The organism is Bacteroides caecicola (genome assembly GCF_023337095.1).
GTDB lineage: Bacteria > Bacteroidota > Bacteroidia > Bacteroidales > Bacteroidaceae > Phocaeicola > Phocaeicola gallinarum.
Genome location: NZ_JAMBLM010000013.1, coordinates 1 through 57,671 on the forward strand (window position 1 = coordinate 1; position 57,671 = coordinate 57,671).

The window sequence follows — 57,671 nt, forward strand, 5'->3', positions numbered from 1 at the left end:
TTATCTTTTACAAACCACTTATCCGAAAATGAAATTATTAAAGAAAAAAGTATTCTCAAGTTAAATTACCCACCCCCGTTTTCAGCAAAAACGCTTTTCAGGAGAAGAAGAAACAGTGAGGCCAAGCCGTTTACGCAATCAACTGTTTTACAAGCATTTGATTTACCGAAAAACGCTACCCATAGTTTGCCTTAAAACATGCGGAAGAAATGGAAGATTCTTCCCAATGCGTTCCGTTACACTAAGGCTTGCGTTAATCAAGAGATACAGCCATCATTTTAACCGATGAAATGGCACAGATTTCACATCGGCTTTATCCACAAAGAAAAAAACGTCATCTATTGCTTTATATATAAAGGAATTATTACATTTGCAGAAACCTTACAGCAGATAAAAAAGGGGTTGGGCATGGAAGAAACGTTTGAAACGACATTTAAGAATTTATTCCGCAAATATTACTTCGGACTTCTGTTTTACGCAGAACGCATCGTTGGAGAAGAGGAAGCAGAAGACATCGTTCAAGATGTTTTCGCTGAATTATGGCGTCGGAGAAACGACATCCAGATAGGCGACCAAATTCAGTCTTTTCTCTATCGTTCTGTATATACAAAGGCGCTCAACTGTTTAAAACATCGTGCGATTGTTGAAAACCATAATGCAGAAGAAGAAGCCTTTTATCAAAAAAGGCTGGAGTTTTATCAACCCGACCATTCGGACATCATCCGCCGCATAGAAGACCGCGAATTACACCATGCCATTCATAATGCCATCAACGAACTGCCAGACAAATGTAAAGAAGTATTTAAGCTCAGCTATCTGCACAACATGAAAAACAAGGAGATAGCCGAGATTATGAATATATCTCTGCGTACGGTGGAAGCGCACATGTATAAGGCGTTGAAGTTCCTCCGCAGCAGGCTTGGACATCTTTCGCTCTGATAAAGTTCATATTTTATCAAAAAAATCTCTTTTTTATTTGGTATTTCAAAAATAAGCTCTACCTTTGCATCCGCAATTCGGGGTGTAGCTCAGCCCGGTTAGAGTACGCGTCTGGGGGGCGTGTGGTCGCTGGTTCGAATCCAGTCACCCCGACTGGTGAAAATAAAGGAGTTAAGCGGTTGCTTAGCTCCTTTTTATTTTCCCCCTACAACAAATCTACAACATTTCTATCTCTACAACGCTTCTACAACAAACAAAAACAAAATGGATAGGGAGATATTTCTTTCTTTTTATATCCATTTACTGTAACTCTTTTCATTAGCGTATGTAAAAACTTTCATGTTTTATTGGACAAAACAATAGTTTATTATGATATACGGATACATTAGAGTTAGCAGTGATAAACAGACTGTAGAAAACCAACGTTTCGAAATTAATAATTTCTGTGAACGTGAAAGTTTAAAAATTGATGGTTGGATAGAAGAAACCATCAGTGGTACTAAATCCTATAATAAAAGAGAATTAGGTAAACTACTCAAACAAATCAAAAAGGACGACCTTATAATTTGCGCAGAACTCTCACGCTTAGGAAGGAATCTTTTTATGATAATGGAAATTCTGAACCTTTGCATGAGTAAAGAATGCAGGGTTTGGACAATCAAAGACAATTATCGTTTAGGGGAGGACATCCAAAGTAAAGTATTAGCTTTTGCCTTTGGCTTATCAGCAGAAATTGAACGTAATCTCATTAGCCAACGTACCAAAGAAGCATTATCACGAAAAAAAGCAGAAGGTGTAATTTTAGGTCGCCCCAAAGGGAAGAAAAGTTCTCCTGAAAAATACAAATTATATAAAAAAAGGAACTTGATTCAGGAACTTTTAAATGCAAATATATCTAAACGGAAAATTGCTGTAATATGTAAAGTTGATAGAAATACATTAGCACGCTATATCAAAACCTTTTTGGTAGAAACATAACGAGCATTTTAGTGCAGCAACAGGCTGTGGAGTGTAAATTCGCTTCTTCTGATTCATGGGTGATACTTTCACCTATTGAGCAAAGTATCAAACAAAAAATAGATACTATAGGTACTCCACTCAAAAACTGGAATATTAACATATATCGTGGAGTCCTTACTGGATATAATGACGCTTTCATTATATCTACAGAGAAGAGAAATGAGATATTGGCAAATTGTCAAACAGAAGACGAACGTACCAGAACAGCTGAATTAATACGACCGATTTTAAGAGGACGTGATATAAAGCGATATAGTTACGGCTGGGCGAATTTGTGGCTAATTAATACTCATAACGGCATAAAAGGTAAAATACCTCGCATTCAAATAGAGAATTATCCAGCTATAAAGGCTCATTTAGACCAATATTGGGAGAAAATCTCTACAAGAGCTGATAAAGGTGATACTCCTTACAATCTGCGTAATTGCGCATATATGGAGGATTTTTCTAAGCCAAAAATCGTATGGGGTGAAATCTCCGATAAATCAAAATTTGCTTTTGACTTTTCAGGTGAATATATACCAGAAGCTACTACATTTTATCTTAATGGAGAATATATAGAATATTTATTAACAGCCTTAAACTCATCTGTTTCAGAATGGTTGTTCTCTAAAACAGGAACAACTACAGGTGTTGGTACAATTCGATGGAAAAAATACACAATAGAACAATTAATTGTAGCAAAACCCAACTATGAGCAACAGAAAGAACACCTTGCCGCCTTTGAAAATTTAAAGGCTGGCAAGATGTCTGTCTCTGATTTTAAAGATTTTAGCAATAAATTGATGTACAAGATTTATGAATTAACTAATGAAGAAATACGTGCTATAGAGAATTTATATAATTAATTTCGTCTTGTGTTAAGCCATATAAATTATATACGATATATTCAATTTCCGTATAATTATTATTATCGATTAACCGTTCAATTTGAGCCAGCTCCTTATTTTCGATTTTTAATTGTGGAATAGGAAGCTGCTCAATAAACATTGGTTTATATTCAAAATATCCCCCATTACGAGTGACTCCAAGTAGCTTAATATAAAAATCTGCTATTTTAGAATTAAGAATAGCTAATAAATATTTACTTGCTGGAACAATCATGGAAGATGGTGCGTTAATAAAACTATTATTTTCTACTAAAGCATAATTAGGAGTCAAGTTCAGATTTCCCCATACGATTTTTGGCTTAGAAAAATCCTCCCAATAGCTGATACTATCTTGAATTTCAAACCACTTGTTATTAGTCTTTTTACGAGCCTTAATTTTTTCACCATTAACGATATAGGTCTTTCCAGTCTGTTCAAGCTTTTCAATACCAAATGTCAAAAGATACTGTTTAACCGCTGGATACATTTCTATGTCATAGTGGCGGGAAGGAAAAGTCGCAATAAGATATAAACCAGCCCAATTATAAGCATAACGTTTAATATCACGTCCTCTTAAAATCGGTCGTATTAATTCAGCTGTTCTGGTACGTTCGTCTTCTGTTTGACAATTTGCCAATATTTCATTACGCTTGTCGGTAGTGATAACAAACGCTTCATTAAAGCCTGTTTTTATTCCGTAGTTAATTCGAATATCCCAATCTTTAAGTGGAGTGCCAACTGCTTCTATTTTACGCTTAATACTTTGTTCAATCGCAGATAATATAATCCAGCTATCATTCTCAGCGAAGTTACACTCCACAGCCTGTTGCTGCACTAAAACGCTCAATTTATTTAAGTCATCTGTATTAGAAATAATACAAGCTAATGTATTTTGAGTATAACTTTCCTTCTTTGCTATCAAAATATTAGTTTCAACAGTTGCTGCATCAAATATCTTTATCCCTGCAAAATCAATTAACAAAACAGGATTTGTTTTTGCAATAAAATATTGGCGTAATTCTTTTCCATATCCGGCTCTCATCCACTTATTGGAAGTAATGTAGCATAGGCAACCATTGGGCTTAAGCAAATTCATCCCTTGCTCGTAGAATAAACAATAAATATCTCCAGTACGAACATAAGTTTTATACTTCATTCGTTCTAGGACATCAGCATCTGTACCCATAGATTGCAGTTGAATATAAGGAGGGTTGCCAATAACACAATCAAATCCTATAAAATTTCCATCTGCATCCAATACTTCCGGAAACTCTATACGCCATTCAAAAGCTCCCAAATAAATCTTATTGGAATTGATTTCCTCGAAATAACTTTCCAGTTCTGCTATTTCCTTTTTAACAGTGTCCACTCGTTTCTGCCAATCCTTTTGTTCTTTTTTACTCATTTCAAACAATTGCGGTGCAAGCAAGTTCATCAGCTCCGCCTTACGCTTGTTTAATTTGAGTTTCTTCGGGTCTTTTGCTCCAATTTCAGTAGTAAGTTTGGATTTAATTTCAGCTATCATTGAATCTAACTCCCACTTCTCAGCCTTATCTTGAGCATTCTTGTACTTACTCACCGCATTTCTATACTGGCTGATAGAGATACCCGTTTCTTTTAGTACAGATTTAATGCTATCCGTCAAATCAAAACGATGTACCAGAGAATTACCGCACTTGATATTTATATCAATATTAGGTAAGGTTTCCAGTTCTTTATAATCGCTTTCTGCTGTATAGTAGGCGTTCTTCAATAATTCAATCCACAAACGCAATCTGCATATTTTCACAGAGTTTGGGTTAAGGTCTACCCCAAATAAACAATTCTCGATAATTGTCTTTTTCTCTTTGAACAATGTTTCTTGAATGCGCCGACTTTCCTCGTTCAATGGATTGTATGAAAACAAATTATTGTCTGCATCTGTTACAATCAGCTCATCGTTTTCGATGCAAAATGTATAATCAGATTTTTTGATGCGTTTGCCTTCAGAATCCACTAAAATTCCAAGTTCATATTTCAAACGTATCAACTCATTTAAAGCGGATACGAGGAAGTGCCCTGAACCAACAGCTGGGTCACAAATAGTAATGCTATTTATTAATTGGTTAGCTTGTGGTATATCATCTATTTGATTGTACAAATCAGCAATAGACTTACAATGCCAGTTATAAAAATTATTAAATTTAGTCAGAACGGTATTAACAACAGCTTCACGACACATATACATAGTAATAAAACCGGGAGTAAATACCGAACCATCCTTATGTCCATTGATTTTTTCAAATATAAGTCCCAAGACAGAAGCGTTAATCAAAGTCTTGGCTTCTTCTTGCACTTCCTCACTGCCTTCGCTTGCAAAATTATATGCATCCAAAAAAGCAAACAAATAATTCAAAGTAGGAAGGCTACTGAACTGTTGTTTTTCCTTGTGGTTGATTAATACACTGTTCGTGAATAACGGCAATTCTGTCCGCTGCGACAAGCTGTTTATCTTTATCGTGTTACTTTCAAGTTCGGAGACTTCAAAAAGCGAGCTATTCAAATAAGGGACATATTCGAAATCCTTTAATATGGAAGCCGTCCGTTGATGAACATTCCGTGCCAAAACTTGAAAAAACAAAGTGTTCAAATCATCGAAGTCACGTATCTTCTTTATAGAAAGGAATTTATAGCATTGCTCTCCATTGTGGTATTTCAGCATTTGAGCTTCTAGCAATTTCAAGAACAAGATTCGATTAATCCAAGTAATGCACAGTTCCATAGCGACATTAAACAGGCGTTCTTCTTGCGTGCTTCCATAGGCAACTACATTTGGAACTTTCCGCAAACAATCTTCTGCATCAAGCTGATTGATTGTATTTTCCAACAAAGAAGCTTCATTACGCTGCCCAACAGCTTTACGTACAATGACAATCTTATTGTTTTCTTTTTTCTCTTCAATACCTAGAATATGCAACAATTCTGCATAAAACTTCTTGTTCAAGGAGTTACTGTCATTCTGAAAAGGCAGTTTCAGCAAATGTACATCACTGAATACCTTATACAATTCGATAAGTTTTCTTGAAGCAGTATCATCGCCTAAATATTTAGCGTAAGAACGGATGTCAAAATAAGTATAGTTAAGACTATCTGCAACTTCTTCGATAAATGAAGATGCTATTTCAGAATAAAAGAAGTCTGTTTTACGACTTGTTTTTCTACCATCCTCGAAATCCTGAAATTCTTTCTTCAGCTTTTTATTCTGATAGAACTTTTGTTCAAACTCTTGGGCATCAAAGATAAAATATTCATATACATTGGTTGCTATCAGATATTTAATATCTGTATTTTTCTTGGATATCCTTTCTCTTAAATAATAGAGTAACAATTCTTGAAAAGCTTTCCTATTTAAATTACCAACGGAAATCATTTCGTTTTTGTTGGTTGTACTCTTAACTTCGATTAATAAACCAATATTTGACTTGCTTGTTTTATCTAATCTTACAGCCAAATCTATATCCTCCTCCGGAGCCATATAGTATGGTTTATAAAAAGTATCACTCAAGAAGTTTCTCAAATGTTCTTTTTGAGTTTCTTCTCTTTGACCATCTGATATGGTAGACAATAAAATGTGGAGAGCTTCTTTAAAATGATTGAAATCTTCTGTTTCTATTGCTACTTGTCTGTACGCTTTATTCAGTATCTGATTAGGCTTTAATTGTCCCATAATGTTCTTTTTTAATAAACCGTAAGCAAAGGTAATCTAATTTGTTGATATATACCTCATAACACAAAAAAAGGAAGTATAACTCTATATTACTGATTATACTTCCTTTCTGATAAAAAAATTTCTTTACTTAAGTTTTTCCGCCTCCTGCTGCAACAACCTTGCTTTTTCTAACTTTTCAGCCCTTACCCGTGTACGGCATTCAAAATCCTCCACCTCATTACGGATATTCCTGACGACAGCTTTATTCCTGTCACGATGGAATACCACTTCCAGCGTATCCAATTGATTACCTGAGATGCCACCGTACATTTTGATAAAGCGGTACTTCAAATCATTGTCCGACAAGTCCATGTTCCGCTTGAACTGATAGACATTGCCGACTAAAAGAAGCAAAATTTTCCCAAACAGGACAACCTGCCACAAGAATGTCCGTGAGGCTTTGACCCCCCAAATATGATTGTTGGTATGATGAACCTCTAACTACTGCATTCTCTGTAACTCGTTAGCAATGCGTTCCTGCTCTGAAAATATATCCTTGTTGGTAGCACACAGGTTGGCATATAGATTGTGCATCTCCTTGACACGCACCAGTGTCAGTTCACAGAATTGTAAACATTCAGTAATATATCTCTTACAAGAATGGCTCAAGAGGTCAACAACGTAAAAACATTCTCACTTATTCCTGAAAAAAGAGAAGTCCACCAATCCAATATGGATTAGCAGATTTCTCCCAAAGTGACAACTAAAAATAATGCGTTTTTTGTTTATTTCTTCATATTGGCATCTTCCAGACCATAGTGCTTTTTGGCATCATCTACGCGCAACATCAAAGATATTACTACTGCACATACGCCGAAAATAGCAAAGATGGTCATCGGGATGCTGTAGTTATAGCCGGTTATTGCACCGGAAGTATCGCGAAGGGTGGCAAAATCATCAATCACCCAACCTATCAGCACCGGAACCATTGCAAGTCCGATATTCTGGATATAGAAAATGATAGCGTATGCCGATCCTAACTGTTTCATCGGAATGATTTTGGGCACAGAAGGCCACATGGCACTGGGCACCAACGAGAAGGCGATACCTAATACAATCATAACGACTACCGCAAACCACCAGTAGTTCATCAACGGCAGGGCAAATAAGACATGCACTACTGTCAGCATTACCGAGCCGATAATCATCAGTGTAGCTCCGCGTCCGATACGGTCGTATAACGAGCCGAACACCGGAGTCAGCAAAATAGTACCGAAAGGTAATAAAGCCGGAATCATACCTGCAAACGATTCGGGGACGTCGTATTTATAAATCATCAATTTTGTAGCAAACTTCAAGAAGGGGAATACGCCGGCGTAAAACATCAGACACAGAAGCGTGATCAGCCAAAAACCCTTGCTGCAAAAAATCAGTTTCAAGTCTGCCAAACGGAAACCTTCTTCTTCCGACTGTCCTTCTTCTTGACGCACCGCCAATGCCGAAGCGTCTTCTTTCTTGTCCATCACACAATAAACGAGGAACGAAACGAAGCCGATACACAAGGCTATAGCGCCGAATAATACCGGATAAGAGACATTACCCATCATTCTCGCTACCGAAAGGCTGGCTCCCAAAGCGATTGCCGTACCTATACGTGCCATAGCCACCTGAAGCCCTAATGCAAGCGCCAATTCTTTCCCGGCAAACCATTTTACAATAATCTTCGACACAGTGATACCGGTAATTTCCGCTCCCATGCCGAAGATGGCAAATCCAAGCGCAGCAAGTATTACCTGCATGTTCATGCCGAAAAGCATCGTATCACCAAAGTCGGTCGACAGGGCATACCATTTTATTAACGCTCCGGCAAACATGAAGCCGCACGACATAATACCCGTAAAGCGGATTCCCATTTTATCAAGAATAATACCTCCAAAGAACAGCATCAATAAAAAGACATTGATGTATCCGTAAGCTCCCGAAAAGAAACCATACTCTGTACTCGACCATCCCTCGCCTGAAGCAACCGAACTGATGGTTTTCTGAACCGTTTGCTGCTGGCCGTCTACCGTCTCCATATACTGCAACTCAGCACCTTCTTCCAGCTTTTCAACAGTCAGTTCGGGCGAAGAAAGCGCATTTGCCGCAGCAAAAAGTTCAACTTTACTGATCAAACTATCTGCCGAAATCGATGTATCATCCGTAAAATATACCACCTTACCTTTCGTTGTAAGCAAATTTTCAAGCGGAGACATAACGTCGGTCAGGAAATAACCGCACATCATAGTAAACGAGACAATCATGAGGGCTGTCCACCGCGCTACCCTCGAATCGCTCAGTTTTTGTTGAATCTGTTCTTTCATTCTTTTCTACATTTAATCAATTAAGAAACATTTTTGCTAAAGTTGTTTATCGAAATCTCTTTTTTGTTTAAAAAATCGAGACAAAGATAATGTTTTTTCACCTTTTTTCTTTCAGATTACAAAATAAGTTCTAACTTTGTCCGAAAAGTAAACACGAATCAGAGAACCAAAACTATAAAATTATGAAAAAGACTAAGAGATTGGCGGTATGTGCCGTATTAGGTGGAAGTGTATTGTTTTCATCTTGTATTGGCTCGTTCGGATTATGGGGCAGCCTGAAAGATTGGAATCAAAACATCGGAAACAAATTCGTAAATGAAATCGTATTCCTTGCGTTCCACATCATTCCGGTTTATGAAGTGGCTTACTTGGCCGACATCATCGTTCTTAATTCCATCGAATTCTGGTCGGGTTCTAACCCGTTGGCAGAAGTAGGTACGACGCGAACCATCGAAGGCGAAAACGGTGAATACTTAGTACGTACAAACGAAGACGGTTACACCATTACGAAAAAAGGTGAAGAAGGAAAACAGCTTGATTTGGTATACAATCAAGAAAAACGTACATGGAATGCGGTTTCTGAAGGTCAAAGCTTCGAACTGATTACAATGAACGAAGACGGTACGATTACCTATAAACAGCAAGACGGTACACCGGTAACTGTTACTCCCGATGCATTCGGATTATCAACCATGCGTTGCGCTACCGGAAACTCTTTGTTTTTCGCTGCAAGATAAACTATTTTTCATCATAATAAAGGCACGGGGCTATCAAGAACTCCGTGCCTTTATCTTTTACTCAACGCTGAGGTATATCTACAAATGATTCTTTACGACCTTTCAAATGTTCTGAAAAGAAATCAACCATCCTCCAGTAAAAATACTCGTCCATATCACCAAAGCCGTGACGCTGTCCGGGCAGAATCAACATTTCAAAACGCTTGTTGGCACGAATCAGGGCATTTACCACACGAATCGTATTGCCCGGATGTACATTGTTGTCTATATCGCCGTGTACCAGCATCAGGTGGCCTTTCAATTGTTTCACGATTTCCGGATTAGTGGCAATCTTATAAGCAAACGTCGTGTCTCCCTTTTCTGAAATTTCTTCTTTTACTCCGTGATGGGTTTCGCTCCACCAGCGGTTATAGATACGGTTATCGTGATTTCCGGCACACGAAACTGCGGCTTTATAGAAATCGGGATACTGACAGATGGCTGCCGTTGACATAAATCCTCCGCCCGAATGTCCGTGGATTCCTACTTTATTGACATCGATAAACTTATAACGCGCCGCAAGCTGTTCTACTGCCGCTTTGTGATCGGCAAGCGGATAGTCGCGCATGTTTCCATAACCATAATTGTGATACCATTTGGAACGGCTGGGATGTCCGCCGCGTTGACCTACCGATATCACGATGAAACCAGCCTGAGCCAAGCGGTCGGTACGAACGCTCATGCGGGTAAACGGATAGTACACAGCCTCAACCTGCGGGCCCGGATAAACGTAATCGATGATGGGATATACTTTGGTAGAATCGAAGTTATAAGGTTTATACATTACTCCGTAAAGGTCGGTCACACCGTCGGCAGCTTTTACCGTAAACAGTTCGGGGAACTGATAACCGGCTGCCTGTAACTGTGAGAAGTCGCTTTCTTGAATCGTCATTACTTTGTTGCCGTTTCGGTCTATCAAATCGGCACGGGGGATGGTATTTACCCGCGAATAGTTATCCACGATGAAACGCGCCTCATCGTCTACCTCTACCTGATGGAAGAAATCTCCCTCCGTCAGCCGCTTCAGTCCGCTCCCGTCAGCATTTACTTTATATAAATGTTCATAGTAAGGATTCTCCCCTTTCTCGCGGCCGTTTGCCGTAAAATAAATGGTACGTGCAGATTCATCCACCTTTACCACACGCTCTACATGCCATGCACCTTTCGTAATGCGGTTTTTCAGGTTTCCTCTGTCGTCATACAGATACAAGTGCGCCCATCCGTCACGTTCACTCCACTGAATAAATTCTTTTCCACCGTTGAAAATATAAACAGGTCTCGTTTCCTGATAGGTGTTCATTCGCTCTTTCACCACGGGAACAATCGAATCTTGCCCGATGGTGTAGGTACAAACATCAATGCGGTGCAAGTCACGGCTGCTGCGGGTCAGGAAGAAACGGTTATTATCTCCTTGCCAAACAGACGGAATGAACTCCATGTCGCGCTGCCGCTGCTCATACGGCTTATACTCCAAGCCTAAGGTTTGGTTTTTCCATGCCGAAACCTTAATCTCCTTACGGCTGTTGTCTGTCATGTCAAACAAATACAGATGTTCTTCAGGAGCCTCCATTTCGCCCGGCATCTGATATTTATACGTTTCCAGCGTAGGACGAGGTTCTGCCACGGAGTTAATCACCCACAACGGTTTCACTGCCCGGTCGTCAGACACAATGGTTACGAAATGCTTTGAGTCGGGCGACCAGCATCCCCATACGCCTCTCCGTTTGCCGTTACACAGCGTATCAGTGTTTAACATGCTATACGGAATGCCGTACCCGAAATCCGGAGTACCGTCGGTAGTCAGTTGCACCTCCACTATCGTGCTATCCTTTTCATCCTTCTGCGCCTTGCGATAATCATCAATGCTCATACGATACAGGTTACAGTCTTTCGCATACACCACCGTCTGTCCGTCGGGCGAAACCGAAGCCCATCCCAAACGTTTGGGTTCTTCCTCGCCGTTTTCCAGCCATGTCAATTTACGTGTCGGATAATCGTAAGAGAAATAAAAGACCTCCTTCTTGTTCTTATCCTTCGCCTTTTCATCTTTCTTCGGTTTCGCATCGCGCGAAGACTCCACCTCGAAAGTAAACGTCCGTCCGTCTTCCTTCGCTTTCAGGTTACGAATCGGCAAATGACGCGCCTCGAACGGGTCTTTTACAATCTCGGTCAGTTGTGCCGCCATTTCATCACGGTCGAACAACGACTCTTTGCTTCGCGAAGCCGGGTTAACCACATACCAGAAAGTTCCTTCGCTCGTTTTATACTCAAACCAAAAGCAATTTCCTTTCTGAAACCAATGCGGGTCTACGGTAGTAGAAAACAACATGGTCTTCAGTTTTGCTCCCGTAAATTTTTCCGCCTGCAAATATTCAGGCAAACGCTCTTGCGCTATCAAAGGCGTATACAGTATTCCGCCTGCAATCAAAACAGTAAAAAATAGTTTTTTTAGATTCATTAATTCATACTTTAAAATCCGATGCACAAAGATACACAAATCTTCACACATAGTCTGTCCTTACTCCTGTCGAAACAAGGTTTTCTGTTATTTATATCCTTATTTTCAGCAAATTCGGTTTACCCATCCAGACTGCTGAAAACATCCGCTTGTTTTACTTAACGCAAGCGGATGTTTTCAGTGACACAAGCGCATGTGTATGACAACACAAGCGGTTGCATTTTTGGTAACAAATAGCTGGATAAAATAATCATCTTAAATGCAGTTACTTTCTTCATTCTTTTATGAAAAAAATTTAAAAAAAATCGGGCGACCTGATATACAGACCGCCCGAACAATAAAAAACCACCTACTTAATTAATACCCCGGATTCTGCTGATCGGCTATTACTGCATTACCCTGCAATTCAGACAACGGAATAGGCATCAGCCAACGGAAGTTGCCTACATCAAGAGTTTTCTTGATAACCGGTTTATACAGCGATTTGCCGAAACGACGCATATCAAAGAAACGGTGTCCTTCATAACATAATTCCCGGCGACGCTCTAACAGCAATTCTTCCATAAACTCATCAAGTGTACCGTAGTTAGCGTCTGTCCAACCCTCGATACGCTCTTTACGCAACTCGTTTAACAAAGTATTCGCCTCGCTCAAATCTGTATGTGCAATGGCTTCCGCTTTAATCAACTGCATTTCAGAAGAACGAAGTATTTTTTCGTCTGCCAGCCCTACGTTCGATTCAGTTCCTTTATATTTATTTACACGCTTGACAGGAACTCCGTCACGATCCACCCCGTCGCCAATAAAAATGCCCAAACGGATATCTTCCGGAGTGTAATCGGCTATCAGTTCCGGTGAAGGTTCGAACGCACTACTGTTATCTGCACTCCAGAAAATCGTACCGATGGTTTCTTCGCCCACCATTCGTTTTAACTTCCAGATTACATCCGCATCACTGTCGTCACTCCAAATAGCAGCATATTCATTCATCGTTGCCAAAGGTTTTTGTTTTAACGCATCATCGGCATATTTATACGCTTGCTGGTAATCTTTTTTATACAAATAAATCCGAGCCAGTAAAGCATCGACAGCCGCTTGTGACACGTACGACGGGTCATCAGGAGCAACCTGTTCTAATAACGGTCGAGCCTCTGTCAAGTCTTGAATCATATACTCAAAACATTCATCTACCGTGTTACGTCCCGGAGTTTCTAACACAACAGGTGTTTTCACATACGGAATACCATAAGAACTGCCATTTTCGATATCAGAGAAAAACAGCAACAACTGCAAACTGTTATAAGCCCTCAACACCTTAGCCGTAGCTATGCTGTTGTTCTTAGAGGCTATTTCTTCGTCAGTCTCGGCCGGTACATTTTCTGCACCTTGCAAAATGCGGTTTACAAGGTTTATAACACTATACTCTTTCGACCAAATATCATTATGCTCACCCGTAGAAGCCGTATAAGTCCATTGATATGTATCATCTCCTGCACCACCATTCTGTCCGCCTTTAATGACATCATCCGACAAAACAGCTGTTACACGGACAATCTGTTTCATTGACATCTGTCCATACGCTCCTGTTACAGTTTGTTCCAAAGAAGAAACCGAACTGTAAATTGCGCCATCGTCAATCTGATCTGTGGGAGTCAAATCCGTATAATTACAAGATGAAACCCCTGCCATCATGCCTGCAATAACAAGACTTTTATATAATGCTTTCATAATAATCGTATTTTAACAAGTTTAGAAATTAATGTTTACTCCAAAAGTTACAGATATCGGAGTAGGATAAGACATATAATCTGTATCACCGCTAACTTCAGGGTCCATTCCCGAATATCCGGTCACAGTAAACAAGTTTTCTCCCTGACAGAACAAGCTAATAGACTGGAATAATTTCTGCTTCTCTAACAGTTTATGCGAAGGTGTCCATGACAAACGTAATGTTTTCAAGCGCAAGAATGAGGCATCTTCCAAGAACTGAGAAGCCCACGGACTCGGATTGTTCTGGGTGTCGAACCGGGGTACTGTAGTTATATCACCCGGTTTGCGCCACATATTCAGCATGTATGCAGGCTTATTACCATTGAAATTATGATTATCCACATACCAGCGGGTAGCATTCATAATATAGTAGTTCAAGGCATAAGTGAAACTTGCCGAAAGCGAAATACCTTTATAGGTAAGATTGGTATCAAAACCGCCGAATACAGGAACTTCTGATGATTTAAACTTATCAACAAAGGGTGCTTGTGAAATATCTTCGGTTTTTCCGCCTTTTTGATCATAGAACCATACTTCACCCGTTTCCGGATTTACTCCTGCCCATTCTACCATGTACCATGTACCCAAAGGTTTGCCAACTTCATACAAATAATCTCCATTCACAAATTTGTTGTCTTCATTAGCCCATGTACCCAAGTCGGTAATCTGATTCTTATTATACGTAATATTAGCTCCGATATTCCATTCAAAGTCTGCCGTACGGATAGGTGTTCCGCTTATTGACAATTCAATACCTGTATTGCGAATAGAACCGGCATTTGTTTTTATTTCACTAAAACCGGATGTCTGCGAAATTTTCTTATCCATCAACAAATCTCTTGTATTCTTTATATAGAAATCTGCCGAAACATTCAAACGGCTATCAAACATGCGTAAATCGGCTCCCAGATCAAATTGCTCAGAGGTTTCCCATTTCAAGTCGGCATTACCCAAAACGCTGTGATAATATCCCGAAATTCCATTATACGAAGTTTTAGAATATCCGTTAAATGTCCCGAAATCACTGATACCATCCTGATTACCGGTTGTACCATAACTGGCACGCACTTTCAACTGATTGATTTTCTCAAAACGGCTCATGAAATCTTCTTTACTGATATCCCAAGCAGCTCCGACAGACCAGAATGCTGCACCTTTATTGCTTCCTATAAATTTAGAAGACTCATCGTAACGCACACTTGCAGAGAAATTATATCGGTCTTTCAAAGTATAATTCCATTGAGTGAAGAATGACATCAAGTTACTATGCGTTTTACTTCCTCCGATAGTAGGCGGATTATCCGATGCTCCAGTCTTATCTCCAATACCAGCCGGCGAATCCATCATAAATGGGTCTAAATCATATCCTGTTTGATTAAAAGCAGAATACACACCATCATATAATTCGAATCCTGCGACACCAGACAAAGAGTGAATATCGTTAAATGTCTGTACAAAATTCAAGGTATTAGTCCAAGTATAGCGGCGCATATCTGAAGTAGCTTGTGACATATATCCATGATTAGAAACAGCTTTCGGGTGCTCACGGTCTAATGTACTTGTTGTTTTCCGTCCATAGTAATCCATACCGAAATTAGTTTTAAACCGTAACCAATCCGTTATATGAATATTCAGATAAGCAGAACCAACCAAACGCAACAAACCTTTTTTACGGTGATAATACTTAGTTATCAGCGTCGGATTATCTCCATTAAACCAATTATCGGGATCTTCATACGGATAAGCCAGATAGGTAGTAAACCACGGATTCATCCAGCTCTGTCTATTACCACTTTCATCATAATCAGGGTCGGATAACTTGGTATCTGAATAACCGATGTTGGCACTTACACCGAAATCGAAAACCCGACTAATCTTATGGTCTAAATTAAAACGTCCGGAATAACGGGTCAGACCCGATTCTTTTAAGATACCATCTTGCTTCAAGAAAGAACCGGATACATAAAATTTAGTTTTTTCATTACCTCCGTTAACCGACACATTATGTTCCATAGAGAAACCGTTTTGTGTCATCAGGTCCAAATAATCAGTATCCGTAGCACGAGCCGTAGCCAAACGGTCACGTCCGGCATCCAATTCTGCCAACTCACTTGCGGTAATCGTACCTTGCTGTTCTTTCATTTCAAGACTAAGCAAATGCATTAACGGATATTGATTGGAGTCCGGATTCTGTTCTGCGCAATAAGTTTGATACAATATATTTTCAGCCCCTGTCATCATCCGATTCTTTAACCCGCGCATGATAGAAGTCCCTAATTTCAGATTATAGTTTACTTGTGTACGTCCTTCCTTTCCTCTTTTACTGGTTATCACAATCACACCATTAGAGCCGCGCGAACCGTAAATGGCCGTCGCCGAAGCATCTTTCAGCACTTGAATATCAGCGATATCATCAGCATTCAACGAAGCAAACTGAGCCGCTTCAATCATCACTCCGTCTAAAATATAAAGAGGTGTATTGGAGCCATTGATTGAACCTGTACCACGAATACGAATCTTAACATCGGCTGTTCCCGGCTGTCCAGATCCGGTAGAAATCATCAAGCCGGCAACTTTTCCCTGCAAACGGTCTTCCAATGTTGCAGAAGTTTGATCGGCTATTTTTTCACTTTTTACCATATCTACCGCACCGGTCAGCTGACTTCTTTTTACCGTATTATAACCAACCACAACAACTTCTTGCATATTAATAGCTTCTTCAAACAGCGTAACATTGACCGTTGAGCGAGAACTGACGTCTACACTTACAGTTGAATAGCCGATATAAGAAACTTGCAATTTATTCTTACCTGCCGGTACATCTATCGAATACTTTCCATCCAAATCAGTTATCACTCCTGTTGATGTACCTTCCACAACAACCGTAGCTCCAATAATCGGAACGTTTTCCTTATCCAGTACCACACCTGTTACAGTACGAGCCTGCTGAACAATTTTTGTTGCCGGTAAAGACATTTCAGCAGGAGAACTCCATCCGGCAGCAAAAGATGTTCCTAAACTGCCACAAACCAACATAGCCGCTAAGGATTTGTAGTGCATCCCCTTCATGGAATGCACCAAGAGTTTTGTTTTCATATTTTTATTACATTAAAGGTTAATAACTAAAGGGTTAACGATTAACACTCTGTTTCTTATATAAAGCTGTTTTTCCCGGCAAAGAAATAGACTGAGGAATATCTTCTTTCGAAATGCCACGTTTGTAATTGGGCTTTTCGCTCATTACGAAATGTAATTCAACCCCGTTTTTTATGTCATCGTACGTCAGATAAGATTTGCTGTATTTCTTTCCGTTTACCAACAATTCTTTGACATAAACGTTGGTTGCCGACCAGTTTTCGGTGGTCATCCTGATTTGCTTACCGTTACTTAGGGTTAAGGTCAAACCTGCGGCACACGGCGAACCGATGTTATACACATTCGAAGAGGGGGCTACCGGATAAAAACCAAGACAGTTGAACATATACCATGCCGACATCTGTCCACAGTCGTCGTTTCCGCTCAAAGACCCCGGTTCGTTTCCGTAAAAACGGGATGCGATTTCGCGTATCCACTTCTGGCATTTCCACGGCTGCCCTAAATAGTTGTAAAGATAGGCTATGTGGTGACAGGGCTCGTTGCCGTGCCAGTAACCTCCAATACGTCCTTGAATATCGTGAGCACCGGGGATGTCATCGGGTAATTCTACCGTAAAGAGTTCATCCAACCGTTTCTGAAAGAGCTTCTTCCCAGCCAGATTGATGTATCCCTGTACATCGTGAGGCACGTACCATGTATACTGCATCGTAAAACCTTCGGTTATGTCGCCCCATCCGTTTACCGAGCCCGGTCCCTGATAAGCTATCGGACTGAAGGGCGTACGCCAGTTACCTTGCGTGTCCCTACCCCGCATGTACTTTGTTTCCGGGTCAATCAACGTCTGGTATGAAAGCGAACGGTTCAGGAAGTAGTGGTAATCGTCCGTTTTTCCCAACGCTTTTGCCGCTTGTGCGATGCAATAATCATCGTAAGCATATTCCAAAGTCTTAGAGACAGATTCGGCTTCTTTATCGAAAGGTACGTAACCGTTTGCACGGTATTCAGGCAGACAATCGAAATGTTCGTTCATTGCCGTGGTTTTCATTGCTTCGTAAGCCCGTTCGTAATCAAAGCCTTTCACTCCTTTTACTATCATATCTGCCAATACCGACACGGCGTGATAACCTATCATACACCATGTTTCGTTTCCGTAGAACGACCAAATCGGAAGCATCCGTTCCACACTCTTGTCATAATGTGCCAGCATGGAGTTGGCAATATCCGCATTTACATCCTGATGCACCAAGTTAAACCACGGATGCAGGGCGCGATACGTGTCCCACAACGACAGGGTGGTATAGTTCGTAAAGCCTTCTGCTTTCTCGATATTCTTATCCAGCCCGCGGAATTGCCCGTCTGAATCTTGAAAGACAAACGGATGAAGAGCGGCGTGATAAGCCGATGTATAAAAAGTTTCTTTCGTCTTGCGGTCGCCTGTCAGCTGATATTTTCCTAACTCTTCTTCCCAAAGGGCCACGCCTTTTGCTTTCAAAGCATCAAAGGTCATGCCGTCCAGTTCGCGCAGGTTTCCGCGTGCTCCGGCGGTGCTGACTGCCGAGACAGCTGTTTTCACCGTCACGGTCTCGCCTTCTTGGGTATCAAAAGAGATACATGCCATCAGGTTCTTCCCCCAAGCCTCGTAACTGCTCCGAAAGCGGGAAGTATTATAAATCACCGGCTTCTTGTCTTGCATGAAGCGCAGGTTCTTCAACTTTTTCGAAAATACGGCGGTAAAATAAACATGGCGTTCGGGTCCCCATCCTTTTACCAGTTTATAGCCGGTTATTGTTGAATCATTCTCCATCCGCAGGTTCGCCCATTCGCAACTCTGCCACAGGGTATGATTCATGTCAATCATGATAAACGCTTGTTCCGACTTGGGATAAGTGAAACGGAACATGCCGCTACGCAGCCCGGCGGTCATCTCGGCTTTTACTCCATAATCATCCAATTCTACCGCATAATAGTTGGGCGATGCCCATTCTTTGTCGTGCGAATAACGGGAACGATAGCCTTCATCGGGATTTTCGCGCGTTCCGGGGTCAAGTTTCATTTCACCCGTTCCGGGGATGAAAAGAAAGTCTCCCAAATCCGGAATACCTGTCCCGCTCAAGTGAGTCAGGCTGAAACCCAATATGGAAGTATGGTTATACTTATAACCGGCAGCCGCATCATAAAATTTCGAATCGGTATCCGGACTGATTTGGATTCCCCCGAAAGGAATCTGCGCACCGGGATATACATTGCCGTATCCGTCTGTCCCCACCAATGGCCTGACGTATTGTGTCAGGTTTTCAGCGTTGAGCAGGCAGGGAAACAAAAGCAATCCCACACCTATTTTTATTTTCTTACTCAGTTTCATGGTTACTTGGTTTCTTGGATGTCGCCTACGGCTACTTGGTATTCATGCCATAACTCGTCGATGTCGTATTGGTCGCCCAATGCGTATTTGATTCCGCCGTTAAATGACCACGGCACTACCTCTAAAGTGCTCCGATTGAATTTGCGGAGAAATTCCTTGTCTTTGTTGTCGCGCAGCCAGACAAAGAAGTAGCCTGCCGTGCGATAACCGTCCATGTAGTTTCCGCCTTTCGGACGGGCATCCGCCGTAAATCCACCGTTCGCCACACGCACTGCGTCTGCCATACCTTCGATGAACGCCCAAAACACACGGCTGTTTCCATAATTGCCGATACCTTGCGGCTCCAACTGGTAGGCGTGTGTCAACTCATGGAGCAACACGCCGCGAGTCTCAAAAAACAGCTTAGCCGTATCGTTTTGTGCAAACGATTTTTCAATGTGGCGGGTACTGTAAAAAATGCTCACCACCCCGTTTCCTCCGCCTTTGGCAGAGATTCCGTCGATATCTTCCAATGAATAATGAATCGTATCCACGGGTACGATGCTGTCATTCGGAGAGTCGTATAAGGTAGCCAATACCGCACGGGCTTGTTCGGCTATATAGCTTTGAGGGTCGGTTACGATACGGTGATAGATTTTCGACCCTTCAGTTTGAGGAGCTTGATCATCGAATACAATGTGTCCTACGGGGTAGTTATCCCACGTAGCAACCGCCTCAACCGGGGTTTCTTGTGTTTGTTTCTGGTTTCCACATGCCGACATGCCTATCAGCCCCAATACCATTCCTGCAATAAAATAATGTGTCTTCATCTTCTTATTTAATTCCATTGGTTAATGAATAAGGTTTCTCTTCCGGTTGCTGTCCGCGCTTCTTGTCGGGACGGCTGCTCATCTCGTACTCCCAAACTCCGCCTTTCAACAAATCGGCATGAGTTACGTACAACTTATCGTACCGCTTGCCGTTGATCCGCAATGACTTCACGTAACGTTTGCTGTCGCTCACGCCCGGCGCTTTTATCTCCAGCGTATTTCCGTTGGGCAATTTCAGCTTCAGATACGGGAAATAAGGAGCACCCAATACATATTGGTCGGTTCCCGGACAAACGGGATAAAAGCCCATTACCGTAAACATGTACCAAGCCGACATCTGTCCGCAGTCATCGTTCCCGCTCAGTCCGTTGATGTCATTGCGATACATGCGGTCGATTATTTCGCGTGTCCAGAATTGCGTTTTCCACGGTTCCGAAGTCCATGCGTACAGATAAGGGATGTGATGGCTCGGTTCGTTACCGTGAACGTAGCCTCCTATCAAGCCTTCTTCCGTAATGTCTTCATTCTTTTCGTAATACATCTTGTCGAGGTGCATTTCAAACAAATCATCCAGTCGCTTCACAAATGTCTTTTCACCGCCCATCAGGTCTATCATTCCGTACACATCGTGGGGAACGTGGAAAGAGAAATTCCACGAATTACCTTCTATAAAGCCCTCGCCGTGTGTTTGCAGCGGGTCGAAATCTTTTTTAAAGCTGCCGTCAGCGTAACGGGGGCGGGCAAAACCGGTTTCTGCATCGAACACCGTGCGGTAATTCAACGCACGTTTATAATAACGGTCCGCCACCTCCTTGTTTCCCAAGCGCAAGGCAGTCTGGTAAACCGTCCAGTCGTCATACGAAAACTCCAGCGTTGATGAAACTGCCGTACTGCTTTTTTCAAACGGAACGTAGCCCAAGCGTTTGTAATCGCCTATATGTTCATAATAATCCACATTCGAAGTTTCTACCATCGCTTTCAGGGCTTCGCCTGTCCGTGTGGTATATACGTTTTTCACAATGGCATCCGCCAATACCGAAGTGCCATGATAACCGCCCATACACCAGTTTTCGTTTCCCATCAGGCTCCATACCGGAAGCATCCCGTGAACACTTTGCTGCTGATGGCAAACCATCGATTCTACCATGTCTGCACCCTTGTCCGGAGCTATCAGATTCAGGAAAGGATGTTCGGCACGATACGTGTCCCACAATGAGAATACGGTGTAATTCGTAAAGTCTTTTGCCTGATGGATGTTATGATCCAATCCGCGGTAAGCACCGTCCACATCCATATAAACGGAAGGATTAATCATCGTATGATACAGCGAGGTGTAGAACATGGCTTTCTCGTCCTCAGTACCCTCTACTTCAAACAGGCTGAGCGCACCGTTCCAGCTATCGGCTGCCGAAGCTGCTATCTGCTCAAACGTTTTTCCGCCTGCTTCGGCTGCCAGATTCTTCAGAGCGCCCTCCGTACTGACGGCAGAAAGAGCGACTTTGACAACCAACTCAGGTGAAGCCGAAGTATCGAAATTAAAATAAGATACGATAGAGCGTCCCGTCATTTCAGGGAAGTTTTTCTCCATATTGAAGCGTCGCCAAAAACCAGTGTACATCGGTTTCTTCTTATCCACATAGCCGTACTCTTTTACCGGCTGAGAAAAAGAGATGGCAAAATACGTATAGTTGGTACGTGCCCACCCGTTGGTTATGCGGTATCCCGTAAGCAAGGTATCGTTTTCTACCCGCAGGTTTGCCCAGAGCACTTTTCCGTCGTAATTATAAATGCCATGAGTCAAATCCAGAACAAGATGCCCGTCGGTAGCTGCGGGAAACGTATATTTATGTACACCCACGCGGGGAGTGGCGGTAAGCTGGGCTTTTACCCCGTAATCATCCAACTTGACTTCGTAATATCCTGCCGATACACGCTCGGTAGCATGGCTGTAACGTGAACGGTAACCTTCTTCGGGATGAGAAGCCCGTCCGGGATTCAGTTTCAGTTCGCCCGTGGCAGGCATGATAAGAATGTCTCCCAAATCAGAATGTCCTGTACCGCTCAGGTGGGTATGACTGAAGCCCACAATCGTAGGGTCGGAATACTGATAACCGGCACAATATTTATAAGCATCTTTCTGGTATTCTCCGTTCACATTATGGGGAATCGTATCCGTGTCCGGACTCAACTGCACCAATCCGAACGGAACACAAGCACCGGGAAACGTATGCCCCATTCCATTCGTACCGATAATGGGATTGACATAATCAGACACACGCTCCGATTGCGCTAAAACCGGAAGAGCAACGATACCGGCAGCCAAACAATATACAAGTTTCCGTAGCATATTATAAACAATAAGGTTTTTTAAAAGGTTGTTTTCATTTTCACTTTCACAAAATTAGAAAGCTCTGCTTCTATAAGTTTCCTCAAAAAAGACATTATTCCAATGCTCTCATAAAAAGTCTGACAAAAGAATCCAGTACACGAATACAGAACATTATTATACATTGTATTTCAACTATTTACAAATACAATATACAAATTAGAGAACAATAGAAAATTCAGGTTTATGCAAATAAAGAACATTGAAAGACAATAAGAGAATAAAAAGAGACATACATCCAATAGCTTGCAGTGATGTAATCGCATACGTCCAGAATGCCGCAGGGTTGTTTATATGGATGTTTTCGGGCGTATGCAATACGCCCCTACATTAGTAAACGGCTAAAAATTTCTACCCATAGAACCGGGCAACACTATGGGAAGAACAGGGCAACGCTACCGCATGGAATGACCAACGCTAACGGTAGCGTTTTGGAGGGGTATGCCGACAGAAAATTTCTCTTTATGAAATGGGAATCAACGGGCGTTCTTATATTGCTCACGATAGAGTTTCGGAGTGGTTCCGTAACGGCGGGAAAACTCTTTGTAGAAATAAGGGCGGCTGGAGATGCCGATACTTTCTATTACTTCTTGGATAGTAAGGTCGGTTTCTAACAGCAGTTGGGAGGCGCGTTCCAAACGGTATTTCTTGATGAAATCGCTGGGAGGAAGTCCGGACAGCTCTTTTACTTTCCGGTAAAACTGGCGGGTGCTCATGTTCATCTTTTCTGCCATGAAGGTAGAGCCTAAGTCTTCACGGCTGATGTTCTCGTCTAATGTTTCGATGAAGCGTTCTACGAAACGTATCTGTTCAGGCTGACGGCAGTTCGGGAAATCGGCTGCCCATTTTCCCAAAGCCGACTCAACCAATCCGGCTTCCGCCTGACGTTTTGCCTGAAGTTCCTCGCGCGAGGCTGCCCATGCCAATGCCAGACGGTCGAAAAAGCCTTTCCGGTGAAGCCGATACATCCAAAGCGTCAGCAGCAACACGACAATTACCACCAGTATGGTGTAGGTTATCTGAGAATGGTACCAATAGGGAACGATTTTCACTGCCACGGAATATTCTTCGTAAACCGTATCGAGCACGTCTTTTTTATAACGCACGCGGAACAGGTACTCACCCGGCGGAACGCGGTGGAATACGGCCTCGTTTTCTTTCGAGAAAAAGCTCCATTTGTCACTGTAACCTTCAAGTATATAGGCATACTCAATGTCGGGGTTCAGGTAATCCAACGCCACAAACTGTAAAGAGAATGTATTTTGCCCTTCCGACAAGACGATTGCCTTACGGTCGGGCGAATAAAAATCGTCTAAAGAAGCCTCTTTACGGTCGACCACCAACCGGCGCAATACCAACGGCGGATAATATTCCAACGCCGAAGAGCGCGAGCTGTCTAACCACAACAGCCCGTTTACCCCTCCCAAAAAGATATTTCCCGTATAGGGACAACGATAGTAACTGTCATCGCTAAACTCACCGATTTCAATGCCTTTGCTATAATAATACGTATAAGAACCTCCGCTTACGGGGTCGTATTTAATCATTCCTCGGTTCGTACCCAACCATAACATCCCTGTACCGTCTTTTACGATACCGTGAATCATTTCGTTGAACAAACCTTGTTCACGCCCGATGTAAACGGGCTGTACGCAAGAGTCTTTCACTGAAACCGATACCAATCCCGCGGTAGTCCCCACAAAAAAACGGTCGGCATCGTAAGCACACAGGCACAGAATGTCGTCGACTGCCTTGCCTAACATGTCGCAAAGTGAGTAAACCTGAAACTTTTCTTGCCTCAAAGCATATTTTACCAATCCTTTTCCCCGGCTTCCGAACCATAAAACGGAATCGCCCTGCACCAGTACGGAAGAAAATTCCAGCACTTCTTCCTGACCGGAAAAGCAGCGCACAGGTTCGGTCTTTTTAGCACGGGAATACCCGCTTTTCCCGTCCAGCGAAACTTTGATTATTCCGCTCCCCAACGTGGCAAGCCAAAGTGTAGAGTCGTTTTCCTCGTAAACCCCGTGGATTTCGGCAACACGATTTCCCATCGAACCTCTTACGGGCAACAGCTTATCGTGTTCATACGAATAGTAATAGAGTACCGAATCGGCCATACCTACCCAAAAATCATCACTTCTGCGCTTCTTTTTCAGCGAAAACACCGGATAAAAATCTGCCTTACGCGCATAAGCAGAAAAAGAGTATTTCCCTTTGGGCGAATAAACGTCTCCTTCAAAATTCGTATCATCCTGATAATGAGGTATACGCAACAAGCCGTCTCCTTTAGTTCCTATCCAAAGCGTTCCTTCCTTGTCGGTCATAATCCCTCTAACCTGTCCGTTTATAGCCGGCGACAGCTTCTCTAAAATCAAATTCGTAACCAGCGTATTTTTTTGCGTCAGCTTCACAACACCTGCCCCGTCTGTACCCAACCATAAAATACCCTGAGAAGAATCTACATAGACAGAAAAGATACGCAAATCTTCCCTGAACCTTTCTTCAGAATATTGATTAGAGGCGGTTAAGCGCAACAACCCTCCGGTATGAAGCGTAATCAGAATATCGTCATGAAACGACAGGATATTAACAAACGAACCATACTTTTCAACCAAGCTGCGCACGTTACGGATATAAACTTTCGATTTATGGGCGACATCGTAAAAATACAAATCGTCTGTGGAATCTATAAAACAAATTATCCCATTCTGTGAATAGGTCTTTACGATGGGTACGGCATGTAAAGACGAAGAAGATACTTGGAGCTTGGTTTGAGCAGAATCATTTGAAAACGAGTTCAGGGCAAAATGAAACATCTGTGTTCCCCGGTCGGGAATGACATGCAGCACTCCTTTTGAATCGATAAAGGCACTGTTTCGCAAATTGCCCGTCCGGAAATTCAACTCAAGGATTTTGATGAACCGCTTGTGGTAGGTATTATAATAATATAAATGCTTATTGCCCAATACCCAACTGTTTCCTTGCCTATTGGAGTGAATCAGCGTTTCCTCATCCGAAAAGTGATAATTGTCGATGACTGACAATGAATCGGTGGAAAACAAGTTGATGCCCGAAAAACTCTGTACCCAGATATTACGGTTTCCGGCATCTTGGATACGGGAGATGATGTTGTTATCCAGCGTTCTCTCTTTAGAGAAGTCGGTACGGTAGACGGTGATTTCTCTGCTGTCGTAACAGTTCAGGCCGTCGTACGTACCCAGCCACATCAGTCCCAGACTGTCTTTAAACACGTCTAAAACCGCGCTGTTCGACAGTCCCTGTAAATGGTTAATGGTAAAAGAAGTATAAGTACCGGAGGCAAAAAGAGCCATCCGGAAACAAATTCCCATAAGGATGAAACACAGCCTGCGTGTACTTATACTTCTCATTCAATCAGATTAAAACAAAAACCTCAGCACATCATTAAAGTTTGCCCAGATAAGAAGCCCAAAAAGCAGGAACATTCCCACCATTTGCGCATATTCCAAGAATTTATCGCTTGGTTTCCGACGGGCGATAATCTCATAAAGCAAGAAAAGCACATGTCCGCCGTCTAAAGCCGGAATGGGCAGGATATTCATGAATGCCAATATGATAGAAAGGAATGCCGTCATAGACCAGAACCGTTCCCAATCCCATACTTTCGGGAAGATGCTTCCTATCGTTCCGAAACCTCCCACGCTTTTCGCTCCTTCTTTCGTAAAGACATACTTCATGTCGCTTACGTATCCGTTCAGCGTATTGACACCCAAAGTAATTCCGGCCGGGAAGGATTCGAAGAAACCATAACTTAAGACGGTAGGCTTATAATCGAGCAATCCGCCCGTAGCTTCTACTTTAAACTGCTTGTTGGTCTGCACCTCCACGGTATCGCGCATCCCATTACGCGAATAAACTAACGAAAATGAGGCTGTTTCTTTCTTTTCTAATTCTGCCTGTGTCTGCAATTTGCCCATCTCGTCTTGAAACTCATTCCATGAATGAATGGACGTTTCATTTACAGCCAGCAAAGAATCGCCCGACTGTATGCCTGCTTTAGCAAAACCTCCCCCGGCTATAACCGAATCGACTACGTTAGGATAAAATACGTCAACAAACATAGGGTCTTCTTTTGCCACATCTAACAAACTGAGTTCAGGCATGAGAATTTTTTTCTCTTCTCCCTCACGCAATACGGTAACTTCGCGAGCCTCAACGATGCTGCGAACCATATCCATATCGAACCGTTCAAGTTCTTTACCGTCTGCCGATTTCAAGATATCGCCATCACGGAAACCGATATTTTGAGCGGTTTCATTGAATTTCATGCCGTGGGTCATATCTTTCAAAGCAATATACTGGTCGCCCCACGTAAACAAAATCATGGAATAAATAATCAATGCCAATATGAAGTTCATCATTACACCTCCAATCATGACCAGCAGACGCTGCCACGCCGGTTTTGAACGGAACTCCCACGGCTGGGCCGGCTTTTTCATCTGTTCCGTATCCATTGATTCGTCAATCATTCCGGAGATTTTACAATATCCTCCTAACGGAAGCCAACCTATACCGTATTCTGTGTCGCTGTTTTTGGGCTTAAACTTAAATAATGAAAACCACGGATCGAAAAAAATATAAAACTTCTCCACACGAATCTTGAAGAGACGCGCAAAGAAAAAGTGTCCTCCCTCATGGACAATTACCAACAACGATAAGCTGAGTATTAACTGAAGGGCACGAATTAAAAATGTTTCCATTCTACGTTATTCTTTATTATCTGTTTTGTTACTATTACTTATTCATCCCGTTAATCACTAATTCGGCTGCAATACGCCGTGTTTCCGCATCGGTTTCCACATAATCGTTATACGTGGGAACTTTGATAAAAGGAACCATCGACATGGCTTTTTCTATCACTTCGCTCATCTTCAGGAAAGATAGCTGGTCTTTCAAGAAAGCCGAAACGACTACTTCGTTTGCCGCATTGACAATGCAAGGCATATTTCCACCCTGATGTAAAGCTTCGTATGCCAAAGCCAGATTACGGAAGCGCGTAGTATCGGGGGCTTCGAATGTCAGCGTACTATATTTGGCAAAATCCAGCCGTTCGCCCGACAAATGTTCGCGCCGAGGATAAGAAAAAGCGTACTGGATAGGCAAACGCATATCGGGTACTCCCAACTGTGCCTTCACCGCTCCGTCTTCAAATTCTACCATCGAATGAATGACCGACTGAGGATGTACCACAACCTCGATTTGGTCGGGACGTACGCCAAATAGCCATTTAGCTTCTATCACTTCAAATCCTTTGTTCATCATCGAAGCCGAATCAATCGTGATTTTTGCTCCCATGTGCCAATTCGGATGTTTCAAGGCTTGTTCTTTTGTAACCGAACGGAGCTGTTCCATTGTCAGTGTCCGGAAAGGTCCTCCCGATGCCGTCAGGATTATCTTATGTACCGGATTCTCACGCTCCAAACATTGGAATATAGCCGAGTGCTCCGAATCGACAGGAAGTATCGGTGTATGGTATTGCGAAGCCAAATCATTAATCAATTCACCGGCAACAACCAGTGTTTCTTTATTTGCCAACGCAATGGTCTTTCCAGCCTTAATGGCATTTATAGTAGGACGCAGTCCGGCATAACCTACCATTGCCGTAAGCACAATATGAATAGGCCCCGACTCTACAATCTGACACAAGGCATCAGTCCCGGCATAAACCTTTATCGGCAAATCAGACAGCGCCTCTTTTAACTGGATGTATTTATCTTCATTGGCTATAACTACGGCTTCGGGCATGAACTTCCGGGCTTGCTCTGCCAGCAGTTCCACCTTATTATTTGCGGTCAGTGCGTAAACTTCATACAAGTCGGGATGTTCTTCCACCACCTGCAAGGCCTGTGTACCAATAGAACCTGTTGAACCTAATATCGCTATTTGTTTTTTCATACTATCAAAAGACTATATATTTTTCCGGGTTAATCGGATTTCCTTTATGCCACAATTCAAAATGAATATAAGGTTTACCATTCTCTGTGTCGCCTTTGGTCCCCACTAAAGCGATAACTTCACCTCCTTTTACCCGGTCGCCCTCTCGCTTTATCAACGAACCACAGTGCTTATAAACCGTAATGAAATTCTGTGTATGCTGTATCTGTATCACATAACCGGCTTCCGCCGTATAAGCTGCCAATATAACCGTGCCATCGAGTGCAGAAAGAATACTCCCATTAGGACTTGCGGTAAAGTCGATGCCGAAATGTTTCTTTTCAGGATTAAAAGCTGTTGTTGCCACTCCCCGAAGAGGACGGTAAAATATCAATCCCGCCGCGTCGCTGACATCTCTTACCGCAGTAAGATTATAACGTTCTTTTTCTTCATACTGCTTACGGAAATCTTCTTCTTCCTTAGTCCGTTCCATCAAATTCTCGGCGCGCACGTTTGTAAGAGAGTCTATCGAAAGAACGGTATCGGCTTTCACCCTGCCGCTGATAATATCCTGAACATTCATGATATAATGGTTCTGGCGTTCTAACGCCAACCGGAGTGAATCGGCACGCAACGCATTCGATACAACCTGTTTACGCACCTCGCTGTTCATATAACCGGGCAAGTAATTGCGCAACGGAGTGAAAGTTATTATCAGTGCCGCAATCACAAAAATAGCCGTACATACGCAAAGCAAAACCGAAAGCCCGTTCAGTTTAGACACATGGATGCCTACTACTTCTTCCAAAGTATTTTCATTGATAATCGTCAGCTTATATTTAAACTTAACGTTATGCCAAAACGCTTTACGGTTTCTTTTCCCCATGTCTGTCAATCCAATAACCCTTCAGGTATGTCTACGGTCAGAATCTTTTTCTTTTTATCCAATCCTACAATAAATTCTTCATGCGCCGGAAGCAATAGTTCTTTGCCTTCTTTCTCGATAACAAACAATACGTTTATAGTAGCATCATCCACATCTACAATAGACCCTAAATCACCGTGACGGACATCTTTTACCTGAAAGCCAACAAAGAAGTTCCACGAAGTGATTTCGTCTTGTTCATCCATGTATTTCTTAGGAAAATACACTTCGACATTGGTGAATCTCCGTGCCGCTTCTGCCGAATCAATTCCCTCAAACTTCACCAAAGCCATATTGTCAGAACGGAAACGGTATTCCTCGAGAAAGAAAGGAACCAAAATACCGTCTAACAGCAAAATCAAATAATCGCAATCGTCTACACGGTCGAATATATCATCAGTAAAGGTAAACGACAGTTCACCCTTGATTCCGTGCGGCTTATTGAGAATTCCGATTTTAAAAACTTCGTCTTTCTTTATCATAATGAGTCTTTATTCTATACGGGTGATACGTGCGCCAAGCGCCGTCAGTCGTTGTTCGATGTTTTGATATCCGCGGTCTATCTGCTCAATGTTATGGATACGGCTGATTCCTTCAGCGCTCAAGGCAGCAATCAACAAAGCAATACCGGCACGAATATCAGGCGATGACATGTTTCCGCCACGTAAATTGAAGTTCCGGTCATGACCGATAACTACCGCCCGATGAGGGTCGCACAAAATAATCTGTGCCCCCATATCAATCAGTTTATCAACAAAAAACAAGCGACTTTCAAACATCTTTTGATGAATCAACACGCTACCTTTCGCCTGCGTAGCCACAACAAGCATTACGCTCAGCAAGTCGGGGGTAAGTCCGGGCCACGGAGCATCCGCTATAGTCATGATAGAACCGTCAATGAATGATTCTATCTGATAATGGTCTTGTTGCGGAACCAAGATATCATCCCCCCGCTGTTCGATTTGAATACCTAAACGACGGAAACTGTTGGGTATGATACCGAGGTTATCATGCGAGACGTTCTTTATGAGTATTTCGCTACCTGTCATTGCAGCCATGCCGATAAAGCTCCCCACTTCAATCATATCGGGCAAAGCAGTATGCGTGCATCCTTTCAGTGATTCAACCCCCTCAATAGTCAACAGATTTGAAGCGATACCGGATATACGGGCTCCCATGCGGTTCAGCATCCGGCAAAGTTGCTGAATATAGGGTTCGCAGGCTGCGTTATAAATAGTGGTAGTTCCTTCTGCTAACACGGCTGCCATGATGATATTGGCTGTTCCGGTTATCGAGGCCTCATCAAGCAACATGAACGTACCCTTCAATCGATCGGCATAGATTTTAAAAACGCCTCTCGAAGCATCGTAATCAAAAGAAGCGCCTAACTTTTGAATACCCAAGAAATGCGTATCCAAACGGCGACGACCTATTTTATCTCCTCCCGGTTTGGCTATCAAAGCCTTGCCGAAACGGGCTAACAGCGGTCCCACAAGCATCACAGAGCCGCGCAACTTCGAACAACGGGTAAGGAATTCTTCGCTTTCCAAATATTCCCTATCTATTGTTGCTGCTTTAAACGTATAAGTATCTCCCGACTTTTTCGAGACTTCAACCCCCATGTCGCGCAACATCTGAATCAGATTGTTAACATCCAAGATGTTAGGCACATTACTAATGGTTACTTCTTCTTCGGTAAGCAACGTGGCGCAAAGCAGTTGCAAGACCTCATTCTTAGCCCCTTGCGGAATAATCTCTCCGTGTAGCTTATGTCCTCCTTCAATTACAAACGAAGCCATAATACGTCCGTTTTTATTGGTTTTGGTTATTATATTTTTTCTTCGACTGATTATTGTTTGCCGGACGACGACGCGAATTAAACGTGCGTTGCTCGAAAAAGCGTACGTCTTCGATAGAACATTTTATCTTTCCATCCGACAGTTCATAAAGATCTTCCAATATCTTCATATCTTCCACTCCATCTTTATTCCATGCCACATAATCTTTTTTCATGTGGTTGACTATCAGATTTACCAGTTGCTTTTTCTCGTCGCCTTCTTCAAAATCAGATGCTATTTTTATCAAATCCTGAACAAACCGCCCGTAATGACGATAACGAATATTATGCTGTAAATAAGGGATTCGCTCAGGCTTAACTTCCAGTTCTTCCTTTTTCACTATTTCTACGGGATAGTCGATATCCAACTTAAAATCGGACATTATGGCCAAATGATCCCACAACTTGCGATTAAAATCAGAAGCATCGCGCAAAAGTGGAAACATATTTCCCATTATATTAATTATTGTATTGGCACAACGCTGACGTTCTTCACGGTCTTCGATAGTCAGCGCATAATCTACCATGTTTTGCACGCTACGTCCATATTCCGGCAACGGCAATTTACGTTTCTGCGTATTGTATTCCATTCTAATTTATAACTAAATAGAAACCATCAGACAGAGATGAAAGGTTTTCTCACCTGTTTCCGGCTTCATGGTTCGACGTATGACATTAAATGTAAAAACTTCCGGCAGGTATCTTATTTCTATCAAAAAAACATTGGGACAAATTCATGAAGACCACGCAGCGAAGTTCATCAACCAAGCGTATGTTTTACATCAAATATCCCAATATCTTTTTAAAGGTTTCAGAACCGGATTTCAATGCGCCTATAACCGCTTAAAGAAGTTTTTTAGGCACAGAGGTGACAAACTCTTTCAGATAGAACGGTTCAAAATATGCCACATCTTTAAAGTTTTCGCGTGCCATCTCTTTTTCTGCAAGCGGAAACATCCACTTAGCCAGCGGATTTATATTTTCAATAAAATGGGCATTCGGATGCGTCAGCTTCGAGCGACACTTCTCCGCACCGTTTCCAAAGAAGTAAACAGGATGTTCTGCCAAAAAACCGGCGTATGAATTTTCATCGATAATATCAGCCGAAATAGCCCGTTGTGCTTTCAGAGAGCGGTCGTAAACGACTGCATAGACTTCCATACGCCGTGCATCTATCATCGGACAAAGCAATGCATCTTCCGGCAAGTCATGAAAAAGCAAGATGGGAACACACATTACTTCCGGTGTAGGCAGTCCGATAAGCGGAATATTACGTCCGTAACAGATACCTTTCGCCATCGATACCCCGATACGCAGTCCGGTGTACGACCCCGGACCACAGCTTACTGCCACTGCATCGACCGGAATCGCATGACTATCGGCAAACGATAGCGCTTCGTCTACAAAGACGCCTAACGTTACAGCATGAGAAGGCCCGTTGAAGTCTTCTTTCGAAAAAATAGAAGCTCCGTCCTGACTCACTGCTACGGAACATACATCCGTTGATGTTTCAATATGTAAAATACACGACATAATACAATCTTAAATTATTAGCAATCTGCAAATATACATTTTTATTTGCACTCCGTTCTCTTCTTCGGACGATTTTAAAGCCCGTTAATAAATATATTCTTAACAAAAGAGATTCACAACCAAATAAATTCCGGCGGCAAGCAGCGCGCTGACAGGTATTGTTAATACCCAAGCAGTCATCAGGCTACGGGTAACTCCCCAGCGAACGGCCGACAAGCGTTTGGTGGCTCCCACACCGATAATGGCTCCCGTGATAGTATGCGTTGTACTGACAGGTATCTTCAAATACTCAGTGAGATACAACGTAAAAGCACCGGCTGTTTCCGCTACTACGCCTTCGAGCGGAGTAACGCGCGTAATCTTGTTTCCCATCGTCTTTACAATTTTCCATCCTCCGGACATGGTTCCGAGCGAGATAGCTGTAAAGCAAGAAAAGGCAACCCAGTCGGGCAAATCGGCTATGCTGTTTATTCCCATACCTAACCCTTGTGAATGGGCTGCTATCATCGCTGCAGCAATGATACCCATCACTTTCTGAGAATCATTCAGTCCGTGACCGATACTGAACAAGGCGGAAGAAACCAGCTGAAGTTTCTTAAACCACATTTCGGCTGTATGCGGGCGCGATTTCTTACACAGATTCAGGACAATCAGCGTAAATCCGAATGCCACAATCATACCAATAAAAGGTGCAAGAAAAATAAAGGCTGCTATTTTCAGAATGATATTAAGCTGTATGGCTTCAAAACCGTGTGCCATGATTGCCGCACCGGCAAATCCGCCAATCAAAGTATGAGACGAAGAAGAAGGAATTCCTTTCCACCAAGTAAACAAATTCCAGATAATGGCGGCAATTACTCCTGACAAGATAATAGGTAAGGTGATGTAATCTTCGAAAACCGTTTTCGATACGGTATTGGCGATACCGAAATCGCCAATAATATACTTGGCTATGAAAAAAGCCACGAAATTAAAACATGCCGCCCACACCACAGCTTGAAAAGGTGTAAGGACTTTAGTAGAAACGATTGTCGCTATTGAGTTCGCAGCATCATGAAATCCGTTAATGTAATCGAATATCAGTGCTAAAACGATGATGGTTATTAATAGTTCCATATACTTATGTTATCCGCTTCTGTTGTTTTAATTAAGCATACTTCACTATCAGGCTCTTCAACACTTTTCCTACATGCTCGGCAGCATCGGTTGTCTTCTCTAAGCACTGCATGATTTCTTTTGTTTTAAGAATCTCGATGCAATCTTTCTCTTCGCGGAAAAGTCGGGTGATAAACAGTTCATAAACATCGTCGGCATGATTCTCTATCTGATGGAGCTGTAAGCAACACTCGCGCAACGAAGCGGGTTTCTTCGAGAATGTTTCCAGCTCATCCATCGCTTTACATATATGTACAGCGCCTTCGTGAATCAATACAGCCAACTCTTTGCCACTATCCGAAATAGAACGGGGATTATAGATGGCGATACGCTTCGCTGCGCTGTTTATACAGTCTATAATATCATCGGTCGATGATGCCAAATCGTGGATGTCTTCTCTGTCGAATGGGGTGATAAACGTTTTCCCCAGTTCTTCAAAAATACGATTTGTCAACTGGTCTCCCTGTCGTTCCACGTCTTTAATCTTCTTGTAGTATTCGCTTCTCTCTTCCGGAGATTCGTGTTTCAAACTCTCCATTAACAGCTCAGAAGCTGACAACACGATTTCAGACAATTGTTTCAATAACGGAAAAAACTTAGTTTCCTTAGGGGCAAAACGGCTAAAGAATGAATTTTTCATTTGCAGTAGTTTTTAATTATAGTTTATCTCTTATTTGCTTTCAGTTTAGCGCGCAATGTCTCGATTACGGCAGGAAGTATAGATATCACAATAATGGCAACCAGCACCAGCTTTAAGTTTTCTTGCACAAAGGGAATGTCGCCAAAGAAATAACCGGCATAACAGAATATGCCAACCCAAGCTGCCGCGCCGAGCAGGTTATATACAATAAAATAATAATAGTGCATTTTCCCCATTCCGGCTACAAAAGGCGCCAGCGTGCGCACGATGGGAACAAAACGGGCGATAACGATGGTCTTTCCTCCGTATTTCCGATAAAAGTCGTGGGTTTTCTCCAGATATTCTTGCTTGAATATGCGGGAGTGGGGATTCCTGAACAGCTTGTGCCCGAAGAAACGCCCTATCTCGTAGTTGCAACTGTCTCCGAGGGCGGCAGCGGCAAACAAAATCAAAGCTAAAAGATTCACGCTGAGTGGAACATCGGGCTGAGCGGCAATCGCTCCCGAAACGAAGAGCAGCGAATCGCCCGGAAGAAAGGGCGTGACAACCAGTCCGGTTTCGCAGAAAATGATTAAGAACAAAATTGCATACGTCCACAAATGATAATCCTGTACTATTTCAATCATGTACCGGTCGATATGCAAAATAAAGTCAATGATAAATTCCATATAGAGTTCAAATTAAGAGTTGTCCGGATAAAGAAAAGTAAGCGTACAGATTCCCGAGGCAGATATACTCATATCCTCCGACAAGAAGCCTCGGCATGATGTCATGAACAGACTTAATCGTATGTTGCACATCCATTGTGTCATAACGGGCGCAAAGTTATCAAAATAATCTGTTATTTCGATGCTATCAAACACAAAATTTATATGCCTTCTTGCCGTGTCTCACAGAAAATCTGTACTTTTACCTGACATTTTAAATAAACAAGAGCCATGCAAAATTTTGAATGTGATTATTTGGAAGGCGCACATCCGCTGATTATGGAGCGTCTTGCCGCTACCAATATGGAAAAAACTCCGGGTTATACGGAAGACTGTTACTGTGAGGAAGCGCGCCGCAAGATACGCCAAGCCTGCGGATGTCCCGACGCCGAAGTTTATTTTTTAGTAGGAGGAACCCAAACAAACGCCACGGTGATAGCTGCTTTGCTCCGGCCTTACGAGGGGGTGGTTGCCACCGAAACCGGACACATCAACCAGCATGAGGCGGGAGCGATTGAGGCGGGCGGACACAAGGTTTTACCCGTTCCGCACCGGGAGGGCAAGATGGAAGCCGGGATGTTAAGCCGGTATCTGAAAAACTTTTTTGCCGATGAAGCGTATGCCCACATGGTGAATCCCGGAATGGTTTATCTTTCTCATCCCACGGAGTACGGAACACTTTATACGCGGAGTGAGCTGGAAGCCATTGCTGCCGTATGCAAGGAATACCGCTTGCCGCTCTTCTTAGACGGGGCGCGTTTGGGATACGGTCTGGCTGCCGAAGAGACGGATGTGACGCTCGAAACCATCGCATCGGTATGCGACGTGTTTTACATCGGAGGCACGAAAGTGGGAGCATTGTTCGGCGAGGCAGTCGTTTTCCCGCGTCCGGGCATTGTAAAGCAATTCTTTACCATCGTGAAGCGTCACGGGGCATTATTGGCAAAGGGACGCTTGTTGGGCATACAGTTTGATACATTGTTTACCGACGGGCTGTATCTGGATATTTCACGCCATGCCATCAAAATGGCTGCACGGCTGCGTCAGGCACTGACCGAGCGGGGATATACGTTTTTTATCCGTCCGCAAACCAACCAGCTTTTTGTTTCTCTCCCGATGGAAAAGGTCGACGAGCTGAGCCGGAAGGTACGCTTCAGTGTATGGGAGAAGCATGAAAATCATACGGCAGTGGTCCGTTTCGCCACCAGTTGGGCTACCAGACCCGAAGACATCGACGAGCTGATCAGCCTGCTTTAGGAGAAAGCGTAACACTCTCTGTTTCAACAAGGAACAAAACCTGAAAATTCTACCCATAGGACGAGTATATTCTATGGGTAGAACAAGGCAACGCAACCGCTTGGACGAAGCAACGCTACCCATAGGTTTTCAGGAGCAAACAGCCAACCCGATTTCCTCCTTCACCGAATACCTTATCGGAAAATTTAAACAGGCTCTTAAACAGTCACTCAATAAAAATTCCTACCTTTGCAGCAACTAAAAAAATTGAGAAATTATGATACAATCAATGACCGGATATGGCAAATCGACAACCGTATTCGGAGGCAAAAAGATTCATGTTGAAATAAAATCGCTAAATAGCAAGGCGATGGACTTATCTACGCGCATCGCTCCTCTTTATCGAGAAAAAGAAATGGAAATCCGTAACTTGGTATCACAGACATTGGAACGTGGAAAAGTGGATTTCAGCTTATGGGTGGAAAAAGACACCGCCGAAATCGCCACCCCGATAAACGTCGCCTTAATAGAGAATTATTACAATCAGATAAAGACAATCTCCGATAGTTGTAACATTCCGCTTCCCGCCGACTGGTTTGCAACGTTGCTTCGTATGCCCGATGTACTGACGCGGGTAGATGTGCAAGAATTGGAAGAAGAAGAATGGGTGGTAGTACGCAAGGTAATCGAAGATGCTCTAACCAACCTTACCGATTTCAGAAAGCAGGAAGGCAAAGCCTTAGAGAAAAAATTCACTGAAAAAATTGACAACATCGAACGTCTTCTGAAATCCATCGAGCCGTTTGAAAAAGAACGGGTAAGCAAAGTTCGCGAACGCATTACCGAAGCATTGGAAAAAACGCTGAATACTGATTATGACAAAAACCGCTTGGAGCAGGAATTGATTTATTACATCGAGAAGCTGGATATCAATGAAGAAAAACAGCGCTTGACGAATCACCTGAAGTATTTCCGCGAAACAATGGCGGGCGGACACGGACAGGGTAAAAAACTGGGATTCATCGCCCAAGAAATGGGACGTGAAATCAATACCACGGGCAGCAAATCAAATCATGCCGAAATGCAGAATATCGTGGTGCAGATGAAGGATGAACTGGAACAAATAAAAGAACAAGTTTTAAACGTTTTATAAGTATGGGAAAACTAATCATCTTCTCCGCCCCGTCGGGTTCAGGAAAATCGACCATCATCAACTACCTGCTAACTCAAAATTTAAACCTTGCTTTTTCTATCTCGGCAACCAGCCGTCCGCCCCGCGGTACGGAACAAAACGGGGTTGAATATTTTTTCCTCACTCCGGAAGAGTTCAGGCAACGCATTGCCAACGGCGAATTTCTGGAATACGAAGAGGTTTACAAAGACCGCTTTTACGGCACGCTGAAAGCACAGGTGGAAAAACAGTTAGAAGCAGGACAGAATGTGATTTTCGATGTAGACGTGGTAGGCGGATGTAACATCAAACAATATTATGGCGACCGCGCCTTGTCGGTTTTCATTCAGCCGCCTTCGGTAGAGGAACTGCGCAAACGCCTCAACGGACGCGGAACGGATGCGCCTGAAGTAATAGAGAGCCGCATTGCCAAAGCCGAATTTGAATTGAGCTACGCCGACAAGTTTGATGTAAGAATTATAAATGACAAACTTGAAGCGGCTGAAGCCGAAGCGTTAAAAATAATCAGTAACTTCATCAAACAATAAAGAAAGGATATGATAAAAAACCCAAGAAAGATGCTGCAGTTCATGCTGATTGTGTGTATCCTCATCGGACTGGCTGCACTGGCGGTAGGAATCGTGGCACTTGCCAAACAAGAATATATCATCGCCGTAGCCATGATACTCGTTGCGGCATGGCAAATCGTGAATTACCGGAAATGGAAAAAAAGCCTATAAGAACAGGGGTATTCAGCGGTTCGTTCAATCCGATCCACATCGGACATCTGGCTTTGGCGAATTATTTATGCGAATATGGGGAAGTGGACGAGGTATGGTTTCTCGTCACTCCTCAGAATCCGTTCAAGCAAAAAGCGGAATTGCTGGGCGACGACCTGCGGCTGGAAATGGTGCGCAGAGCCGTGGCAGGCTATCCGCGTTTCGTGGCTTCCGATTTCGAGTTCCGTCTCCCCCGCCCTTCTTATACGGTCAATACGCTTCATCATCTGGCAGAAGCCTATCCCGACCGCGAGTTTTATCTTATCATCGGGGCAGATAATTGGGCCTCTTTTGCGCAATGGAAGTCGCCGGAAGAAATCTTGGCGCATCATCACCTGCTGATTTATCCGCGCCGTCCGTATGAGGTTGCTCCCGAATCGCTTCCTGCCCGTGCCAAAGCGGTCGATACTCCTTTGCTGGAAATCAGTGCTACATTCATCCGACGTAGCATCGAGGCAGGGAAAGACATCCGATACTTCCTGCATCCGGAGGTTTGGAAAATGATTGAAGAACAAAAACTTTACCGCAAATCTTGACATTTTTGCTCCTCTGAATCCCTCTTATTCTTCTTCGTACAACAAATACTTGCCGCGCATTTCACGGTAACGGTTCAGGTCTTCCTGCCAAGCCGCGCGGATTTCTTCCTCCGTCTTTCCTTTCAATATATCGAGGCGTACCTGATTGGTTCCCATCAGTAAGTCGAACCAACGGGGGCGGGTGAAGAATGATTTCTCCGGATTATCGGTAAAGCTCCGGTAATGCCGATAAGCATCTAACACATATCGCAACGAAAAACCCTTCGGAGCGGATACACCTCGCAGGTCTCGCCCGTAGCAATACGTGTTTTTATGGAGCGGATTCATGTCCGAGCCTTTCGTGGGGCGGGGCATGAAACGGAAACTGAACACTTTCATCTGCGGACTTCCGTACACTTGGAAAGGATAAGGCGTTCCGCGACCGATACTGACCGAAGTTCCCTCGAAGGGACACAGCGAGGGATAAAGGGCTATGGCTTGGTCGTTGGGCAAATTGGGCGACGGTTTTACCGGAAGCGAATAGGGCTGTCCGTGCTTCCACCCTTCCACGCTTACCACTGTCAGCGGGCAGGTAAGCCCTGCGCCTAACCATCCTTCCCCGTTTATCATCTGAGCCATCTCGCCTACGGTACAACCGTGAACCACGGGGATAGGCAACATTCCTACGAAACTTTTATACGCAGGCTTCAGCACCGGACCGTCCACGTAGTCACACGGGTTCGGGCGATCGAGCACCACCACCTCTTTGCCCTGTTCGGCACAAGCCTGCATCACGTAATAAAGGGTACTGATATAGGTATAGAAGCGCGCTCCCACGTCCTGAATATCGAAAACCACCGCATCGGTTTCCGCAAGCTGGGCAGGCTGCGGCTTTTTATTTTTCCCGTAAAGTGAGGTTATCGGAATGCCTGTCTTACCGTCTCTACCGTTTTTCACCGTTGCGCCTGCGTCGGCATCTCCCCGAAAACCATGCTCAGGAGCAAATATCTGCACGATTTTCACTCCACGACTGTACAGCGTATCAAGCAAATGCGCACCGCCACACAGCGATGTCTGATTTACTACCAGCGACACGCGCTTCCCTTCAATCAGAGGCAGCAAAACATCCAAACGTTCGGCACCGGTACGAAGAGCGGCTGACTGAATCGCCGTAACCAACCAAATACATGAGAACAGAAAGATTTTAAGTTTCATATCCAACATAAAATAAATAGCATATCTTTGCACAAAGATACATTTTTATTTTTCACAGCAATGGAAGAAAACTACAAAACAAGAGAACAGCAATATAGCATCTCATTTATACACTCTGCAGGGACAACAAAAACATAACGAATAAATCATTTTATATAAATCCAATAAAAACCGAACATCTCCAATCTATGAAAAAAGCACTTCTATCGTTAATATTTTTACTCCCCAGCATTAGCTTGTTTGCACAGCATCTGGTAAAAGGCACAATCACCGACTCAATCGGTTCTCCGCTTGATGCAGCCGTAGTAGTATTGATGAATCCCGAAAACGGAAATGCCATCCGGCAAGGTATCACTTCGCCCGACGGAACATACACCCTGAATGCCACAGGAAATATGCAAATCTACATAAGCAGTCTTGGTTTCCAATCTTATATAAGCCAACCTTTTTATGTAGCATCAGATACCGTTATCCCAACTATCCGGTTACATTCCGAAAATTTCAAATTAGACGAAGTGGTAGTAGTGGGTGAAAAGCAGTCGCCTTCCATTAAAATCGAAAAGGGGAAAATGATTTTCATTCCAAAAAACAGCAGCATTGTTGCAGGAAGTACGGCACTTGAGGTACTGAAAAAAACACCGGGCGTTTTCGTAGACGGAGAAAACAATATCAGCATCGGCGGGAAAAACAACGTACTGGTCATTCTTAACGGAAAACAAACATACATGCAAAAAGACGAACTAGTTACGTTGTTGAAAGCTACGCCGTCGGCAGAAGTCGCATCGGTGGAGGTAATACATAACCCTTCGGCACAATACGATGCGGAAGGTTCGGGAGGAATTATTAATATCAATATGAACCGGAAGAAATCAGAAGGTTTTTTCTTTTCCATCAATAATGGTGTGTCTTATTGGAAAAATTTAAGAGAAAATACTGAACTTTCGTTTAGCTACACCCAAAACAAAATCAGTCTATCGGGTAGTTACAATCATGCTTTCGGTTATTACGACATGGATTACGGGATGCAACGCGTCCAAAACGGGAAAGATTATTACAGTCCTACCCAAGACACAGACAAACGCAAAACCATATCCGGTAGCTTGAATCTGGAATATGCTCTGACTGACAAACAGACCATCGGCGGACACATAGACATAAACACCCTGTTCGGACCGGGACAGACCCATACCATAACTAAAATCAGAGATGCTGAAACCCATACGCTGGAGCAGACGCTTTACGCCGGAAATGATTATTACAAGCAGAAAGGAAACCGATACGGAGGGAATCTTTACTACACGGCTATTCCGAAAGAGGGTGTGAGCTACACTGCAGATTTCAATTATGCGTGGTTCGACGGCGGTTCGGGCAACCTGCAACCGAACACGTACGTATTGCCGAACGGAACAGTGGCACAAGATAACCTCTACAAATCGGTCAATAGCCGGAATATACACATCTACGCTCTGTCGTACGACCAACAGCATCCGCTGTGGAACGGCGAAGTAAAATCGGGAATTAAATTCTCGTCTGTCAATGCCGACAACGGATATCAGTTTTACAATGTGGCAGATGGAGCGGAAATCATTGATGCCTCCCAGTCGAACGACTTCCGATATAAAGAGCAAATATTGGCAGCCTATATTTTATACACTCATTCCATCGGAGAAAAGTTTAGTCTGGAGGCAGGACTACGAGGTGAATATACCTTCTCTGACGGCAAACTTCACGCCGTAAGCGGCAAAAGAGATGAAGAAAACGAGCGTGATTACTTTAATCTTTTTCCAACGTTCAATCTTAATTATCAGATTAATGATCATCATGCGCTGACTCTGAGTTACGCCAGTCGCATTGATCGCCCGGCTTATCAGGATTTAAATCCATTCGAATACCTGCTGGATGAACTCTCATATTGGAAAGGGAATCCGTTTCTCACGCCTCAGAAAACACATCGGGTCGCTGTTACATACTCGCATAAACGCACGGCGCTGACGGCATCGTACTCGTACATGAAAGACTACAAAGCTCAGATAACTGATACACTGTCGGTGAATAAAGTGATTATGACGCCGCGCAACATCGGTAAGCAACAACGTATATCGCTTACGCTATTTCAGGGAATTACCCCGACACAATGGTGGGAAATGAATCTGAACTTGATAGGATATTACGTGAAAAACGACATTGCGTTCGACCGATTCCGTCTATTTAATCTGGACGGTTTTGCCGGCATCTTCTCAATACAGAATACCATCCGCCTGCCGTGGCAAATCCAAATGGAACTGAACGGTTCGTACAGCACAAAACGATTAGGAGCATCGAATGAATACATCGAACCATCGGGATATGTAGACATTGGATTCAGTAAGAGTTTTGCTAACCGGAAATGGACGATAAACCTCGCCATGAGTGATATTTTCTGGACCAATCGTTGGGATAATTACAGTTCGTTCAGCGGTTTCAAGTTATGGAACTGGGGCAAGAGCGAGTCAAGACAAGTCAAACTGAACATTACTTACAGATTCGGTCGTGAAAAAAACAGCAAGCATAGCAGCCATTTCAATGAAATAGATAGATTATAGTAACGAAAAAAAGATTGTATGGCAACGGAATCAATTAAAACATTACCTTTGCCAACAAAATACCAAAAGTAAAAACCATGAATCCGATTGACTTGATAAACAAATATTACCCGGAAGACAGCGAACTAAAGCATATTCTGATTACTCATAGCCGCTCGGTAACCGATAAGGCACTGGATATGGCTCGCAGGCATCCCGAACTGGAGCTGGACTTGCAGTTTATTGAAGAAGCTGCCATGCTGCACGACATCGGAATCTTCCAGACCGACGCGAAAGAAATATACTGCTTCGGTACACACCCTTACATCTGTCATGGCTATTTAGGTTCGGAACTCCTGAAAGCCGAAGGATATCCGCGACACGCTTTGGTTTGCGAACGACATACGGGCGCAGGTATTTCACTACAACGTATTGAAGAACAAAATCTTCCCATTCCTCACCGCGAAATGATTCCGCTCAGCTTGGAAGAACAGATTATCTGCTTCGCCGACAAGTTTTTCTCGAAAACGCACCTTGACCGTGAAAAAAGCATCGAAAAGGCACGCAAAAGCATCGAAAAACATGGCGAAGAAGGGGTGATACGCTTCGATACATGGTGTAAGTTGTTCTTATAGAATAAAAAAATACATTAAAAACCGGAGCTTTCGCTTTTATTTGGGGCAGAATGCTTACTTTTGCAGGCATTATGTTCTGTAAATAATTAGTGATGACATCATTTAGAAGAACTACATACATTCTGATATCCTTATTTTTCGTGGGCTTTTTCTTTTCGTTCTACGCCGAAGCCCAGCGTGTAAGGGGAAAGAGGGCACGACAAAACAAAGTGGTTGCCACCGACTCCTTACAGAGAGATTCGCTTGTGTCAGACTCGCTGATGCTCGACTCGCTGGCTTTAGATTCTACGGACAATGAAAAGAAAGAACCGCTCGACGCGCCGGTAGTATACGAAGCTGCCGACTCCATCGTATTCACAAAAGAAGGATATGCCCATCTGTATGGTGAGGGAAAAGTAACATACCAAAATATCGAACTTACTTCGGCTATCATATCTATGAATATGGATAGCAGTACGGTATATGCCCGAGGCGTGGCAGACACTGCCGGGGTAGAAACAGGATTGCCGATTTTCAAAGATGGCGAAACGCCTTACGAATCGAAAATCATGCGTTACAACTTCAAAACCAAAAAAGGATTTATCAACAACATTGTAACACAGCAGGGCGAAGGATATGTTACCAGTGAGGAAGGTAAAAAAGGTGCAGATGATGAAATCTACATGCGTCACGGAAAATATACCACCTGCGATAACCATGACCATCCTCACTTCTACCTGAAACTCGCCATGGCGAAAGTACGCCCAAAGAAAAACGTGGTTTTCGGTCCGGCGCAGTTAGTAGTAGAAGATGTTCCACTGCCCATCGCCGTCCCGTTTGGTTTCTTCCCGTTCAACAGCAGTTATTCTTCAGGATTCATTATGCCTACGTACGGAGATGAAATGAACCGAGGATTTTACCTGCGCGACGGAGGATATTATTTTGCCATTAGCGACCAGATGGACTTAAAGGTATTGGGAGAAATCTTTACCAAAGGGTCGTGGGGACTCTCGGCTGCTTCGAATTACAACAAGCGTTATAAGTTCAGCGGATCATTCAATGCCAGCTATCTGGTAACCAAAACCGGTGAAAAGGGTATGCCCGACTATTCAGTATCGAAAGACTTCCGCATTCAGTGGAGCCACCGTCAGGATGCCAAAGCCAATCCGAACAGCTCATTCTCGGCAAGTGTCAATTTTGCTACCAGCAGTTATGACCGTTCAAGTTTGAGTACATTGTATAATCCGCAGGCATATTCACAAAACACTAAAGCATCCAGTGTAAGTTATTCGCGTACTTTTCCGGAAATAGGTTTGAATATTTCAGGAACATTTAACATTACTCAGAATACCAGAGACTCCTCTATCAACATGACTTTGCCGGACGTAAACATTTCGTTAAACCGTATTTATCCGTTCAAACGTAAAAAGGCGGTAGGCGACGAACGTTGGTATGAAAAGATTTCGTTCCAGTATACCGGTACGATGACCAACTCGATTAACACGAAAGATAACCTCTTGTTTAAGACCCCTCTTACACAATGGGAAAATGGTATGCAGCATAAAATACCCGTCTCTGCTACGTTCAACCTGTTTAAGTATATCAATGTAGTTCCTTCGTTCAACTACACCGAACGGTGGTACTTGCGTAAGGTAAAACAAAGTTATGACCCAAGCCCCACATCGAGCGACCATGTACGCCGTGATACCATCAACGGGTTTAACCGCGTGTACGACTACAATCTCTCGCTCCAGATGAACACGAAACTTTACGGTATGTATAAACCGCTGTTCATGAAGAGCAAAGAGCTTCAGATACGTCACGTATTTACGCCTACCATCAGCTATACGTATACTCCCGACTTCAGCAAGAAGCGTTACGGCTATTTCGACACGTACACATATACCGATGAAGACGGCGAAGTGCGCACCGTGGAGTATTCTCCTTACGAGGGGGCTGTATACGGATATCCTTCCACAAAAGGATCTTCGCAGAGCATCAACTTCTCGGTTGACAACAACATCGAGATGAAGATGAAATCTGATAAAGACTCTACGGGATACAAGAAAATAAGTTTGATTGACCAATTAGGCGCAACGCTTTCTTACGACGTAGCCAACAAGCGGTGGAGTGACTTGAGCATGAACCTCCGCCTGAAGCTGACAAAGAGCTATACGTTTAACATGAACGCATCGTTTGCTACGTATGCTTATCAGTTTGACGAAGACGGAAACATCGTGGAAGGCGACCGCACGGAATGGTCATACGGACGCTTCGGACGTTTTCAGGGATATAGCGGTTCGTTCTCATATACGCTGAATAACGATACGTTTAAGAAACTGTTCGGCAAAAAAGATAAAACCGAAGAAAAAACAGACACCGATAAAGAGAATACCGAAGAAGAAACAGACGAGGAAAATACTGAAGAAGAAACAAACAAAGGAAACATGCGTAAAACCGAAAAGGCTTCTGTCGATACCGACGGCTATTTGGCTTTCAAGTTTCCGTGGAGCATCAGTTTGAGTTACAGTTACAGCATCCGCGAAAACCGCGACCGGGAGAAATTCAATATCAAGAAGATGCGTTACCCGTATTCGCTCACTCACTCGCTCAACGTTTCGGGTAACTTCAAGATAGGAAGCCGCTGGAATATGAATTACTCTACGGGATATGACTTTACCTCGAAAGAAATGTCAATGACAACCCTTAACATTACCCGCGACCTCCACTGTTTTAACATGAGTTGCGGTTTGGTGTTCGGTCCGTTTACCTCTTACAACTTCTCTATCCGCGCCAACTCAAGTATGCTGACCGATGCCCTGAAGTGGGACCAACGAAGCAATACGGGTAGTGCAGTGACATGGTACTAATCATCATACAATAAAACGGCGAATGGGAAATCGAGTCAAACACGTGTCTCCGATTTCCCATTCGCCGTTTTTACCTATGCGCCATCAAATTAACTGCATCTCTAATTTGGCGCATTCTTCACGCATGTCTTCCGGCCAAATACTAGCTTGAATTTCTCCGATATGCGCTTTCTTCAGATAAAGCATACACAAGCGTGACTGACCGATACCGCCACCGATGCTGAGCGGAAGCGAACCTTCCATCAAGCGTTTATGGAAGTACAGTTTCAAACGTTCTTCTTTGCCCGACAGCTCCAACTGTTTCAGCAGTGCCGCCTTATCCACACGGATACCCATCGATGACAATTCAAGCGCACGCCCCAACACATCGTTCCATACCAAAAGGTCGCCATTCAATCCGGGCAATCCTGTTTTCGGGTCAACTGTCGTATAGTCATCATAATCCGGGGCACGCAAGTCGTGAGGCTTTCCGTCGCTCAACTTACATCCGATACCGATGATAAACACACTGCCGTAGCGTTCCGTAATCAAGTTTTCACGTTCTTTCGGTGTCTTATCGGGATACATCCGAAGCAACTCTTCGGCATGGATAAAATGAATGTCATGCGCAAGAAACGATTTGATTTGCGGATACATTTCACAAATCATGTACTCCGTGCGACGCATGGCAGAATAAATGCGCGTAACGATATTTTTCAAGAAATCAATGCTACGTTGCTCCGGCGTAATAACACGCTCCCAGTCCCATTGGTCGACATAGAGCGAATGCAGGTTGCCCAACTCTTCATCCGCACGGATGGCGTTCATGTCTGTATAAATGCCATACCCCGGCTCAATGTGATAATCTGCCAGCGTAACCCGCTTCCATTTGGCAAGCGAATGAACCACTTCCGCCTGACGGTCGCCCAAGTCTTTGATAGGGAAAGTAACCGGACGCTCTGTTCCACTCAAGTCATCGTTTATACCCATTCCCTTCAATACGAACAGCGGAGCGGTAACCCGGCGCAAGCGTAATTCCGACGAAAGGTTTTGCTGAAAAAACTCTTTTATCTGTTTAATGCCCAGCTCGGTTTGTTTCATATCGAGCAAAGGATGATAATTTACAGGCTTTATAAGGTAACTCATATCAGTTTGTTTATTAATTATAATGTTTGGCAAAGATAGATATATTTTACAAAATTGCAATATATTTTACAGAAAACTAATCAAAATGTATATCCATGCTTTACTATACATAAAATTTTGTAACCAACCTTTTTCTGTTGCCCGCTCAATAAAGAACAGAAAAAAAATAAGCGAAATATTAGGAAGAAACACTAATAAATTGTACTTTTGCCCAGCAAATTCAAAATTGCACCCGTAGTTCAATGGATAGAATAATGGATTCCGGTTCCATCGATTGGGGTTCGACTCCCCACGGGTGTACTTACTTATTTTCATTTTTTCGCACGGATTGCGCGGATTACACGGACAACGATTCCGTGCCTACGCGCAATCCGTGTTTTATTTTATACATAGTTATCATGAAGAATTACACGTTTGAAATCTGTGCAAACTCGGCAGAAAGCTGCATCGCCGCTCAAGAAGGCGGGGCACACCGCGTAGAATTATGTGCGTCAATGCCCGAAGGCGGGACTACCCCCTCGTTGGGAGAAATCAAACTTGCCCGCAAACTTATCGACATCCGTTTACATGTTATCATCCGCCCGCGGGGAGGCGATTTTCTTTACACGCCGCTGGAACTGGATATCATGGAAGAAGACATCCGCGCAGCGCGTGAGGCAGGAGCCGACGGCGTAGTGTTTGGCTGCCTTACTCCGGAAGGCGAATTGGATATGCCTGCCATGAAACGCCTGATGAAGGCTTCGGAAGGAATGTCGGTCACTTTCCACCGCGCGTTTGATTACGTAAAAGACCCGAAACAGACGCTTGAACAGCTAATCGACTTGGGTGTGAACCGTATCCTGACTTCCGGACAGCAACCTACTGCCCTGCAAGGTGCCGGCCTGCTTGCCGAATTGGTAAAACAGGCAGACGGCAGAATCATCATCATGCCGGGATGCGGTGTCAATGAGTCGAACATCGCCGAACTTGCCAAACGCACGCAAGCCTCCGAATTTCATTTCTCGGCACGCGAAAACAAAGAAAGCCTCATGAAGGTGCGCAACCCGGCGCTTTCGATGGGCGGCACGGATGCCGACGAGTACATGCACCCTGTAACTACCTCACGCCGTGTGCGTAACACGATTGATGCACTGCGCATAGACTGACGCCGTTTTTCCCTCCGAAACACAAGCGGTAGCGTAAGGCAACATTAGCGGTAGAAATGACAAGTCTTACCGTATGCGTTACCTTACGCTACCGCTTGCGTTTTTTAGTCACCCGAAACGGGTTTTCAACCCTGTTCCAATGTCTTTTTCGACGTAAATTCTTTCAGATATTTATTGATACATTTGCGGTCCCAGTTTATGCCGCGTTTCACAATCCGCGCCGGGTTTCCCGCCAGAATTACATTCGGTTCGTCAAACTGTTTGGTCACGATGCTTCCCCAGCCTACGATGCTGTTATCGGCTATGCGCACGTTCTTGCCTATCTTTACATCTTTTCCTATCCAAACGTGGTTTCCTATCTCGATGCTTTCGGCATAATTAACCGGCTCACCCTCAAGGTTCGTTATCGTATGCGCATCTGTACACCACACGTCCACTCCCCAGCTCAACTGACTGTCATCGCCGATACTGACCTGCGAGCCGTCTTCCTGAAGGTAAAGCGTAACACCATTGATAACCACCCGGTTCCCTATCGTGACGCTACATCCGTCAGCCGTACGCGAAACACCCGCTCCCAACCCCGGCAACTGTCCGATGATAAGTTTCAGTCCCGTCATCCCCAATATGGAGGAACAGCGCACGATAACCGTCCCCATGTCCACACGGTTTCCATTCCCTTTAACGATGAGCAGAAACCCTCCGCCCGTCAACAGTTCTTCGGCACTTTCTTCCGAATCGAAGTGCATCAGTACACGGTTGTCATTCCCGATAATGGAGAACCTGTCGCTTAAATTTATCTGCCCGATTCTGCAAATTCCTGCATTTATCTCACTTTTTTTTCTTATTTTTGCCCAAATAACTAATTTGGAATAAGAATATATATTTGATACGATGAGAGTAATCGACTTAATAAAATCTACTGAAAAGACCGCGTTCTCATTCGAAATCCTGCCCCCGCTAAAGGGTACAGGTATCGAAAAAGTATATGCCGACATCGACTCATTGCGCGAATTCGACCCGAAATACATCAATATCACTACTCACCGTAGCGAATACGTTTACCGCGAACTGGGCGACGGACTGTTCCGACGCGACCGCTTGCGCCGACGTCCGGGGACGGTTGCCGTGGCTGCCGCCATACAAAACCGTTATAACATCACCGTTGTCCCTCACATGTTGTGCAGCGGATTTACCCGCGAAGATACGGAATACATGTTGCTCGACTTGCAGTTTTTGGGAATCACCGACTTGCTGGTATTGCGCGGCGACAAGGCGAAACATGAATCGTCATTCACTCCCGAACCGGGCGGAAACAGCCATGCTATTGAACTGGAAGAACAAATCAACGATTTCAACCGGGGAGTGTTTGTCGACGGCTCACCTATCAAAGCTCCGCTGCAACCGTTCAGCTACGGGGTGGCATGTTATCCGGAGAAACACGAAGAATCGCCTAACCCTGAACAAGACCTGTATTGGCTCTCCCGAAAAATAGAGGCAGGAGCGGAATATGCCGTAACTCAGCTTTTTTACGACAACCGCCGTTATTTCGACTTCGTGGAACGGGCACGCAAAGCTGGCATCAACGTTCCCATCATTCCGGGTATCAAGCCGTTTACCAAATTGTCTCAAATATCCATGATTCCGAAAACCTTCAAGGTAGACCTTCCGGAAGAGCTTGCCTCGGAAGCCATCAAGTGCCGCACCGACCAAGAGGCGCGTATATTGGGGACGGAATGGTGTATTTACCAATGCCGTGAACTGATAGAACAAGGTGTGCCCAGCATCCACTTCTACACGGTAGGAGCTGTAGAAAGCGTAAGAGACATTGCGCGTGAAATTTATTGATTAAGACATTACCGCTATATGCCATTCTTCAGAGATGTACTCGGACAAGAAACCGTGAAGCAACAGTTGATACATGACATACGTCACGGAAAGTTGGCTCATGCCTTGCTGCTGACAGGAACAGCAGGCTGTGGCAAACTTCCACTCGCACTGGCTGTATCCCGCTATTTGCTCTGCAATCATCCTCAAGCCGACGATGCGTGTGGAGAATGTCCGTCGTGCGTCATGATGAATAAGCTGACTCATCCTGATTTGCATTTCGTGTTCCCGATTATCAAACGAAAAGCGGGACGTGACTCTGTATGCGATGACTTCCTCCCGCAATGGCGCGAAATGCTTCACCGCCAGCTTTATACCGACTTAAGTGTCTGGATGAACATGATTGAGGCGGGCAACCAGCAGCCTCAGATTTACGTCCGCGAAAGCGACGAGATACAGCGCAAGCTGTCGCTGAAATCCAGCCTCGGCGGTTACAAGATAATGCTTATCTGGCTGCCCGAAAAGATGAATGCCGAATGTGCCAACAAGCTGTTAAAGCTGTTGGAAGAGCCTCCACAGCACACTGTATTCTTATTGGTAAGCGAAGACCCGTCGCAGTTACTGCCTACCATCGTCAGCCGCACCCAGCGCATTAACCTCCGTCCGCTTGATGAAAGCACGCTTGCCGGGTATCTGGAACAGCGCTACATGCTCCCCCAAACAGATGCTCAAGACATCGCACGCCGCTCTGCCGGAAGTCTGCTAAGGGCTATGGAAAACATTCGGCTGAGCGAAGAGCAGCGGAACTATTTCGAGCTATTTATCACACTGATGCGTACAGCTTACCGCCGTGACGTACGCAACCTGAAAGCATGGAGCGAACAGGTAGCAGCCATAGGGCGCGAACGACAGAAATCATTCTTGGAGTATTGCCAACGGATGTTACGCGAAAACTTTATGTACAACTTCCGCCTTCCGCAAATGGTTTATCTCAACGCCGATGAAAGCCAGTTTGCCTCCCGCTTTGCGCCGTATATTAACGAACGAAATATATTATCCATATCCGCACTGATGGAAGAAGCCCAGATTCATGTAGAACAAAACGTGAATCCAAAAATGATATTCTTCGACTTGGCACTGCGGATTATAGTGGAACTAAAACAATAAGAGAAACAATGAACAACGAATTTAAACTAAAAAACGGAAGCGGCCGTTTATGTTGCGGCGGCTGCGGACGACAGAATAACAAGCTGAACACTTACGACTGGCTTGCAGACATCCCCGGAAATGCGGAAGAGCAAGACATGGTGGAAGTTCAGTTCAAAAATACCCGCAAGGGATACTATAAAAACAGCAACCGTCTTCATCTGGAAAAAGGAGACATCGTGGCGGTGGAAGCAAGTCCGGGACACGACATCGGTACGGTTACGCTAACCGGTCGCCTCGTTCCCCTGCAAATGCGGAAGGCAAATATCAAGCCGGATGCCGAAATACGCCGCGTGTACCGTAAAGCCAAACCGGTAGACATGGAGAAATACGAGGAAGCAAAATCGCGCGAACACGATACGATGATACGTTCACGCAAAATAGCCGAAAACCTCGGACTGCAAATGAAGATTGGCGATGTGGAATATCAAGGCGACGGAAACAAAGCTATCTTTTATTACATAGCCGATGAGCGCGTAGACTTCCGCCAACTGATAAAAGTATTGGCAGAGACATTCCGCGTACGTATTGAGATGAAGCAAATCGGAGCCCGCCAAGAAGCTGGACGCATCGGAGGAATAGGCCCTTGCGGACGCGAACTGTGTTGCGCCACATGGATGACCAACTTCGTTTCTGTATCTACCGGAGCAGCCCGCTTTCAAGATATTTCTTTGAATCCTCAGAAGCTGGCAGGACAGTGTGCCAAACTGAAATGTTGTCTGAACTACGAAGTAGATGCTTATGTAGAGTGCCTGAAGCGTCTGCCAAGCAAAGAAATCACCCTTGAGACAGCAGATGCTACTTATTATTATTTCAAAGCTGACATTTTAAAAGGTACAGTAACTTACAGTACCGACAAGAGTTTCTTAGCTAATGAAGCTACGATTTCGGCAAGACGTGCATTTGAAATAATCAATATGAATAAACGGGGAGAGAAGCCGGCGAAATTGCTCGAAGAGAAGTTTACCGCAGAGCCCAAACAGTCTAAAGACTTACTGGAACAGGAAAGTCTGACCCGCTTTGACAAGAGCAAAAACGGGAAAAACCGAAAGAAAAAGAACAAATCGGCAACACCCAATCCTCCTTCCGTCTCCACAAAACAGGAGGCTGCTCCGAAGGCTAAGCCACAAGCAGACAACCATCCGCCCAAAGACAAAAATCGGCAACCGCGTCAAAACCAAGCTCAACAACCCGCAGCTGCAACAAGTAACGAAACACCGCGCGCTAACCGAAATAACCGGAATAACAACAAACGTAACGGTGGAAACAAACGGGCAAATAACAACGATGGAAACAAAAAGCCGAATAATGAAACAAAAACAGTGCCGGATGTTCAGGCGTAAACTCATTAATAAACAGACAGGCAAATTATTATTATACGCTTTACTATTTGCCTGCCTGTTAACGGCTTGTCAAAACAACAGAGTATATTGTTCATACCATTCAGTCTCTTTTGAGAAAGGATGGTATAAACAAGATACGTTAAGCTATGAACTCCCTCAGCATTTGCATCCTGAAACTTATCGGTTAGAAATAAACATAAGAAATTTCGGGAATTATCCCTATCGGGATATCTGGTTAAGCGTCAGCCAAAACTGGAAAGACAGCCTGACGTATGAAACAGATACGATACATTTATATCTTGCAGATGAAGAAGGAAGACAGCTCGACGGCGGAACAACGGGGAATTTACACCAGCATACCTATGTCTACGACAAACCGTTTGAAATCCTTCACCCATCATCCGCTCGTCTACACATTGTCCACTTAATGAGAACCCCTTCATTAATGGGGATAAGCGATGTTGGAATTTGCTTAATCAAGCCATAAGAAAATATTTTTCACCCAATATTTTGCCAATTAAAAAAATATACATATCTTTGCACCCGCAATCAGGAAATGACTGCAATACGGATTGATTCAGTAGCTCAGCAGGTAGAGCACAACACTTTTAATGTTGGGGTCCTGGGTTCGAGCCCCAGCTGGATCACCAAAGAAAAGGTCTTCAGAGGTGAAGACCTTTTCTTTTTAATTCGTATAATACTGCTGGCGTTCAATTAGTTACATCTTCTTTTGAGGCAGCATAAAAGGTGGTGACACCATCAAAAAAAACGAGAAAAAGCGACACACTTGGACGTAAAAAGCCCCTTTTGGACGGGTTTTGTGTTACCATAGCTGTGTTACCAATCTCACAAATGTGTTACCATTATGAGTAAGTACGTAAGATTGTTCTTCAACCGGAAGAAGAAAGCCACGGCAACAGTGGCGGGAGCTATCGAAATTGTGGTCTGTCTCCAGCGTGAACGCTGTTATTTCCATTCAGGGCATAGCGTTACCCTTGACCAATGGGAGAATGGGGTGGTGGTGAATCATCCGCGTGCCGTTGTCATCAACGAGGAAATCCAGAAAAAAGTAACCGAATTCGAGCATATCCTTATCGCCATGCAGGTGAACAAGGACGATATGACTATCGCTCAATTCAAGACCTACTTGAGTGCGGACGGCGGCAACCGCCGTAACTTTATGGCGTGGCTTAGGGAGCGTATTAATAATCGTCCGCTCCGTGAAGGTACTCGAAAGGGACATCTGACCACCTACAAAGCACTTGAACGTTTCGGCAAGTTCAAGACTTTTGATGATGTAACCCTGCAACATATCTATCAGTTTGATCTTTTCATCAGGGAAGAACAGACCTATACCACCAAAGGCAAACCAATCGTCAGAAGTCAGGCAGCCATCCACAACTACCACAAGCGGTTCAAGTCGTATGTGTCCGAAGCTTTCCGCCTTGGGCTCATCAAAGAGAACCCATACGAGCGGTTCCAAGACAAGCGTGGGGAGAAAAGTGACCGTCCTCACCTTACCGAAGCTCAACTGAAAAAGCTAATCCGTATGCGAGAGGAGAGCACGGATGCAGTAATGAACAAGTATCTTGATTTCTTCCTCTTCCAGACTTTTACAGGCATGGCATACAGCGATGCCAAATCATTTGACTACGAGCAGCACGTTGTTTCCATTGACGGTAAGGACTACATTGACGGTCACCGCATAAAGACAGGAAATGAGTTTGTCACACCTATCCTGCCCATCACACGGAAAATCTTGGAGCGTAACAACTTCAATATGGAGATAACCTCCAATCAGAAGTACAATCAATTCCTTAAAGGCATAGGCTTGGCTCTCGGCTGTCCTTTTCCTTTAACCACACATATTGCCCGCCATACATTCGCCTGTACGGTGGCTCTTGGGCAAGGAATATCCAAAGAGGTGCTGCAAATTATGATGGGGCATACCTCTATAAGGACAACCGAAATCTATGCGAAACTGCCCATGCAATATGTGTCGCAGAACATTGGAGATAGGATGTTCAGGGTTTGGAAATAAAAAATTACCGCAAGTAAGAGCTAAGGTGCTTATATCGAGAGGGGGTCGTTAAAATGACGACCCCTCTATACACTCTAAATGTTATATGGATAGTGGGCCAAAAATGGTACAAATAAACTATAAATCAAGTATATCATCAGTTCTTTGTGAGAACTTTGCTATACTCCCCAGCATTTCGCGAATGTCTGCTTGCCTTGACATTCAAAGTAGAGTCTTGATTGGCAAAAGTCAATCACTTTATGCAAGCAAGGAAACATCTCGCCCCGATATGGAAGTCTGTGGTGTTGTTCAAGTCTTAAATACCGCAATTATAAGTAATAGCAGACAAAGGTAGTATGGCTGATGAATTGAATTTGTTAATGTTTGAGTTAGCCAGCCAAACACGAAGAAGAATTATTATTGAAAGAAACGCCTGACCATGGCTATATAGCCGTACGGTCAAGCGTTACTGAAAAAAGATTTTGTTTATAGGGTTCCGGCATTTTCCCGATATTCTTTCGGGGCGCATCCGGCTGTACTCTTGAACAGCCTGGTCAGGTGCTGGGGATATTTGAAGCCGGTTTCGTAGGCTATCTCGCTGATTGTCTTGTCTGTTTCAAGAAGAAGGTCTTTTACTTTGTCAATGACTGCTTGATGGATGCATTCAATGGCGGATTTCCCAGTCTGCATCTTTACCATGTCTCCGAAATAGTTGGCGGAGAAATGTAGCTGGTCGGCACACCATGCCACCGAAGGCAATCCCTGCTCCTCAGGTCTGTCGGAATTGAAATAATCGTTCAGCAGCGTACGGAAGCGGGTCAGCACATCACTGTTAATGACGGAACGGGTGGCGAACTGGCGGTCGTAGAAACGGAGGCAGTTGTTGAGCAGCACCTCAATATTGGAAACGATGATACTCCTGCTGTGCTTGTCAATGTCGTGCCTGAGTTCCTCTTCTATCTCACCGAAACAGTTGAATACGGTCTGCCGTTCGCGTTCTGACATGTGCAGAGCCTCATTCACTTCGTATGAGAAGAATGTATAGTCCTTCATCTTGTGGGCGAGCGATGTGCCACGTGTCAGATCAGGATGGAAAAACAAACCATAGCCCTGCGGGTGCGGCGTATATCCGCCGTCATCAATTCCTATCACCTGACCGGGTGCAATAAAGACCAGCGTGCCTGCCTCATAGTCATACTTGTTGCGTCCGTAAGTCAGCGGTCCGTATATTTCGTCTTTCAGCAGAATGGCATAAAAGCCTAAACGCATTCGGCGGTGGGGGCACTTCTCCATTTTTGAGAAATCGGCTAAACTTACCAGCGGATGCTGCGTTTCAAGTCCATGAAACTGGTTGTAATCGTCTATTGTTCTCAAGTCTAAAATGTCACTCATGATTCTTTCCTTTCAATGAACGCAAAGATACTGAAAATATTGATTATTACTGCCGAATAATTGATTATTATGCGGTAAAAGAAGCATTTCTGTAAAACATCTATTCCTTTCTGTAATCCGTATAAGGATGAATTTCTGTGTTTGGCGTACCTTTGCACCAGCAATAGAATAAAGAAATTATATTTTAAATAAACGCAGATAAAATGGAAGAAAAAGTAATTGACATCAGAATTCCCGATAAGGAACGTGATGACGACGGTCAGCGCACCGCCCGCCTGGTATTCAAACTGAACCATACGATGCCCGGCACCGACGAGTACAATGCCGTGCTTCACGAACTGTTTCAGGACAACATTGGCGAAGGCAGCATGGTGACGGCACCGCTCACACTCGTGCTTGCGCGCCCCGTGAAGATAGGCAAAGGCGTAATGGTAATGAGCAACTGCCTGATGATGTCCGCCGGAGGCATCACTATCGACGATGACGCCATGATAGCCGCCAACACACAGCTCATCACCAACAATCACGACCCTTACGACCGTCCACTGTTGCTCTGCAAGCCCATTCATATCTGCTGCGGCGCATGGATTGGGGCAGGCAGTACCATTTTGCCGGGCATTACGGTGGGCGAATATGCCATAGTAGGTGCAGCCAGCGTCGTAACAAAGGACGTGCCGCCTTACGCCGTTGTGGTAGGAAATCCGGCCAAAGTGGTCAAGTATTTGGACAAGGAAAAGTTTGAGAAATAAAACAGTAATAAATCGTTGGCGTGATTATTTGTGCCCGTTGCGGCAGACACTTCCGGTTTGTTACATTAAGACGGCTTATACTTACGGTTTTCACTTGCTTCCGGCAGGCTTGCAAGAGACGACCTTTTAAACTGCAAAAGACCGTCTATTAAAAGGTAAAAGACCATGTCTCGAAGACAGAAAGACCACCTTTTGAAACCGTAACCGTCGGCGTGCAGCTGACAATAATATCGCCAACTGATGAAGTAATATTAAAATAAAGAAAGGATCTTGTATGAGTTTTAAGGTTTTTATGCCCACCTTGTGGTACTTCGGACAAGGGGCATTGAATGAATTGGGCAAACAGCAGCTGCCCGGAAAGAAAGCGCTGCTGGTCATATCAAACGGAAAGTCAATGCGTGCCAACGGTTATCTGGAGCGCACGGAAAACCAACTGAAATCGGCAGGTGCTGATTATGTGGTGTTCGACAAAATCGGCGCCAACCCGCTGAAGCCCGTAATCATGGAGGGTGCAGCAACGGCGCGTGAGGCACAGTGTGATTTCGTGGTAGCGTTGGGCGGAGGCAGCGTGATGGATGCGTCAAAGGCCATAGCCTTGATGGCAACCAACGACGGAGACCTGTGGGACTATGTGCAAGGCGGTACGGGTAAAGGGAA

The 57,671-nt window shown here is 43.9% G+C and carries 44 protein-coding genes, 3 tRNA genes and 1 pseudogene (1 of these 48 running past the window's edge); 24 read left to right on the top strand and 24 right to left on the bottom strand.

Annotated features, from left to right (window positions below; genetic code table 11):
• From M3085_RS11615 to M3085_RS11635, 5 genes are all read left to right on the top strand, one after another.
• The coding region (locus tag M3085_RS11615; protein ID WP_249053080.1) for a hypothetical protein at positions 1-195 on the top strand (195 nt) is incomplete at its 5' end.
• 213 nt (positions 196-408) lie between these two features.
• Positions 409-939, top strand: coding sequence for an RNA polymerase sigma-70 factor (locus M3085_RS11620; RefSeq protein ID WP_249053081.1), 531 nt, complete (start codon positions 409-411; stop codon positions 937-939).
• A gap of 78 nt (positions 940-1,017) precedes the next feature.
• Positions 1,018-1,092 (top strand) — tRNA-Pro (locus M3085_RS11625).
• A 216-nt stretch (positions 1,093-1,308) separates the two neighbouring features.
• The gene (locus M3085_RS11630; protein ID WP_249053082.1) at positions 1,309-1,917 is read left to right on the top strand and encodes a master DNA invertase Mpi family serine-type recombinase; all 609 of its coding nucleotides are present in this window, start codon (positions 1,309-1,311) and stop codon (positions 1,915-1,917) included.
• A gap of 11 nt (positions 1,918-1,928) precedes the next feature.
• Positions 1,929-2,807, top strand: coding sequence for a TaqI-like C-terminal specificity domain-containing protein (locus M3085_RS11635; protein WP_249053083.1), 879 nt, complete (start codon positions 1,929-1,931; stop codon positions 2,805-2,807).
• Here the strand turns inward: M3085_RS11635 and M3085_RS11640 are convergent.
• The 3 genes from M3085_RS11640 to M3085_RS11650 form a co-directional block, all read right to left on the bottom strand.
• Positions 2,785-6,534: an Eco57I restriction-modification methylase domain-containing protein gene (locus M3085_RS11640; RefSeq protein WP_249053084.1), complete on the bottom strand. Its 3,750-nt coding sequence runs from the start codon at positions 6,532-6,534 to the stop codon at positions 2,785-2,787. The genes M3085_RS11635 and M3085_RS11640 overlap by 23 nt on opposite strands.
• 126 nt (positions 6,535-6,660) lie before the next feature.
• Positions 6,661-6,930, bottom strand: coding sequence for a hypothetical protein (locus tag M3085_RS11645; RefSeq protein ID WP_204500917.1), 270 nt, complete (start codon positions 6,928-6,930; stop codon positions 6,661-6,663).
• A gap of 371 nt (positions 6,931-7,301) precedes the next feature.
• Positions 7,302-8,879 carry an MFS transporter gene (locus M3085_RS11650; RefSeq protein WP_249053085.1) on the bottom strand — a complete coding sequence of 526 codons (1,578 nt, stop codon included), beginning with the start codon at positions 8,877-8,879 and terminating at the stop codon, positions 7,302-7,304.
• Positions 8,880-9,061: 182 nt separating this feature from the next.
• Between M3085_RS11650 and M3085_RS11655 the strand changes: the two genes are divergently transcribed.
• Entirely contained in the window at positions 9,062-9,616 is a 555-nt protein-coding gene (locus M3085_RS11655; protein ID WP_178257054.1) for a DUF3332 domain-containing protein, read from the top strand.
• A gap of 61 nt (positions 9,617-9,677) precedes the next feature.
• Here the strand turns inward: M3085_RS11655 and M3085_RS11660 are convergent, their stop codons facing one another.
• The 17 genes from M3085_RS11660 to M3085_RS11740 form a co-directional block, all read right to left on the bottom strand.
• The gene (locus M3085_RS11660) at positions 9,678-12,113 is read right to left on the bottom strand and encodes a S9 family peptidase (RefSeq protein ID WP_249053086.1); all 2,436 of its coding nucleotides are present in this window, start codon (positions 12,111-12,113) and stop codon (positions 9,678-9,680) included.
• A 357-nt stretch (positions 12,114-12,470) separates the two neighbouring features.
• Positions 12,471-13,841 carry a RagB/SusD family nutrient uptake outer membrane protein gene (locus tag M3085_RS11665; protein WP_249053087.1) on the bottom strand — a complete coding sequence of 457 codons (1,371 nt, stop codon included), beginning with the start codon at positions 13,839-13,841 and terminating at the stop codon, positions 12,471-12,473.
• 21 nt (positions 13,842-13,862) lie between these two features.
• Positions 13,863-16,979 (bottom strand): SusC/RagA family TonB-linked outer membrane protein, encoded by a 3,117-nt coding sequence (locus M3085_RS11670; RefSeq protein WP_178257051.1) that lies wholly within the window; start codon positions 16,977-16,979, stop codon positions 13,863-13,865.
• Between the two features lie 34 nt (positions 16,980-17,013).
• Positions 17,014-19,341 carry a GH92 family glycosyl hydrolase gene (locus M3085_RS11675; RefSeq protein WP_249053088.1) on the bottom strand — a complete coding sequence of 776 codons (2,328 nt, stop codon included), beginning with the start codon at positions 19,339-19,341 and terminating at the stop codon, positions 17,014-17,016.
• A gap of 2 nt (positions 19,342-19,343) precedes the next feature.
• The gene (locus tag M3085_RS11680) at positions 19,344-20,150 is read right to left on the bottom strand and encodes a basic secretory family protein (protein WP_204500929.1); all 807 of its coding nucleotides are present in this window, start codon (positions 20,148-20,150) and stop codon (positions 19,344-19,346) included.
• A gap of 4 nt (positions 20,151-20,154) precedes the next feature.
• On the bottom strand, positions 20,155-22,497 hold the full coding sequence (locus M3085_RS11685; RefSeq protein WP_249053089.1) for a GH92 family glycosyl hydrolase: 2,343 nt from the start codon (positions 22,495-22,497) through the stop codon (positions 20,155-20,157).
• A gap of 515 nt (positions 22,498-23,012) precedes the next feature.
• The gene (locus M3085_RS11690) at positions 23,013-25,928 is read right to left on the bottom strand and encodes a helix-turn-helix domain-containing protein (RefSeq protein WP_249053090.1); all 2,916 of its coding nucleotides are present in this window, start codon (positions 25,926-25,928) and stop codon (positions 23,013-23,015) included.
• 9 nt (positions 25,929-25,937) lie between these two features.
• A complete protein-coding gene (gene rseP / locus M3085_RS11695; protein WP_204500934.1) occupies positions 25,938-27,278 on the bottom strand; it encodes an RIP metalloprotease RseP in 1,341 nt (446 codons plus the stop codon).
• Between the two features lie 34 nt (positions 27,279-27,312).
• Positions 27,313-28,473, bottom strand: a complete 1,161-nt coding sequence (locus M3085_RS11700; protein WP_178257045.1) for a 1-deoxy-D-xylulose-5-phosphate reductoisomerase — start codon at positions 28,471-28,473, stop codon at positions 27,313-27,315.
• 4 nt (positions 28,474-28,477) lie between these two features.
• Positions 28,478-29,338 (bottom strand): murein hydrolase activator EnvC family protein, encoded by an 861-nt coding sequence (locus tag M3085_RS11705; RefSeq protein WP_178257044.1) that lies wholly within the window; start codon positions 29,336-29,338, stop codon positions 28,478-28,480.
• A 5-nt stretch (positions 29,339-29,343) separates the two neighbouring features.
• Entirely contained in the window at positions 29,344-29,859 is a 516-nt protein-coding gene (gene rimM, locus M3085_RS11710) for a ribosome maturation factor RimM (protein ID WP_178257043.1), read from the bottom strand.
• A 9-nt stretch (positions 29,860-29,868) separates the two neighbouring features.
• A complete protein-coding gene (gene murA / locus M3085_RS11715; RefSeq protein WP_249053091.1) occupies positions 29,869-31,176 on the bottom strand; it encodes a UDP-N-acetylglucosamine 1-carboxyvinyltransferase in 1,308 nt (435 codons plus the stop codon).
• A 13-nt stretch (positions 31,177-31,189) separates the two neighbouring features.
• A complete protein-coding gene (locus tag M3085_RS11720) occupies positions 31,190-31,804 on the bottom strand; it encodes a DUF4290 domain-containing protein (RefSeq protein WP_249053092.1) in 615 nt (204 codons plus the stop codon).
• A 253-nt stretch (positions 31,805-32,057) separates the two neighbouring features.
• On the bottom strand, positions 32,058-32,747 hold the full coding sequence (gene tsaB, locus M3085_RS11725) for a tRNA (adenosine(37)-N6)-threonylcarbamoyltransferase complex dimerization subunit type 1 TsaB (RefSeq protein WP_249053093.1): 690 nt from the start codon (positions 32,745-32,747) through the stop codon (positions 32,058-32,060).
• A 99-nt stretch (positions 32,748-32,846) separates the two neighbouring features.
• Positions 32,847-33,863, bottom strand: a complete 1,017-nt coding sequence (locus tag M3085_RS11730) for an inorganic phosphate transporter (protein ID WP_191709964.1) — start codon at positions 33,861-33,863, stop codon at positions 32,847-32,849.
• 31 nt (positions 33,864-33,894) lie between these two features.
• Positions 33,895-34,542, bottom strand: a complete 648-nt coding sequence (locus M3085_RS11735) for a DUF47 domain-containing protein (RefSeq protein ID WP_178257038.1) — start codon at positions 34,540-34,542, stop codon at positions 33,895-33,897.
• 23 nt (positions 34,543-34,565) lie between these two features.
• The gene (locus M3085_RS11740) at positions 34,566-35,210 is read right to left on the bottom strand and encodes a DedA family protein (RefSeq protein WP_191709963.1); all 645 of its coding nucleotides are present in this window, start codon (positions 35,208-35,210) and stop codon (positions 34,566-34,568) included.
• A gap of 270 nt (positions 35,211-35,480) precedes the next feature.
• Here M3085_RS11740 and M3085_RS11745 point away from each other — a divergent pair, with 270 nt between their 5' ends.
• The 5 genes from M3085_RS11745 to nadD all read left to right on the top strand — a co-directional run bounded on the left by M3085_RS11745 (position 35,481) and on the right by nadD (position 38,971).
• On the top strand, positions 35,481-36,506 hold the full coding sequence (locus M3085_RS11745) for a threonine aldolase family protein (RefSeq protein ID WP_249053094.1): 1,026 nt from the start codon (positions 35,481-35,483) through the stop codon (positions 36,504-36,506).
• 256 nt (positions 36,507-36,762) lie between these two features.
• Positions 36,763-37,638 carry a YicC/YloC family endoribonuclease gene (locus tag M3085_RS11750; RefSeq protein ID WP_178257035.1) on the top strand — a complete coding sequence of 292 codons (876 nt, stop codon included), beginning with the start codon at positions 36,763-36,765 and terminating at the stop codon, positions 37,636-37,638.
• Positions 37,639-37,640: 2 nt separating this feature from the next.
• A complete protein-coding gene (gene gmk, locus M3085_RS11755; protein WP_178257034.1) occupies positions 37,641-38,204 on the top strand; it encodes a guanylate kinase in 564 nt (187 codons plus the stop codon).
• A gap of 9 nt (positions 38,205-38,213) precedes the next feature.
• Positions 38,214-38,396 carry a hypothetical protein gene (locus tag M3085_RS11760; protein ID WP_178257033.1) on the top strand — a complete coding sequence of 61 codons (183 nt, stop codon included), beginning with the start codon at positions 38,214-38,216 and terminating at the stop codon, positions 38,394-38,396.
• Positions 38,378-38,971 carry a nicotinate (nicotinamide) nucleotide adenylyltransferase gene (gene nadD / locus M3085_RS11765; RefSeq protein ID WP_191709962.1) on the top strand — a complete coding sequence of 198 codons (594 nt, stop codon included), beginning with the start codon at positions 38,378-38,380 and terminating at the stop codon, positions 38,969-38,971. The genes M3085_RS11760 and nadD overlap by 19 nt, the downstream gene beginning before the upstream one ends.
• Before the next feature lie 24 nt (positions 38,972-38,995).
• On the opposite strand, the gene M3085_RS11770 is transcribed toward nadD, so the two are convergent.
• The gene (locus tag M3085_RS11770; RefSeq protein WP_249053095.1) at positions 38,996-40,165 is read right to left on the bottom strand and encodes an exo-beta-N-acetylmuramidase NamZ domain-containing protein; all 1,170 of its coding nucleotides are present in this window, start codon (positions 40,163-40,165) and stop codon (positions 38,996-38,998) included.
• A 188-nt stretch (positions 40,166-40,353) separates the two neighbouring features.
• Here M3085_RS11770 and M3085_RS11775 point away from each other — a divergent pair, with 188 nt between their 5' ends.
• The 3 genes from M3085_RS11775 to M3085_RS11785 all read left to right on the top strand — a co-directional run bounded on the left by M3085_RS11775 (position 40,354) and on the right by M3085_RS11785 (position 46,210).
• Positions 40,354-42,747 carry a TonB-dependent receptor domain-containing protein gene (locus M3085_RS11775; RefSeq protein WP_249053096.1) on the top strand — a complete coding sequence of 798 codons (2,394 nt, stop codon included), beginning with the start codon at positions 40,354-40,356 and terminating at the stop codon, positions 42,745-42,747.
• A gap of 77 nt (positions 42,748-42,824) precedes the next feature.
• Entirely contained in the window at positions 42,825-43,361 is a 537-nt protein-coding gene (locus M3085_RS11780; RefSeq protein ID WP_178257029.1) for an HD domain-containing protein, read from the top strand.
• Positions 43,362-43,453: 92 nt separating this feature from the next.
• Positions 43,454-46,210 carry a putative LPS assembly protein LptD gene (locus M3085_RS11785; RefSeq protein WP_178257028.1) on the top strand — a complete coding sequence of 919 codons (2,757 nt, stop codon included), beginning with the start codon at positions 43,454-43,456 and terminating at the stop codon, positions 46,208-46,210.
• Positions 46,211-46,294: 84 nt separating this feature from the next.
• On the opposite strand, the gene asnA is transcribed toward M3085_RS11785, so the two are convergent.
• Positions 46,295-47,335 carry an aspartate--ammonia ligase gene (gene asnA, locus M3085_RS11790; protein WP_178257027.1) on the bottom strand — a complete coding sequence of 347 codons (1,041 nt, stop codon included), beginning with the start codon at positions 47,333-47,335 and terminating at the stop codon, positions 46,295-46,297.
• 228 nt (positions 47,336-47,563) lie between these two features.
• Between asnA and M3085_RS11795 the strand changes: the two genes are divergently transcribed.
• Together M3085_RS11795 and M3085_RS11800 are read left to right on the top strand one after the other, a co-directional pair.
• Positions 47,564-47,635: transfer RNA gene (locus tag M3085_RS11795), tRNA-Arg, on the top strand.
• A gap of 98 nt (positions 47,636-47,733) precedes the next feature.
• Positions 47,734-48,480: a copper homeostasis protein CutC gene (locus M3085_RS11800; protein WP_191709960.1), complete on the top strand. Its 747-nt coding sequence runs from the start codon at positions 47,734-47,736 to the stop codon at positions 48,478-48,480.
• A gap of 125 nt (positions 48,481-48,605) precedes the next feature.
• Here the strand turns inward: M3085_RS11800 and M3085_RS11805 are convergent.
• A pseudogene (locus tag M3085_RS11805) lies at positions 48,606-49,256 on the bottom strand (acyltransferase); the annotation flags it as partial.
• A gap of 115 nt (positions 49,257-49,371) precedes the next feature.
• Here M3085_RS11805 and metF point away from each other — a divergent pair.
• The 6 genes from metF to M3085_RS11835 all read left to right on the top strand — a co-directional run bounded on the left by metF (position 49,372) and on the right by M3085_RS11835 (position 54,894).
• On the top strand, positions 49,372-50,325 hold the full coding sequence (gene metF / locus M3085_RS11810; RefSeq protein ID WP_178257024.1) for a methylenetetrahydrofolate reductase [NAD(P)H]: 954 nt from the start codon (positions 49,372-49,374) through the stop codon (positions 50,323-50,325).
• An 18-nt stretch (positions 50,326-50,343) separates the two neighbouring features.
• Complete coding sequence (holB, locus tag M3085_RS11815; RefSeq protein ID WP_191709959.1) at positions 50,344-51,471, top strand: DNA polymerase III subunit delta'; 1,128 nt, start codon at positions 50,344-50,346, stop codon at positions 51,469-51,471.
• Between the two features lie 8 nt (positions 51,472-51,479).
• Entirely contained in the window at positions 51,480-52,853 is a 1,374-nt protein-coding gene (locus M3085_RS11820) for a stage 0 sporulation family protein (protein WP_178257022.1), read from the top strand.
• Positions 52,819-53,340, top strand: coding sequence for a gliding motility lipoprotein GldH (locus M3085_RS11825; RefSeq protein WP_239466566.1), 522 nt, complete (start codon positions 52,819-52,821; stop codon positions 53,338-53,340). Before M3085_RS11820 ends, M3085_RS11825 begins: the two co-directional genes overlap by 35 nt.
• An 87-nt stretch (positions 53,341-53,427) precedes the next feature.
• Positions 53,428-53,503: transfer RNA gene (locus M3085_RS11830), tRNA-Lys, on the top strand.
• 215 nt (positions 53,504-53,718) lie between these two features.
• Positions 53,719-54,894 carry a site-specific integrase gene (locus M3085_RS11835; RefSeq protein WP_087249356.1) on the top strand — a complete coding sequence of 392 codons (1,176 nt, stop codon included), beginning with the start codon at positions 53,719-53,721 and terminating at the stop codon, positions 54,892-54,894.
• A 465-nt stretch (positions 54,895-55,359) separates the two neighbouring features.
• On the opposite strand, the gene M3085_RS11840 is transcribed toward M3085_RS11835, so the two are convergent.
• Entirely contained in the window at positions 55,360-56,265 is a 906-nt protein-coding gene (locus tag M3085_RS11840; RefSeq protein WP_204500947.1) for a helix-turn-helix domain-containing protein, read from the bottom strand.
• Positions 56,266-56,468: 203 nt separating this feature from the next.
• Here M3085_RS11840 and M3085_RS11845 point away from each other — a divergent pair, with 203 nt between their 5' ends.
• Both M3085_RS11845 and M3085_RS11850 read left to right on the top strand, forming a co-directional pair.
• Complete coding sequence (locus M3085_RS11845) at positions 56,469-57,014, top strand: acyltransferase (RefSeq protein WP_317239286.1); 546 nt, start codon at positions 56,469-56,471, stop codon at positions 57,012-57,014.
• 274 nt (positions 57,015-57,288) lie between these two features.
• Positions 57,289-57,671: the beginning of an iron-containing alcohol dehydrogenase gene (locus M3085_RS11850; RefSeq protein ID WP_087249362.1), read on the top strand. It continues 787 nt past the right edge of the window; the window shows 383 of its 1,170 coding nt (coding positions 1-383); it begins with the start codon at positions 57,289-57,291; its stop codon lies off the right edge, out of view.

What these genes read in the sequence shown, in the direction of transcription:
- M3085_RS11620 (WP_249053081.1), top strand. Translation starts at nt 409, where the DNA reads ATGGAAGAAACGTTTGAAACGACATTTAAGAATTTATTCCGCAAATAT.
- M3085_RS11630 (WP_249053082.1), top strand. Translation starts at nt 1,309, where the DNA reads ATGATATACGGATACATTAGAGTTAGCAGTGATAAACAGACTGTAGAA.
- M3085_RS11640 (WP_249053084.1), bottom strand. Translation starts at nt 6,534, where the DNA reads ATGGGACAATTAAAGCCTAATCAGATACTGAATAAAGCGTACAGACAA.
- M3085_RS11650 (WP_249053085.1), bottom strand. Translation starts at nt 8,879, where the DNA reads ATGAAAGAACAGATTCAACAAAAACTGAGCGATTCGAGGGTAGCGCGG.
- M3085_RS11655 (WP_178257054.1), top strand. Translation starts at nt 9,062, where the DNA reads ATGAAAAAGACTAAGAGATTGGCGGTATGTGCCGTATTAGGTGGAAGT.
- M3085_RS11660 (WP_249053086.1), bottom strand. Translation starts at nt 12,113, where the DNA reads ATGAATCTAAAAAAACTATTTTTTACTGTTTTGATTGCAGGCGGAATA.
- M3085_RS11665 (WP_249053087.1), bottom strand. Translation starts at nt 13,841, where the DNA reads ATGAAAGCATTATATAAAAGTCTTGTTATTGCAGGCATGATGGCAGGG.
- M3085_RS11670 (WP_178257051.1), bottom strand. Translation starts at nt 16,979, where the DNA reads ATGAAAACAAAACTCTTGGTGCATTCCATGAAGGGGATGCACTACAAA.
- M3085_RS11675 (WP_249053088.1), bottom strand. Translation starts at nt 19,341, where the DNA reads ATGAAACTGAGTAAGAAAATAAAAATAGGTGTGGGATTGCTTTTGTTT.
- M3085_RS11680 (WP_204500929.1), bottom strand. Translation starts at nt 20,150, where the DNA reads ATGAAGACACATTATTTTATTGCAGGAATGGTATTGGGGCTGATAGGC.
- M3085_RS11685 (WP_249053089.1), bottom strand. Translation starts at nt 22,497, where the DNA reads ATGCTACGGAAACTTGTATATTGTTTGGCTGCCGGTATCGTTGCTCTT.
- M3085_RS11690 (WP_249053090.1), bottom strand. Translation starts at nt 25,928, where the DNA reads ATGAGAAGTATAAGTACACGCAGGCTGTGTTTCATCCTTATGGGAATT.
- rseP (WP_204500934.1), bottom strand. Translation starts at nt 27,278, where the DNA reads ATGGAAACATTTTTAATTCGTGCCCTTCAGTTAATACTCAGCTTATCG.
- M3085_RS11700 (WP_178257045.1), bottom strand. Translation starts at nt 28,473, where the DNA reads ATGAAAAAACAAATAGCGATATTAGGTTCAACAGGTTCTATTGGTACA.
- M3085_RS11705 (WP_178257044.1), bottom strand. Translation starts at nt 29,338, where the DNA reads ATGGGGAAAAGAAACCGTAAAGCGTTTTGGCATAACGTTAAGTTTAAA.
- rimM (WP_178257043.1), bottom strand. Translation starts at nt 29,859, where the DNA reads ATGATAAAGAAAGACGAAGTTTTTAAAATCGGAATTCTCAATAAGCCG.
- murA (WP_249053091.1), bottom strand. Translation starts at nt 31,176, where the DNA reads ATGGCTTCGTTTGTAATTGAAGGAGGACATAAGCTACACGGAGAGATT.
- M3085_RS11720 (WP_249053092.1), bottom strand. Translation starts at nt 31,804, where the DNA reads ATGGAATACAATACGCAGAAACGTAAATTGCCGTTGCCGGAATATGGA.
- tsaB (WP_249053093.1), bottom strand. Translation starts at nt 32,747, where the DNA reads ATGTCGTGTATTTTACATATTGAAACATCAACGGATGTATGTTCCGTA.
- M3085_RS11730 (WP_191709964.1), bottom strand. Translation starts at nt 33,863, where the DNA reads ATGGAACTATTAATAACCATCATCGTTTTAGCACTGATATTCGATTAC.
- M3085_RS11735 (WP_178257038.1), bottom strand. Translation starts at nt 34,542, where the DNA reads ATGAAAAATTCATTCTTTAGCCGTTTTGCCCCTAAGGAAACTAAGTTT.
- M3085_RS11740 (WP_191709963.1), bottom strand. Translation starts at nt 35,210, where the DNA reads ATGGAATTTATCATTGACTTTATTTTGCATATCGACCGGTACATGATT.
- M3085_RS11745 (WP_249053094.1), top strand. Translation starts at nt 35,481, where the DNA reads ATGCAAAATTTTGAATGTGATTATTTGGAAGGCGCACATCCGCTGATT.
- M3085_RS11750 (WP_178257035.1), top strand. Translation starts at nt 36,763, where the DNA reads ATGATACAATCAATGACCGGATATGGCAAATCGACAACCGTATTCGGA.
- gmk (WP_178257034.1), top strand. Translation starts at nt 37,641, where the DNA reads ATGGGAAAACTAATCATCTTCTCCGCCCCGTCGGGTTCAGGAAAATCG.
- M3085_RS11760 (WP_178257033.1), top strand. Translation starts at nt 38,214, where the DNA reads ATGATAAAAAACCCAAGAAAGATGCTGCAGTTCATGCTGATTGTGTGT.
- nadD (WP_191709962.1), top strand. Translation starts at nt 38,378, where the DNA reads ATGGAAAAAAAGCCTATAAGAACAGGGGTATTCAGCGGTTCGTTCAAT.
- M3085_RS11770 (WP_249053095.1), bottom strand. Translation starts at nt 40,165, where the DNA reads ATGAAACTTAAAATCTTTCTGTTCTCATGTATTTGGTTGGTTACGGCG.
- M3085_RS11775 (WP_249053096.1), top strand. Translation starts at nt 40,354, where the DNA reads ATGAAAAAAGCACTTCTATCGTTAATATTTTTACTCCCCAGCATTAGC.
- M3085_RS11780 (WP_178257029.1), top strand. Translation starts at nt 42,825, where the DNA reads ATGAATCCGATTGACTTGATAAACAAATATTACCCGGAAGACAGCGAA.
- M3085_RS11785 (WP_178257028.1), top strand. Translation starts at nt 43,454, where the DNA reads ATGACATCATTTAGAAGAACTACATACATTCTGATATCCTTATTTTTC.
- asnA (WP_178257027.1), bottom strand. Translation starts at nt 47,335, where the DNA reads ATGAGTTACCTTATAAAGCCTGTAAATTATCATCCTTTGCTCGATATG.
- M3085_RS11800 (WP_191709960.1), top strand. Translation starts at nt 47,734, where the DNA reads ATGAAGAATTACACGTTTGAAATCTGTGCAAACTCGGCAGAAAGCTGC.
- metF (WP_178257024.1), top strand. Translation starts at nt 49,372, where the DNA reads ATGAGAGTAATCGACTTAATAAAATCTACTGAAAAGACCGCGTTCTCA.
- holB (WP_191709959.1), top strand. Translation starts at nt 50,344, where the DNA reads ATGCCATTCTTCAGAGATGTACTCGGACAAGAAACCGTGAAGCAACAG.
- M3085_RS11820 (WP_178257022.1), top strand. Translation starts at nt 51,480, where the DNA reads ATGAACAACGAATTTAAACTAAAAAACGGAAGCGGCCGTTTATGTTGC.
- M3085_RS11825 (WP_239466566.1), top strand. Translation starts at nt 52,819, where the DNA reads ATGAAACAAAAACAGTGCCGGATGTTCAGGCGTAAACTCATTAATAAA.
- M3085_RS11835 (WP_087249356.1), top strand. Translation starts at nt 53,719, where the DNA reads ATGAGTAAGTACGTAAGATTGTTCTTCAACCGGAAGAAGAAAGCCACG.
- M3085_RS11840 (WP_204500947.1), bottom strand. Translation starts at nt 56,265, where the DNA reads ATGAGTGACATTTTAGACTTGAGAACAATAGACGATTACAACCAGTTT.
- M3085_RS11845 (WP_317239286.1), top strand. Translation starts at nt 56,469, where the DNA reads ATGGAAGAAAAAGTAATTGACATCAGAATTCCCGATAAGGAACGTGAT.